Raw genomic sequence first — 57,442 nt, 5'->3', positions numbered from 1 at the left:
CTGTCCAACTTCCTGCTCTGGCAGTCCGCTTATGCAGAATTTTACTTCACCGACGTGCTGTGGCCCGACTTCTCCAAGGAGGAGCTGCACAAGGCCATCGCGGCCTTCCAGGGCCGTTCCCGCCGGTTTGGAGGTGTATGACTTGCTGACACGGATTATCGTGGCCGTGGTGTTGGCGCCCCTGTTTTTTGTGGTCCTGTTTTTCCTGGACTCCATCTGGCTGGCGGCGTTGATGGCCGCAATCTGCGCCATGGCATCTTTTGAACTGCTGCGGGCTACCAAGGTGGCCCACCACAACGGTATGTACTTCTTCACCGCCCTGGCTGCTGCCGCCATTCCGGTTGGCTGCTGGCTGGGACTTGGGTACCTGGTGGTTCCCATGGCGGCAGTATTTTTGATGCTGACCCTGTTCGGCATCGCTATCCGTCTGTATGACGAGGAGCGGGCTGTGCGGGTGGAGGACGTGTTCATGTGCATGTTTGGGGGGCTGGTGATCCCCATGTGCCTGTCTGCCCTGGTACAGCTCAAGTGCATGGACCACGGCCAGTACCTGGTGCTGCTGCCTGTGATCTGCGCATTTCTTACCGATGCCGGAGCCTATTTTGCCGGCGTGTTCCTGGGTAAGCACCGGGGCATCACCAAGGTCAGCCCCAACAAATCCCTGGAGGGCTACATCGGCGGCATCCTGTCCGGCGGTATTTTCTTGCTGCTCTACGGCGTGATTCTGCAGCAGTTTGCCGGGTTGACGGTTTCTCTGCCCATTATGGCAGTATATGGCCTCATCGGCAGTGCGGTGACCGAGGTAGGCGACCTGTCCTTTTCCCTCATCAAGCGGCAGTTTGGCATCAAGGACTATGGTGACCTGCTGCCCGGCCACGGAGGTATGCTGGATCGGTTCGACTCCATGACCTTTGCCGCCCCCACCTTGCTGATCCTGGTATCGCTGATCCCCGCATTTTGATCTGCCGCGGCGCGCGAAGGGGACTTCGCGCGCCGTTTTTTTCATCGGGGCTGTGCCCTGGAACGAAAGGAGTGTAACCAAATGAGATCCTGCTGTATTTCCCTGCTGGGTTCCACCGGTTCGATTGGCCGGCAGTCTCTGGAGGTGATCCAGGCCTGCGGCATGAAAGTGGGCGCCCTTACCGCCAACTCCAATGTGGCGCGGATGGAGGAGCAAGCCCGGCAGTTCCAGCCGGAACTGGCGGTGATGATGGATGAACAGGCTGCCGCTGACCTGAAGGTTCGCCTGGCCGACACTCCGGTGCGGGTGGCCGGGGGACTGGAGGGCCTGCTAGAGGCGGCCGAGCTGCCCAAGACCGACACGGTGATCACCGCCGTGGTAGGTATGGTGGGTCTGCGTCCCACCATGGCCGCTATCCGGGAAGGCAAGCGCATTGCTTTGGCCAATAAGGAGACTTTGGTGTGTGCCGGACAGCTGGTGACGGAGGAGGCCCGGGACTACGGAGCCAAGATCCTGCCGGTGGACTCGGAACACTCCGCCCTGTTTCAGTCCCTCCAGGGGTGCAAGGACAGGGGAGAGGTGAAGCGTCTGATCCTGACCTGTTCCGGAGGCCCCTTTTTTGGTAAGACACGCAAGGAACTGGAAGGTATGACAAGGGAAGATGCCTTACAGCATCCAAACTGGTCCATGGGTGCAAAGATTACGGTGGACTCCGCCACTCTGATGAATAAGGGCCTGGAGTTTATCGAGGCCATGCACCTCTACCAGATGCCCCCGGAGAAAATTTCCATTGTAGTGCATCGGGAGAGTATCATTCACTCCCTGGTGGAATACTGTGATAACGCAATGATTGCCCAGATGGGTACGCCGGACATGCGTCTGCCCATCCAGTACGCCCTCACCTGGCCGGAGCGTGTAGCGGGTCCCGCCACACCGCTGGATCTGTGCAGCTGCGGCCCTCTCACCTTTGCCCGGCCTGACACGGAGACCTTCCAGTGCCTGGCGTTGGCTCTGGAGGCGGCAAAGACCGGCGGCACCGCGGGAGCCATCCTCAACGGCGCCAATGAGGCCGCGGTGGCCCTCTTCCTGGAGGGCAAGATCGGCTTTTTGGATATTGCAGATCGGGTGCGTCGGGCTATGGAGCAGGTGAAGGTGATTGCTGATCCCTCCATGACTCAGGTGCTGGAGGCTGATGCCGCCGCCCGGGAGGCTGTACTGTCTGTGTGACGAAACCCCTAATTTCTGGCTGCTTATTTTGGAGGTCCTATGGTCTATATTCTTGTCGCTATCCTCATGTTCGGCGTGCTCATCGCCGTACACGAATTCGGTCACTTCATCACCGCAAAACTCTTTGGCATCCGGGTCAATGAGTTCTCCATTGGCATGGGACCCGCTCTGTTTAAACGGGAGAAAGGCGAAACACTTTACAGCCTTCGCCTGCTGCCCATCGGCGGCTACTGCGCCATGGAGGGGGAGGACGAGGAGTCGGACGACCCCCGGGCCTTTGGCAACGCGGCAGCCTGGAAAAAGGTGATCGTGCTGGTGGCGGGCGCCTTTATGAACTTTCTTACCGGCCTGATCATCGTCCTGGCCCTGTATGCTCCCGCCCAGGGCTTTTACCAGGAGGTCTACTCCGGGGCCATGGAGGGCTACGGTACCGAGGATTGCGGACTCCAGGAGGGCGACCGTTTTCTGTCGGTGGATGGCCACAAGGTGCTGACCTACGGCAATGCCCAGTTCTATATGAGCCGGGCGGGGGACACCATGGACCTGGTGGTGGAGCGCGACGGCGAAAAGGTATATCTGGACAATGTCTCCCTGCCCCGGCAGGAGCGTACCGATGAGGAGGGCAACACCACCAACTACCGTGGGATCACCATCGGTGCTCAGGTATTGCCCGCCGGTCTGGGTACCAAACTGATTTACAGCTGGAATACCACGCTGGACTATGTGCGTCTTGTGTGGGTGAGTCTTGGCGACCTGGTACGGGGCGCGGTAGGCATTAAAGACCTGTCCGGCCCGGTGGGCATCGTGGACACCATGTCTCAGGTGGGCAGCCAGTCGGCCAGCGTGGGTGCGGCCATCCAGAATCTGCTGTGGCTGGCGGCGCTGATCGCGGTAAACCTGGCGGTCATGAACCTGCTACCTCTGCCTGCTCTGGACGGCGGCCGGGTATTTTTCCTGCTGCTCAACGGGGTGCTGTTTGCCCTGTTTAAGAGAAAAATTGACGCCAAGTATGAGGGGTATGTCCATCTTGCCGGGCTGGCAGCCCTGATGACCCTGATGCTGATGGTCACCTTCAGCGACATCGGCAAGATCATCGCCCGCTAAGTCCTTTTCTTTGGTCCTTTTCTCGAGAGAAAAGGACCAAAAGAGCTTTCGCGCAAACCTTCGGTTTGCTTCCGGCGGTTCTTGCAGACTGGCAAAGTATATAACCTGTGCAACATGAAATGTTGCACGCAAAAGTTTTTGCCCCGCTTTTTACAAAAAGCGGGTGGGGTCCAGGGGTAACACCCCTGGGGGAGGAGGAAGACAGATGACCAAGCAGATCAAAGTAGGCAACGTCCTGGTGGGTGGCGGTGCGCCGGTGTCCATCCAGTCTATGACCAATACCCGCACCGACGACGTGGAGGCTACCCTGCGCCAGATTCGGGAGCTGGCCGCCGCGGGATGTGAGATCATCCGGGTGGCCGTGCCCGACATGGCGGCGGCCAAGGCAGTGGGAAAGATCAAGGAGCAGTGTCCTCTGCCCCTGGTGGTGGACATCCACTTCGACTACAAGCTGGCCCTAGAGGCCATTGCTGCCGGAGCGGACAAGGTGCGCATCAACCCGGGCAACATCGGCAGCGAGGACCGGGTGAAGGCGGTGGCCGACGCTTGCCGCCAGAAGAACATCCCCATCCGTATTGGCGTGAACGGCGGTTCTTTGGAGAAGCCCCTGCTGGCCAAGTACGGCGGCGTGTGCCCGGAGGCCATGGTGGAGTCCGCCTTTGGCCACATCAAACTGCTGAACAAATTTGACTTTGACGATATCTGTGTGTCGCTGAAATCCTCCAGCGTGCCCATGACCATGAAAGCCTATCAGATCATGTCGCAGGAAAGCAATTATCCTTTACATATTGGAGTGACCGAGGCTGGCACCGTCCGCATGGGCACCCTGAAATCCGCCGTGGGCATCGGAGGTCTGCTGGCTCTGGGCATCGGCGACACCATGCGGGTGTCCCTGTCCGCTGACCCGGTGGAGGAAGTCTATGCCGCCCGGGACATCCTGAAGGCGGCGGGCATCCGCAAAGAGGGGGCCGAGCTGGTGTCCTGTCCCACCTGCGGGCGCACCCGCATTGATCTCATCTCGCTAGCCGGGGAGGTGGAGGAGCGGCTCAAGATCGTGGACAAGCCCATCACCGTGGCGGTCATGGGCTGCGTGGTCAACGGTCCCGGCGAGGCCAGCGCCGCCGACTGCGGCATCGCCGGCGGCGTAGGGGAGGGCCTGCTGTTCAAGAAGGGCCAGATCATCAAGAAGGTGCCCCAGGACCAGTTGGTGGACGAGCTGTTCGCCCTCATCGATACCCTGTAATCGCAGAAACACAAAGGAGAGGCGCAATGTCCCAAAAGATACCCTTTTTAGAGATGTTCGCCGCCCTGAACCAGTGGCAGGAGTTTGTCAACGCCATGGAGGGGTGGCTGATTGTAGAGGCCGCCATCGACCGGAAGACCCGCAGCGCGGTGGTGACGGTGGAGGGGGCCAGCGGTGCCGGGCCCAACCTCATTGCCCAGGCGGAGGAGGTGGTGGCCCGATGCTACGGGCTAAACTCTGTAAAGCTAAAGCCCATTACAGAAGAGAAGCCGAAGGCGGTTGAGCCGGAGGTGCCTCAACCTGCTCCTGCACCTCAGACCGAAGCGCCCAAAGCGCAGGAGGAGCAGCCTGCGGCCGCTTCTGCCCAGCCGCAAAAGCCCCAGGAGCCCCAGGACGCCTTTGCCCGGGCGGAGGCCATCCGTGCCGCCGCGCTGAAAAAAGTGAAACGTGCCGCGCCCTCCGCCTCCGGGAAAAAAGGGGAGAAGAAGGACAATGGCCGGGCCATCTTCGGCAAGGTCATCAAGCGCGCTCCGGTGCCCATCGGGGAACTGGAGCTGGACATGGGCATGGTGGTCATCGAGGGCGACGTGTTCGCCATCGAGAACCGGGAGCTGAAAAAGCGCAACTCCTGGGTGGTGGCCTTTGACGTTACCGACTACACCAGCTCCATCCGGGTGAGCAAGTTCTTCCCTCAGGCTGACGAGGCGAAACCCTTGGTGGACGGGATAAAGAAAGGCATGCACCTTGTCATTCAGGGGCGGCTGAATATGGACCGCTTCTACGGCGATATGGTGCTGGAGCCGGTGGCCGTGATGGCGGGGAAGAAAGAAATGCGCATGGACAACGCCCCGGAGAAGCGGGTGGAACTCCATCTGCACACCACCATGTCGGCCATGGACGCCCTCACTGCTGTGGGACCCAAGCTGGGACCGGAGAGAAATGTAGTGAAGCGGGCGGAGGCCTGGGGCCACCGGGCTATCGCCATCACCGACCACGGTGTAGCCCAGTCTTTCCCGGATGCCTGGCATTCGGCGAAAAATATCAAGCTGCTCTACGGCGTGGAGGCCTACTTCATCAACGATGTGGACGACCGGGTGGTGGTCCACGGTCAGCCCTGCCAGGATTTTTCCCAGGAAATCGTCTGCTTTGATATTGAGACCACCGGCCTGGACAAGCGCCGGGAGGTCATCATCGAGATCGGCGCGGCAGTGCTGAAAAACGGAGAGGTTACTGAAACCTTTAATACCTTCGTAGCCCCCGGGCGTATTCTCAGCCCGGAGATCATCCACCTCACCGGCATCACCGACGAGATGCTGGTGGGAGCTCCCTCTCAGGAGGAGGCCCTGCGGGCCTTTTTGGACTTCGTGGGGGACCGGCCTCTGGCCGCTCACAACGCGGAGTTTGACATGGGCTTTATCTCCACCGGCTGCCGGAAATACGGGATCCCTTTTACCAATCCCTCCATTGACAGTCTGATTTTGGCCCAGAACCTGCTGCCGGAGCTGGGCAAGTATAAGCTGGACATTGTGGCCGAGTACCTCCAGCTACCCGCCTTTAACCACCACCGGGCCAGCGATGATGCGGCCACGGTGGCCTATATGCTGCCTCCCTTCTTTGAGAAGCTGGAGGCTATGGGGGTCCACCGTCTGGAGGACATCAACGCCGCCATGCCCAAGCTGCGCAAAGGCGGAAAGGCCCGGCGGCAGCCCAAGCACCTTATCGTGCTGGCCAAAAACCAGACGGGGCTTCGCAATCTCTACAAGCTTATCTCCCTGGCCCACCTGGAGCACTTCAAACGCTACCCCATCATGCCTAAGTCAGTGATCAACGAGAACCGGGAGGGGCTCATCATCGGCTCAGCCTGCGAGGCGGGCGAGCTGTTCCAGGCGGTGACGGCGGACAAGGACTGGGAGGAGCTCAAGCGCATTGCCTCCTGGTACGACTTTTTGGAGATCCAGCCCATCTGCAATAACATGTTCATGCTCCGCAAGGGCATGGTGCACTCGGAAGAGGATTTGCGGGACTTCAACCGCACCGTGGTGCGGCTGGGGGAGGAGCTGGGTAAGCCGGTGTGCGCCACCGGCGACGTCCACTTCCTGGACCCGGAGGACGAGATCTACCGCCACATCCTGCTGGCCTCCAAGGGCTTTGAGGATGCGGACGAGGCCTTGCCCATCTACTTTAAAACCACGGACGAGATGCTCCAGGAGTTTGCCTATCTGGGCAAGGAGAAGGCCTACGAGGTGGTGGTGAAGAACACCAACCTGATTGCCGACTGGTGTGATCCCATCAAGCCGCTGCCCCAGGGCCTGTTCGCCCCCAAACTGGAGGACTCCGACGGAGAACTGAAGCGCCTGGTTTGGGGGAAAGCACATGAGCTTTACGGCGACGAGCCCCCTCAGATCGTGGTAGACCGCATTAACGTGGAGCTGGGCGACATCATCCGCTGTAAATACGACGTCATCTACATGTCCGCCCAGAAGCTGGTGCAGAACTCCCTGGAGCACGGCTATCTGGTGGGCTCCCGTGGATCGGTAGGTTCCTCTCTGGTGGCCTTTATGTCGGGCATTACCGAGGTAAACTCCCTGCCCGCCCATTACCGCTGTCCCAAGTGTAAGCACTCCGACTTTGACTACGCCCAGGATCCCGCCCACCCCTACGGCTGCGGAGCGGACATGCCCGACGCGGTGTGCCCCATCTGCGGTACGCCCTATATGAAGGATGGCTTCAACATCCCGTTTGAAACCTTCCTGGGCTTCGGCGGCGACAAGGTGCCCGATATTGACCTGAACTTCTCCGGCGAATACCAGTCCAGCGCCCACAGATATACCTTTGAGCTCTTCGGACAGACCCACGTGTTCCGTGCCGGTACCATCGGCACCGTGGCGGAAAAGACCGCCTTTGGCTACGTGAAAAAGTACCTGGATGAGCGGGGAAAGATGGCCTCTAAGGCGGAGGAGAACCGTCTGGCCATCGGCTGCACCGGCGTCAAGCGCACCACGGGACAGCACCCCGGCGGCATGGTGGTCATCCCTCAGGACAAGGAGATCTACGACTTCTGTCCCGTCCAGCACCCCGCCGACGACCCCAACAGCGACATTGTCACCACCCATTTCGAATATCACTCCATGGAGAGTAACCTCCTGAAGCTGGACATGCTGGGACACGATGATCCCACCATGATCCGTATGCTGGAGGACCTCACCGGGGTGAACGCCCGTACCGATATCCCCCTGGACGACAAAGATACCATGTCCATCTTCCAGTCCTCCAAGGCCCTGGGCTATGAGAACGACAAGATCCTGGGTCCCACGGGAGGTACCGCCATCCCGGAGTTTGGCACCAGCTTTGTCCGCGGCATGCTGGAGGACACCCAGCCCGACCAGTTCGATATCCTGGTGCGGCTGTCCGGCTTCTCCCACGGTACCGACGTGTGGCTGGGCAACGCCAAGGACCTCATCACCTCCGGCACCGCTAAGGTCAGCGAGGCCATCGGCTGCCGTGACGATATCATGCTGTTTTTGATCTCCAAGGGCATGGACCCCAAGCGCTCCTTCAAGATCATGGAGGCGGTACGTAAGGGCAGGGGACTGCCTGAGGGGGCCGAGGACGAGCTGCGGGAGCATGGGGTGCCCGAGTGGTATATCGGTTCCTGTAAAAAGATCGCCTATCTGTTCCCCAAGGCCCACGCCGTGGCCTACGTGATGATGGCTTTCCGTATCGCCTGGTTCAAGGTCCACCGGCCCTTGGCCTTCTATGCCGCCTACTTCTCCATCCGCGCCAAAGCCTTTGATGAGGCCTACATGTGCCGGGGCATGGACGTGTGCCAGAAGAAGATGCGGGAAATCATCGCCAAGGACAAGGAGGCCTCCGCCGTGGAGCAGGACATGCTCACTACCCTGGAGGTCTGCTACGAGTTCTATCTCCGGGGATTTACCTTCCGGCGTATGGATATCTACCAGTCCGACGCCATCCACTTTAAGATGGACCTGGAAAATAACGCCCTCATCCCGCCCTTTGTGTCGGTGGCTGGCCTGGGTGAGACGGCGGCCATCTCTCTGGCAGAGCAGCGCAAGGGAAAGAATTTTATCTCCATCGAGGAGGTCGCCGCTGCCTGTCCCAAGGTGTCCAAGACCCATATCGAGCTATTGAAGGAAGCAGGGGCCTTCGGCGACCTGCCGGAGACCAGCCAGCTAAACCTGTTTTCCATGTTTTGATGTAAAAAGCCTCAGAATCCATTGGATTCTGAGGCTTTTGCTTATTCCCGGGGAAATAGGAGATTATAAAAATCGTTTTCCACGATCATGGGGGTGCAGGCCAGTTTATATTCCACCAGCTTTTTCATGGTGGACACATATTGTTCCTGCTCCTCCTGGGTCATGGTCACCCCCTCCGCGGGGGTAAAGGTCTGGGTGTAGCGGTTATAAAAACCGCGGTCGCTGCGCCAGCTGCGGGAGGTGAAAATCACTAACCCCTCGCTGTCGGAAAGGATGTCCCGGCCGGAGAGCATCCGGCTGTCATACTCCAGTCCCAGCAGATTGGAGACGGTGGGGAGGATATCTACCTGGCAGCAGGGTTTGTCTACCTGCACCGGCTCCTCCATGCTGGCCGACCAGAGAATGAGGGTGTTTTTGTACACGTCAAAGTCGATGGCCGACTCATTGAGGGCCTCCAGATCCTTGGAACTGCCGAAGGTGCGGCCCGATAGCTCCTCCAGTACCCCGGCGTTGGAGTAGGGGATATGGTCCCCGGTGGCGATGATGAGAGTCTTGTCCAGCTTGCCTGCCTCCTCCAGCTTTTGCAGCAGCAGCTCCAAGGCACGGTCTACCTCCATAACGGTGGCCATGTAGTTCTGGGTGGTCTGGCTATAAGGCAGTGCGCGTACCTGGTCCAGGTAGGGCTGGACGATGCGGTTGTTGGAATAGGGCATGTGTCCGCTGATGGTCAGGTAGTAGACGTGGAAGGGTTGGTCGCTATTGATGTAGTCATCTACACTGTTTTCGATGACCTGAGTGTCCCGGGCGGGCCAGGCGATCTCGCCGCTGGAGGTGGTGTCCACGTCCAGGCCGGTACCGAACTGTTTCCAGGTGTAGCCCAGGTTGGTGTGGGAGGCCTGACGGCCATACATGTCATAGTTTCCGTGGTAGCCCAGAACCTGATAGCCCTCCCGGCCCAGCTGCTGGGCTAAGGAAAAGTAGGCGTTGGTGCCCAGCACCCCGGTGCGCTTCATGGTGATGGGGTTGCCGTTTTTGGGGTAGAGGCCCAGCAGGGTCTGACACTCTCCGTTGGAGGTGCTGGTGTAGTGCAGAGCGGTGTAGTAGTTGTTGAACACAAAGCCTTCGTTGGCCAGCTTATAAAGGGTGGGAGTCAGCTCCGGGTCGATGGCGTAGCCGGAGAACCCCTCAATGACCAGCTGGATGACGTTGTACCCCTTAAACATGCCGGTGTATTCATTTTTTCGGGTGGGGGAGGCGCTGCTGAAGTAGTTGGCCAGCCAGGAAACGTCCTCATTGGGGGCGTTGGCGGCGAGAGACTCCAGGTCCACATCCATTACGTTGGGAGAGGTGTCTATCACGGGCTGTTCCTCCACCGCGGAAGTGTCCCCGCCGGAGCCATCTCCCGAGCTGTCCAGACCATCCAGACCATCAAAGTCGGAGTCCAGCCCGGCCTTGGCAGGGAAGAGCATGTGCTTGACGTCCAGGCGCAGCATGGTCACCAGCCCCAGCTGCTCCACCTGGTCGTCGAAGTTTGTGTCGGAGCGGTAGAGCTTGGCGGGAGTCAGATCTCCCGGCCACGGAGCGTGGACCACGGCCAGCCCCAACAGATGAAAGGCCACAGCAGCGGCGGCAAAGATAGCCGCACCCCGGCGTGGGGGCTGTCCCTGGGCCAGTCCCCACCGAAACAGAGGCCACAGCAGGAGGGTGGGTAAAAAGAAGAGAAGCAACAGGGGAAGGGCTGCGGCAGTGGCAGGAAGGATCACTCCTGCATAGTCGCTCAAACGGTTGCCGGCCGCGGTCTCCAGAGTGCTGAGGGGGTAGTAGGCCTGGAGAGTATGCTTGGCAATGAGTTCAGCGGCAAACAGCAGAGTAAGTAAGAACGACAGCAGCACCGTAAGGATGCGGCCGGCCAGCGGGGGGAGCAGGATGGGCAGCAGCGCCAGCAGACTTCCAGCCGACAGGGAGAAGAGAAGGTAGATGGGGAAATAGGTCATGGCGTTCCCGGTGGCCAAGTGCAGGACAACCTCCAGATAGACCAGCAGAAGGGGGAGGTACAGCTCCAGAGTCCAGGCGGGGAGCTTGGGCCGGGGGGGCGGCGGCGCGCAGTGCTGGCCCTGGTAGGGATGAAGATGGGGCAGTTGCATAGAGGGTCCTCCTGTTTTTTGAAAAACCGGTAACACATATTTTACCGGATGTTAACGTAAGCGGATTATACCATGGGGCAGGAGGGAAACCAAGAAAGAAATTCTTTAAATCCGGTTACAAAAAATGCCGGTTGGTTACAAAAAAGCCCGCGGACCGGTAAGGTCCGCGGGCAAAACGGATGAGCACGAAGCTTAGGCCATCCACAGACCGTGGAGGTTGCAGTAGGCGTAGGCAGCAACCACTTCATCGCCCTCGGCCAGGGCAAAGACAGCTTGAGGCTTGTCGTTGGGAGTGAGGTGCTTGATCTGCTGGCCCTGCTTGGTCTCCAGGGCGATCCACTGGATAAAGTGCTCGGGGATCATGGGGTGCTCCACGGAGCCCACCTTTACAGTGACAGCGCTGCCGTTGACGCTGATGACGGGGACGTGCTTCTCCACGGCGGCATCCGTGGTGCCGGGGACGATCTCGGTCATTTTCTGCCCGCAGCACATAACGGGCACGCCGGTGTTGTTGAGGAAAGTGACAATGTTGCCGCAGTGTTCACAGACATAAAATTTCATAGGGAATACCTCCTGCACAGTTGGGACAAAGTCTGTCAGACAGCTTGTCTCCGGATAGAAAAATTATACGTGGAAGCAGGGCGGAAGTCAATGATGGGATGGCTGCGGCGGCAGAAAAATTGTGGGGGCGCAGTGTGCGTTTAGGAGAAAATTTGAAGGGAAAATTCATGAAATTTTCATTCTTCCATGGCCAAATAAGGTTGCCATTGGAGGTGGAATATCGTATAATAACTAAGATAAGCGTATCTGTCTATTTGCCTTATTTTGTTTTGCGGCGCCGGGCGGCCAATGCCCGGTGGAAAAGGGGAGATCAGTGTTGTTGCAGACCATATTCAGCTTCTTTCAGGAGGAGATCCCGATTTTGAGCACCATCAAGGTGAAGGATCTTGTCGATGTGGCCATCCTCTCCCTGGTCATCTATAAGGCCCTGTGGCTGATGCGCAAGACCAGCTCCGGGCGGGTGCTGCGAGGCATCACGGTGCTGATTTTGGCGCTGTGCCTGGCCTATGGCTTCCGGCTGACGGCCACGGGGTACCTGCTGAACAAAGTGGTGGAGTGGGGCATCCTGATGCTGGTCATCCTGTTCCAGCCCGAGCTGCGTCAGGCCTTGGAGCGGATGGGCAGCGGAAAGCTCACCGATGTATTTTCCACATCCCGTCCTTTGCCGCTTCATGATATCGATACCGCCATCACCCAGACGGTGGAGGCCTACACCTCCATGTCCAAGGACAAGGTGGGGGCGCTGATGGTCTTTGAGCGGAAAAATCTTCTGGATGATGTGATCAAGACCGGTACCGCCCTGGACTGCTCCATCTCCAGTGAACTGCTGAAAAATCTGTTTTGGAACAAGGCGCCTCTCCACGACGGAGCGGTGATCGTCCGGGACGGCCGGATCGTTGGTGCGGGCTGTATGCTTCCCCTGTCGGGCAACACCAATCTGAGCCGGGACCTGGGCATGCGCCACCGCGCCGGCATCGGCATGAGCGAGCACTCCGACGCCGTGGTGGTCATCGTCTCGGAGGAGACGGGCTCCATCTCCGCGGCCGTAGGCGGCATGCTCAAGCGCCATCTGGCTCCCGAGACCTTGGAGCGGCTGCTGCGCAATGAGCTGCTGGCCGACGACGGAAGCGGGGAGGAGAAGAACCGAGCTGCCATGCAGATGCTGACCAACCTGTTTGCCCGGTGGAAGAAAGAGGAGGAAGAAAAATGATCAACCGTTTGCGTGATAGCCGGTCGTTCTACATCCTCCTGTCGATCCTGCTGGCAGTGCTGGTATGGCTGTATATCCGGGACGTAGAGAACCCCACTCAGGATGGCACCTATTACGGCATCGAGATCCAGGTGTCCGGTGAGCGGGTGCTGGAGGAGCGGGGGCTGACCGTGGCCTCCATATCTCAGAAAACAGTGAATATTACCGTGAACGCTCCCATCAGTGTCCACAACGATCTGAGCCGGGAGAACATTACCGCCACGGTGGATGTGTCCCAGTGTTCGGAGCCGGGGGAGTATCAGCTGGCCTGTACCCCCAAGCTGCCCAGCAATATTGATACCACCGGCGCATTTTTCCCCGACTCGGCCCAGATCGTTACCGTAGTCATCGATAACCTGTCCACCGAGACCAAGACGCTGGAACTGAAGCTGGAGGGCAGCGTAGCCGACGGCTATCAGGCCGGCACCCCTGTCTTCGATCCGGAGACCGTGGAGCTCAGCGGCACAGCGGAGCAGCTGGCTCAGGTCAGCCGGGCCGTGGTGATCCTGGAGGCGGACGGCTTGAAACAGAGCTACTCCGGACGCCTGCCCATCACCCTGCTGGATGAGAATGACGAGCCGCTTACTGATACCAATATCAGCCTGAGTGAGGAGACTGCCTACCTGACGCTGCCGGTGGGAGTTATGAAGGAGGTACCTCTGACCGTAAGCTTCATTCCCGGCGGCGGCGCCACCGGCGACGGAGATGTGGAGGTGGACATCCAGCCCAAGACCATCAACGTCATCGGCACCGAGGACGCGGTGGCCGGCCTCACCGAGATCTCTTTGGGCAGCATCGACCTGTCCACCGTGCTGGATACCAGCGTTATCACCATGCCCATCCGTCTCTCCTCGGCGCTGGACAACGCCTCGGGGATCACCGAGGCTCAGGTGACCGTCACCATTAAGGGACTGTCCACCCGGTCTCTGGATGTGTCCAATATTGAGATTGCCAACGTACCCGATGGGTACTCTGTGGAAAAGGTGACCCAGACCCGCACCATCGTCATCCGAGGCAGCGAGAGCGCCCTGGAGCAGGTGGACCCCAATCAGGTTTGGATCGTGGCTGATATGTCCAAAATCACTGCCACAGGCACCAATTCCGTGCCGGTGACCGTCTATCTCAACGCAAGCGATGAGGTGGGCGTCATTGGAGAATATAAAATTGTGGTCAACATCAAAAAGATCTAGCATTATTTCTGGAGGCAGAACAGCATCATGAATCAAAGTGCCATCGTAAAAAAAGAAGTGCGCTCCGGCGTAGTGGAGGTCTCTCTCCTGCGCCAGGTGGAGTGCGGATTGAGCTGCGGAGGAGACTGCGCCGGCTGCATGCAGAAGCCCAAGGGGGAGATCCTGGCTCTGGCCAGCAACCCCATCGGAGCCAAGCCGGGAGAGCGGGTGGAGGTAGAGGCCACCTCGGGCAGCTCCATCGGCATCGCCCTGCTGATCTTCGCCATTCCCTGTGTGTTCCTGGTCCTGGGTTATTTGCTGGGCAAGGCACTGGGAATGAGTGAAATGCCCTCGGTTGGTATGGCCGGGTTGGGACTGGTGGTGGGCTTCCTGCCCGCCGTGCTGGTGAACCGGGCGGTGACCCGCCGGCAGGAACCGGAGTTTACCATCCTGCGCCAGTTCTGAGGAACCGGTCATGTTCGGCTATGTCAGGCCGGTGCGGGACGAACTGAAGTGCCGGGACTTTGATCTGTACCGGGCCGCCTACTGCGGGCTGTGCCGGTGCATGAAGGAGCGGTGCGGCTGGACGTCCACCTGGTTTCTCAACTATGACTTTACCTTTCTGGCCCTGTTGCTCACCCCGGAGGAGGAGCCTTACGCCCCCTGCCGGAAGCGCTGCTCGGTCCATCCTGTATTAAAAAAGACCATGTGTCCTGCCAGCCCGGCTCTGGAGCTGGCGGCCGATGAGAGTGTGATCCTTACCTGGTGGCAGCTGCGGGACAAGATCCAGGACGAGGGGTTCTGGAAGGGCCTGCCCGCCCGGGGGCTGTCTGTACTGCTGCGGCGCTCCTACCGAAAAGCGGCCCGGCACTGTCCCGACTTTGACCGGACGGTGGGGGAGCGGCTGGGAGAGCTGAGCGCCCTGGAGAGGGAGAACTGCCCCTCTATCGACCGCACGGCGGACACCTTTGCCCGCCTGCTCCAGGCGGCGGCACCCTCTACCGGCGATCCCCTCCGGGATCGGCCGCTGGAGGAGCTTCTCTACCACCTGGGGCGGTGGATCTATTTGATCGATGCCCAGGATGACCTGGAGGAGGATGCCCAGGCGGCACGCTATAACCCGGTGGCCGCCCGTTTTGGCCCTCAGGGGGACCGGGAGGCCCTGGAGCGCACTCTGAATCACTCCCTGAACCGCATGTATTCCGCCGCTCAGCTGCTGTCCTTCGGCAGTCGCTGGCCGGTAATTGAGAATATCCTGTACCTGGGCCTGCCTCTGGTACAGCGGGCTGTCTTTGAGGGCAGCTGGAAGCAGATCCAAAAACAAACGATATGGAGACAGAATCAATGAGAGATCCCTACACCGTCTTAGGCGTCAGTTCCAATGCCAGCGATCAGGAGATCAAGAAAGCCTACCGGGAGCTGGCCCGGAAGTACCATCCGGACAACTACGTGGACAATCCTCTGGCCGACCTGGCTGAGGAGAAGATGAAAGAGATCAACGAGGCCTATGAGGCCATTCAGAAGCAGCGCAGCGGGGGAGGCGGAAGCTATCAGAGCAGCGGCACCTCCTCCGGCGGCTACCAGGGGGGCTACCAGCAGCAACAGCAGTATGGCGGCAACCCTACCTACGCCCGGGTGCGAAACCTCATCAACATGGGGGATCTGAACACTGCCGAGCGGCTGCTGGATGAGATGCCTCAGCACGGAGGCGAGTGGTACTTCCTGCGGGGAAGCATCGCCTACCGCCGGGGCTGGCTGGATGAGGCTATGCAGAATTACAGCCTGGCCGTCCAGATGGAGCCGGGCAATATGGAGTACCGTCAGGCCCTGAACATGATGCAGCGTGGCGGCCAGGCCTACCGGCCTTATAACTCCGGAGGAGGTATCGACAGCATGGACTGTTGTACCGCTCTGCTGTGCTGGCAGTGCCTGTGCGGAGGATGTAACTGATATGGCCGGGCGGGCGTCTGATTCCACCCGGCGCACGGCGCTGGGCGGCGTACTGGCCGCGGGCAGTCTGGCTGTAATGTGGCTGGCCTGCTTTTTCCCCACGGGAAAGCTGGGGCTGACCGCGGCGGCGGGCCTGTTCCCCATTGGAGCAGTCATTGCGGCAGGCCGTCCGGCGGGCCTTCTGTGCTGGGCGGCGGCCTCAGTGCTGGGGCTTCTGCTGCTGCCGGACAAGGGCGTGGCCCTGATGTACCTGTGCTTTTTGGGGCTGTACCCCACGGTGAAGAGCCGCATGGAGAACGTGAAGAGCCGTGTGGTGGAGTGGGTTGGAAAGTTTGCCTTCCTCAATCTGGCCCTGAGCATCTGCTGGTTCGTCTTCCGCTCTCTGTTCCTTCCTGCGCTGCCCCAGTGGATCGGAGAGAAGACCTGGCTTGTCTATCTGGTGGGCAACGTGGTATTTCTCATCTACGATATCGGTTTGAGCCGCCTCATCGGGGCGGTGATGGTGCGTCTGCGTCCCGGACGGGGACGGTAAGGCGGCCCCCTTTTTTCCGGCGGCGGGTTGGTTCCCGCACGACTGGGTACAATCCATGACATAAGGAAGTGACCCCCATGGTCAAAAGTATGACCGGCTACGGCCGGGCAGAGGAGACCCTCAACGGCTGCACCATCACGGTGGAGCTGCGTTCGGTCAATAACCGCTACTTGGACTGCAACGTCCGTATGCCCCGGCTCTACCTCTTTGCGGAGGAGACCATCAAAAGCCGGGTGCAGAACACCATTTCCCGGGGAAAGGTGGACGTATTCGTCACCCTGGATTCCACTGGCGGCGAACAGGTCCAGGTGTCGGTGAACCAGCCCCTGGCCGACGGCTATTACGCCGCCCTTACCCAGCTGGCCGAGCGCTACGGCCTGTCCAAGGACATCTCCGTGTCCCTGCTGTCCCGGTTCCCCGACGTACTGCTGGCGGAAAAGGCGGAGGAGGATGTGGAGCAGCGGGCTCAGGACATCTGTTCCGTTCTGGACCGGGCTCTTGCCGACTTCGACCAGATGCGCACCCGGGAGGGAGCGCGGCTGGAGGCTGACGTGCTCTCCCGTGCTGCCCGCATCGAGGAACTGGTGGGTAAGGTGGAGGAGCGCTCTCCCCAGACGGTGGCCGAGTACCGCGCCAAGCTGGAGGCCCGGATGAACGAGGTGCTCTCCAACACCCAGCTGGATCCCGCCCGTATCCTCACTGAGGCGGCCATTTTTGCCGATAAGGTGGCGGTGGATGAGGAGACCGTGCGTCTGCGCAGCCACATCGGCCAGCTGCGGCACATGCTGGAGCAGGGAGGAGCCACCGGACGCAAGCTGGACTTCCTCATTCAGGAGTTCAACAGGGAGGCCAACACCATCGGCTCCAAGTGCAGCGACATCGATATTGCCCGCCATGTGGTGGACATCAAGGCCGAGATCGAGAAGATCCGGGAGCAGGTGCAGAATATTGAGTAAGGAGGCCGGTCCATGAAGCTGATCAACATTGGATTTGGCAATATGATCTCCGCCGGGCGGCTCATCGCCATTGTCAGCCCCGAGTCTGCCCCCATCAAGCGTATGGTCCAGGAGGCCCGGGACCGGGGCGTGCTTATCGACGCCACCTACGGCCGGCGCACCCGGGCGGTGCTCATCATGGACAACGACCATCTGGTCCTCTCCGCTCTGCAGCCAGAGACGGTGGCCAACCGGGCGGCGGGGGAGAAGGACAACGCAGAGGAGGAAGCGGAATGATCCGAAAGAAAGAGAAGGGACAGCTCATCGTGCTCTCCGGCCCCTCCGGGGTGGGAAAAAGCACGGTGATCGCCGAGCTGCTGGGCCAGCGAAACAACATCCATTTCTCCGTCTCTTACACCACCCGGCAGCCCCGGGTGGGGGAGCAGAACGGAGTGAACTACAACTTCGTCTCCCGGGAGGAGTTTGAGGGCATGATCCAGCGGGACGAGTTGCTGGAGTATGCGGAGTACGTCAATAACTACTACGGCACTTCCTTGAAGGTGATCCAGGAGAAGCTGGACGCCGGCATCGATGTGCTGCTGGACATCGAGGTCCAGGGCGCGGCCAAGGTCCGCTCCCGCTGCCCCGACGCCCTGTTTATTTTCATTATCCCGCCCTCCTTTGAGGAGCTCTCCCGCCGTCTTCACGGCCGTCATACCGACAGCGAGGAAGTGATCCAGGGACGGCTGGAGAAGGCCCGCCAGGAGGCAAAGGAAATTTCCAAGTACGACTATCTGGTTATCAACGACAAGGTTTCCAATGCGGTGTCTGAGATCGAGTCCATTCTCGTCTCGGCCGAGTGCCGCGTGGAGAACCGGAAATCTATTTATGAAGGAGTTTTTGCGTTATGATGCTCTATCCTGCTATGAGAGACCTGCTTAAGAAGGTGCCCAGCCGTTATCAGCTGGTGAATGTGGTGGCCAGCCGTGCCCGTGAGATCGCCAGCGAGGCGGAGATCGCCGGAGAGCCTCTGGACGACAAGCCGGTGAGTATTGCCATCCAGGAGGTGGCTGACGGCAAGCTGGACGAGCGGCTGGAGCAGGTGGGCTGAGGTTATCCTAGCCCCGAATACACAACGGAGAAAGGGCGGGAGCAATGGACCGGAGCGCGCCGTTGTTCCGCCCTTTCTTAGGCTTGCAAGGAGGGAGAAAGCATGGGGTGCGTCGTGGCCAAGGTCGCCGTATCCAAGGCGGTCTACGCCATCGATAAGCCCTATGACTATCTGGTTCCCGCGGCTTTGGAGGAACGGCTGCGGCCGGGCATGCGGGTGCTGGTCCCCTTTGGGGCAGGCAACCGGGGATCGGACGGTATCGTGCTGGCGCTGGCTCAGCAGGAGACGGGCGGAGGCTTAAAGGCTATCACCGCCGCTCTGGACGAGGAGCCGGTGCTGGACCGCCGTGGTCTCCAGCTGGCTCTTTGGATGCGGGAGCGGTACTTCTGTACTGTGTACGACGCGGTGAAGGCCATGCTGCCCGCCGGGCTCTACTACGCCCTGCGGGACTGCGTGAAGCTGACCGTGGACCGGGAGGGGGCCTATGAGGCCGCCCAAGGCTCCGCCGCCGCCACAAAACTGGTGGACATGCTGCTGGCCTGGGAGGGCCAGGGGGAACTGGAGCAGATCCGGGCGGGCTTTGGCCCCAAGGATCCCACCCCGGCCATACGCTATCTGGTGGAGCGCGGCGCAGCGGAGATCGTCACCAGCGCCCAGCGGGGCGTAGGGGACAAGACGGAGAAGCTGGCGGTGCTGGCCATGCCCTCGGAGGAGGCCATGGCTCTGGTCACTCCTCGGCGAAAGACTGCACCTCTGCGCTACTCGGTGACCGAGCTGCTCTGTCAGCTGGGTGCGGCCAGCGCCAAGGAATTGTGTTACTTCACCGGAGCCTCCTCGGCCACCATCAAGTCCCTGGCCAAGAGCGGCATCCTCACCCTGGAGCAGCAGGAGGTATTCCGCCGGGTCCAGCTGGACGACGTGCCGCCCAAGCCCTTGCCGGAGCTCAATGAGGAACAGCAGGCCGCTCTGGAGGGGCTGGACCGGCTGTGCCGGGAGGGAAAGCCCGCCGTGGCGCTCCTGTACGGCGTGACGGGCAGCGGCAAGACCCAGGTGTACATCCGCCTCATCCAGCAGGTGCTGGACCGGGGGGGAAGCGCCCTGGTTCTGGTGCCCGAGATCGCCCTGACGCCTCAGCTCCTGCGGGTGTTTGCCGCCCACTTTGGACAGGAGATTGCGGTTCTTCACAGCTCTTTGCCCGCCGGAGAGCGGTACGACGAGTGGAAGCGAGCCCGGAGCGGCAAGGCCCGGGTAGTCATCGGAACCCGCTCGGCGGTGTTCGCGCCGCTGCAAAACCTGTCCCTCCTTATATTAGATGAGGAGCAGGAGGGGAGCTACAAGTCGGAGAACACCCCCCGCTACCACGCCCGGGACGTGGCCAAGTACCGCTGTGTCCAGGAGAATGCCCTGCTGGTTCTGGGATCCGCCACCCCGGCGGTGGAGACCATGTACAGTGCCCGGGAGGGGATTTACCACCAATTTACCCTCACCCAGCGCTACAACCAGAAAGCCCTGCCTCAGGTGCATATCGTGGACCTGAAGGAGGAGCTGCGGGAGGGCAACGGGGGAGCCATCAGCGGTCTGCTGGCCCGGGAGATTGGGGACAACCTGGCCCGAGGGGAGCAGACCATCCTGCTTCTTAACCGCCGGGGAGCCAGCCGCATGGTGTCCTGCGGGGAGTGCGGTGAGGTGCCCCAGTGTCCCCGGTGCTCGGTGAAGCTCACCTACCACTCGGCCAACGGGCGGCTCATGTGCCACTACTGTGGTTTCTCCCAGCCCTTGCCCCACGCCTGTCCTGTCTGTGGCGGGAAGCTCAACTTCATCGGCGTGGGCACCCAGCGGGTGCAGGAGGAACTGGAGGAGCGTTTTCCCGGGGTGGAGGTGCTGCGGATGGACTCAGACACCGTCACCGCCGCCCACTCCCACGAGAAAATTCTGGAGCAGTTCCGCTCTGGCAAAGCACCCATCCTGTTGGGCACCCAGATGGTGGCCAAGGGACTGGATTTTGAGAATGTGACCCTGGTTGGCGTGGTTCTGGCCGACCAGTCCCTGTTCGTGGACGACTTCCGGGCAGGGGAGCGGACCTTCTCCCTGCTCACCCAGGTGGTGGGTCGGGCCGGGCGGGGGGAGAAGACGGGCCGGGCGGTGATCCAGACCTTCACCCCCGACCATGATGTCATCCGCTTTGCCGCCCGCCAGGACTATGAGCACTTCTACCAGCAGGAGATTCAGCTGCGTCGCCTGCGCCGGGAGCCCCCGTTCCGGGATGTGTTTGTCCTTACCGCTTCCGGTCCGGAAGAGACGGGGGTGCTGCGGTGCTGTGTGAAGCTGCGCCAGGCTCTGGAGGGAGCCCTGGGACGGTTTGACCAGGCGTGGGAGCTGTTGGGACCTGCCCCGGCGGCGGTGGCCAAGGTGAATAACCGTTACCGCTACCGGCTGACTCTGTCCACTAAGAATTGCCGAGCGGTGCGGGAGCTGCTGGGTCGGCTCATTGCCCAGGCCCATCAGGACCGGGAGAACCGGGGCATATCTGTTTACGGAGATTTGAACCCCTATTAAGGGAATGAGATAAAGGAGGAACATGGAAATGGCCATTCGAGAGATTCTGACCCGGGGAGAGAGCGCCCTCACTAAGGTGTGCCACCCTGTAACGAAATTTGATCAGAAGCTGTGGGACCTGATCGATGATATGAAAGAGACCCTGGCTGAGGCCGGTGGCGTGGGACTGGCTGCCCCTCAGGTGGGCATTCTGCGCCGGGTGGTTATCGTCATCAACGAGGCCGACGAGGTGCTGGAGCTGGTAAACCCCGAGATCGTGGCCCAGCAGGGAGAGCAGGACGGCCTGGAGGGCTGCCTGTCCGTGCCCGGCCTGTGGGGCTTTGTGAAGCGCCCCGAGTGGGTGAAGGTGAAGGCCCAGGACCGCTTTGGCAAGGAGTATGAGGCGGAGGGTACCGGTCTCACCGCCCGCTGCTTCTGCCACGAGCTGGCCCATCTGGACGGCCACCTTTACACCGAGCTCACCGACAAGCTCTACAACAGCGAGGAGCTGGACGAGCTGATGGATGAGCAGGCCCAGGAGGAGATGGAATGAGAATCGTCTTTATGGGCACCCCTGACTTCGCCGTTCCCTCCCTGGAGGCCCTGGTGGCGGCGGGACATGAGGTGTGCGGGGTGTTCTGTCAGCCCGATAAGCCGGTAGGACGGCACCAGAACAAGCTCCAGCCCCCGGCGGTAAAGGTGTGTGCCCAGAGCCACAATATCCCCGTTTTCCAGCCCACCAAGCTGCGGGACGGTACCGCTCTGGCTCAGCTCCAGGAGCTCAATCCGGAACTCATCGTGGTGGCGGCCTATGGACGCATTCTTCCCGACGACATTCTGGCCCTGCCTCCCAAGGGGTGCATCAACGTCCACTCGTCCCTGCTGCCCAAGTATCGTGGGGCTGCCCCCATCAACTGGGCGGTGGTGAACGGGGAGAAGGAGACCGGCGTGACCATCATGCACATGGCCACCGAGCTGGATGCGGGGGACATCATCGACCAGGTGAAGACCCCCATCGACCCGGATGAAAATGTAGAGGCGGTCCATGACCGCCTGGCCCAGCTGGGCGGGGAGCTGCTGGTGAAGGTGGTGGCCGACATCGTTGCCGGTACCGCCAAGCGCACCCCCCAGGACCACAGCCAGGCTACCCTGGCGCCCATGCTCTCCCGGGCGCTCAGCCCTATCGACTGGAGCCGCAGCGCCAAGGAGATTCACAACCAGGTCCGGGGTCTGACCCCCTGGCCCGCCACCTCCACCGATATTTTGGGGGACACCATCAAGGTGTTCGCCGTGGAGGAACCGGGGATCGAGACCGGAAAGGCTCCCGGTACTGTGATCGCTGCCAACAAGACGGGAATCGACGTGGCCTGTGGGGATGGCAAGGTAATTCGCTTGACAGAAATTCAGGCTCCCGGCTCCAGGCGGATGTCGGCAGCCAACTATCTGGCCGGACACCCTGTGACGGTAGGCTGAGGTGCAAACCGGAGCAAAGCAACAAATTTCGTAAGGTAAAAACCCATTACAAATAAGGTGTACCAATGACTTAAGAGAAAGAGAAGGGGCGAACGAGATGGACGCACGGGAGGCGGCACTGTTGACGCTGAATACCTGCCAGCGGCAGGGGGGCTGGTCGGACGGCGCGCTGAAAAAGCAGCTGGCCGCCGGGGGACTGGAGGGCCGGGAGGCCGCTTTGGCCACCCAGCTGTGCTTCGGAGTGGTGCAGAACGAGATGCTGCTGGACTTTTATATCTCCAAGTTCTCCAACATCCCTCTGCGGCGCATGGAGAGCAAGGTGGTCCAGGCCCTGCGCCTGGGGCTTTACCAGATGCTGTTTCTCAGCAAAATCCCCCAGAGCGCGGCGGTGAACTGCTCGGTGGAGCTCACCCGCACCCACTGCAAGAACCCCAGAGCGCCGGGGATGGTCAACGCCATTCTGCGCAGCTTGCAGCGGAATTTGAACCAGCTGCCGACCATCCCGCAAAATGATCTGGCGGAGTATTTCAGCATCCTGTACAGCCACCCGGTGTGGCTGGTGGAGGAGCTGCTGCCTCTGCTGGGCAGCGAGGGAACAGCGGAGTTTCTCCAGGCTAACAACAGCCAGCCGCCCATGACCGCCATGGTGAACACCACCAAGGCTGCCGTCCAGGAGGCAACGGAGCTGCTGGCTGAGCAGGGGGTGGAGGTCACGCCCCATCCCTGGCTGGAGAACTGCCTCATCTTAAATAAGACGGGCAACCTGGAGCGGCTGGATGCCTATGAGCAGGGCCTCTTCTACATTCAGGACCCGGCTTCCCGGCTGATGGCTCTGGCTTCCGGTGCCGCGCCCGGGATGCGGGTGCTGGATATGTGCGCCGCGCCCGGCGGCAAGAGTTTTGCCGCCGCCATCCAGATGGACAATCAGGGAGAGGTCATCTCCTGCGACCTCCATCCCCATAAAAAGAAGCTCATTCAGGCCGGAGCCGACCGGCTGGGCCTCAGCATTATCAAGCCTATGACTGCCGACGGCAAGGTGCGGCGGGAGGAGTGGGTGTCCGCCTTTGATCTGGTGCTGGTGGACGCGCCCTGTTCCGGTCTGGGTGTCATCCGGAAAAAGCCGGATATCCGCTACAAGGATCCCAAGCCCCTGGAAGACCTGCCCCAGGTCCAGCAGGCAATTTTGGAGAACGCGGCGGGCTATGTAAAGCCGGGCGGAGTGCTGATGTACTCCACCTGTACCATCCTGCCCCGGGAGAACGGGGAGATCGTGTCCGCCTTTTTGGAAAAGCACCCGGAGTTTGTCCGGGAGGCCTTTGAACTGCCCGGAGTGGCAGGGCGGGTGGAGGCAGGGGAGATCACCCTCTGGCCCCAGGTCCACCAAACGGACGGATTCTTCATCTGTAAACTGCGAAAGGTAGGGGAGGCCCCTTGACCGATATCAAATCCATGACCCTGGAGGAGCTGACCGCCTGGCTCAAAAGCCAGGGAGAGCCAGGTTTCCGTGCCAAGCAGATTTTTCGCTGGATCTACCGGGGAGTCACCTCCTTTGACGAGATGACCGACCTGTCCAAATCGCTGAGGGAAAAGCTGAAGGAGACCTGTTTTCTTACCGTGCCCAAGGTGGCGCGCAAGCAGGTGTCCCAGCTGGACGGCACCATCAAATACCTGTGGGAGCTGGGGGACGGCAACTGCATTGAGACGGTGCTCATGCGCTATAAGCACGGCAACACCGTCTGCGTCTCCAGCCAGGTGGGCTGCCGCATGGGCTGCGCCTTCTGCGCCTCCACACTGGCTGGCAAGGTGCGAAACCTTACCCCCGCTGAGATGGTGGACCAGGTGCTCTTCACCCAGCTGGACAGCGGGGCGCCCATCTCCAACATTGTGCTCATGGGCATCGGCGAGCCTCTGGACAACTATGACACGGTGATGAAGTTCCTCACCCTGGTCAACCACCCCGAGGGATTGAACATCGGCATGCGCCACATCTCCCTGTCCACCTGCGGATTAGTAGATCAAATTGACAAATTGGCCCAACGTGGGTTACAATTAACGTTGTCTGTCTCCCTGCATGCTCCCGATGACGAGACCCGGTCCAAAATTATGCCGGTGAACCGCGCGGTGGGAGTGGAGCGGTTGATGGACACCTGCCGCCGGTACTTTGAAACCACCGGGCGGCGGATCTCCTATGAGTACGCCATGATCGACGGGGTCAACGACTCCGACCGCCAGGCCGACCTGCTGGCCGGTCTGCTGAAAGGGATGCCGGGGCATGTGAACCTCATCCCTCTCAACGACGTGGAGGAGAGTCCCCTGAAGCCAAGCCGCCGGGTGGCGGCGTTCCAGAAACGTCTGGAGAGCCACGGCGTCACCGTCACGGTCCGCCGCCGGCTGGGCAGCGACATCGATGCCTCCTGCGGACAGCTGCGGCGTAAGGCCATGGGGGAACAAGCAAGAGAACGTAAGGGCGGCCCCAGGGCCGCCGGAAGAAAGGAAGATGTGCCATGAATGTGTGGGGTATCACCGACCGCGGTGTGATCCGGACACAGAATCAGGACGCCTTTGCCCACCAGGTCCTGCCCGACGGGCGGGTGGTGGCCCTGGTGTGCGACGGCATGGGCGGAGCCAAGGCAGGAAATGTGGCCAGTTCCATGGCGGTGGACATCTTCATGCGGGAATTTTTGCAGGACGAGGGCCGCAGCGGCCTGTCGGACCGCAGCCGGATGGAGCGCCCTGCGGCCACCGCCAATGAACAAGTCTTCCGCCGCGCGGTTACTGAACCTGACTGCGCCGGGATGGGCACCACCATGGTGGCCGCTCTGGTGGAGGAGGGGCAGGCCCTGATCCTCAACGAGGGAGACAGCCGCGCCTACCACCTCTCCGAGGAGGGCGGCATCGTCCGGGTGACCCGTGACCACTCTCTGGTGGAGGATCTGGTGGAGCGAGGCGAGCTGACCCCCGACCAGGCCAGAACCCATCCCCATAAGAATCTCATTACCCGCGCTTTGGGCGCGGACCCTGAGCTGCGGGCCGATTTGTTCCGGCAGAAGCTGAACGAAGGGGACTTTTTGCTGCTGTGCAGCGACGGGCTGAGCAATGTGGTCTCCGAGCAGGAGATCTTGTACGAGGTGATCCACGGAGGCGAGGCATGCACCTGCTGCCGCCGCCTGCTGGATATCGCTTTGCACCGGGGGGCGCCGGACAACGTGACGGCGGTGCTGATCCAGTGCTGATATTCTGTCAAGCCCAAACCAGTCAATCCCCAGTCCGACTGGGAAAGCCTACAAAGGAGGATATTTACCATGGATCAGTACATCGGTAAATTACTCGACAATCGATATGAAATCCTGGAGCTCATCGGCGTGGGCGGTATGGCCCGGGTCTATAAGGCCCGCTGCCATCGGCTCAACCGTCTGGTGGCCCTGAAGATCCTGCGGGACGATCTGGCCCAGGACGCAGAGCTGCGCCGCCGTTTCCACGATGAGTCTCAGGCTGTTGCCATGCTGTCTCACCCCAACATTGTGGCCGTGTACGACGTCAGCCGCTCCTCCGATATCGAGTACATCGTCATGGAGCTCATCGACGGCATCACCCTGAAGCAGTACATGCAGAAGAAGGGGAACAAGCTCAACTGGCGGGAGGCCCTGCACTTCATCACCCAGATCGTCAAGGCGCTGGGGCACGCCCACAGCCGCGGCATCATCCACCGGGACATCAAACCCCATAACATCATGGTGCTCCGGGACGGCAGCGTGAAGGTGGCCGACTTCGGCATTGCCCGGGTGACCTCCGGAGGGCACAGCACCCTCACCCAGGAGGCTCTTGGATCGGTACACTACATTTCTCCTGAGCAGGCCAGGGGCAGCCACATTGACGAGCGCTCCGATTTGTACTCTGCCGGTGTGGTCCTCTATGAGATGATTACCGGCCGCCTGCCCTTTGAGGGGGATACCCCTGTTTCGGTGGCCATCCAGCATATCAATTCCATTCCGCTCTCCCCCCGGGAGATCGATCCCACCATTCCCGAGGCGCTGGAGGCCATCACCATGAAGGCCATGGCCCCCAACCCGGACAACCGTTACCCCTCCGCCGACGCTATGCTGGCCGATTTGGAGGAGTTCCGAAAAAACCCCAATATCAACTTTGATTTCAGCCCCAACGACTTCCACCCCGAAGAGGAGGAGGACGTGGACCGCACTCAGATCCACACCGTTCCTCCCCGTACCTCCAGTGGGCGCAGAGAGACGCCTGTCTCCAGAACGGAGCGTCAGGATCGGCGAGCCCGCCGCATTGAGGAAGAGGAGGAAGATGAAGAGGAGGAGCGCCGCGGCCCCAACTGGCCGGTGATCGGCGCGGTGGCTGCCATTCTGGTGTTTGTAGCCGCTCTGGTCTTCATCGTGTTCTCCACGGTCTTTTCCGGCAGCTTCCAGGGTGGGAACACCAAGCGGGTACCTACGGTGACCGGCCTTCTGTACAGTGAGGCTTCCGTGGATACCAATCTGCTGGGCGATTTTACCCTGGAGATCGTGCAGGAGAAGGAGAGCGACAAGCCTGCGGGTACCATCCTCTCGCAGGATCCTACCGCCAACAGTGCGATTACTGCGGATACCGGTACGGTCATTCAGGTGGTGGTCAGCACCGGACAGAGCGATGAGGTGCTCATGCCAGATCTGGCGGACAAAGACTACGTCACCGCCAGTGCGGATCTGAAGTCGTTGGCTAAAGAGAATGGCATAACCCTGAACATCGACTTCAGATCCAGAACGGAGTATAGCGATGAGATCGAGAAGGACCGCGTGATCTCTACCATTCCTGAGAAGGACTCTGTCCTCTCGGACGGAGACACTGTGGTTCTGGTGGTCAGCCTGGGCAAGAAGACTGAGCAGGTGGATATGCCCGGGCTGCTGGGACAAACGGAGGATATGGCCCGAAAGATGCTGACCAGCAAGGGCCTGGATGTTGGAAGTGTGGATCACGAGTACAGCAATGATTACCCCAAGGGCCAGGTGTGCTTCCAGTCGGTGAACGAGGGCACCAAGGTGGACCAGGGCACGGCCATCAACATCATCATCAGCGACGGTCCCGACCCCAACAGCCAGCCGATTCCCACCGAGGTCACCAAGACGGTCAGCTTCACCCTGCCGGACGCCGGTGCGGTGGTCAACGTGGATGTCTACGATTCTCAGGGCAATAAGGTCCACAGCGGAACCTACGATACCAACCTGGAGGGCGGCTTCCAGCTGGACCTGAAGGGGACCGGTAAGCAGGTGTACACCGTGTATATCGATGGCGCCAAGGCATACGACCAGACCGTGGACTTTGACAGCTGATGGAAGGAATCATTTTTAAGGCCCTGAGCGGCTTCTACTATGTGGACGACGGCAGCGGCACCATCACCGCCTGCCGGGGACGAGGCAAGCTGCGCCATGAGAAAATTACCCCTCTGGTGGGGGACCGGGTGGAATTCACCCCCCTGGATAACGGCCAGGGAGCTCTGGATGCCATCCTGCCCCGGAAAAACCAGTTTGCCCGGCCCGCCGTGGCCAACATCGACCAGCTGGTCATCATTGCATCCCAGTCCATTCCGGTAACCGATCCCTTCCTCATCGACCGGGTCATCGCCATTGCCGAGGGAAACCACTGCGAGAGCATCGTGTGCGTGAACAAGTGCGATCTGGCTTCCGGAGCGGAGCTGGCCGCCCTCTACCGTAGGGCAGGCTACCAGGCGCTGGAAGTGAGCGCCGAGACCGGAGAGGGCATGGACCAGCTCAAGGAGTTGATTTCTGGCAAGGTATCTGCCTTTACCGGAAACTCCGGCGTAGGAAAGTCCAGCATCCTCAATGCCCTGGAGCCGGGCATCGCCCTGAAGACCGGAGAGGTCAGCGACAAGCTGGGCCGGGGACGGCACACCACCCGCCACGTGGAGCTGGTGCGGCTGAGCTGCGGCGGAGTCGTCGCGGACACCCCGGGGTTCTCGTCCTTTGACGTGGACAAGATGGAGCTGTGCCGCAAGGAGGAGCTGGCCGGACGGTTCCGGGAGTTTGCACCCTATGTGGACCAGTGCCAGTTTCAGGACTGTGCCCATGTAAAGGAAAAGGGGTGCGCGGTGCTGGCGGCGGTGAAGGCGGGAGAGATCGCCAAAAGCCGCCACGAGAGCTATGTGCGCCTCTACGAGCAGGCCAAGCAGATCCCTGACTGGGAACGGAAATAAACTTTTTTGCGGAACGCCTTTGGGCGTTCCGCTTTTTTTGTGTCAAGGCGGAGGACTGGACCATATACTAAAGTACAGTCTGTCAGGAGGGAGGCATAAGTAGATGGGCATTGTGGTGGTACGTTCTCCGAAATGTCTGCGGGGACTGCTGCGGCGGCTATTTGGCCTGCATCGGGAGCCGTGAGGGACCTCCCCCTTTCAAGCCTGTGGGCTTGAAGGGGGGAGCAACTGTTTTTGGGCATAAGCGGCATCTCCGGCGCATATAGTGTCCCAAAGCCGGATAGCCCGCCGCGGCGGGACACTCAAGGAAAAGGGAGAGGACAGTATGGAATTGGAATTTGACCGGGAAGTGACCCACTGCTACGAAGTGGCGGCAAGCGGGACGGTGTGCCAGGAGGAAACTCTGGAGACCATTGTGCCCGATGCCTGTCCGGACATTCTGCGTATCGTGGCCGTGTGTGCCCAGGCCACCCTGAACGGCAAGCAGGCACGGGATGGACTGGCCGAGGCCAGCGGCAGTGTGCGGGCGGTGGTACTCTACCAGCCGGAGGAGGGAGGCGGACTGCGCCGTCTGGAGGCCGCCCTGCCCTTTACCAGCCAGATGGATGCCCCCACGCTCACCCAACAGGGGATGGTATCCGCCTGCGCCCGGGTACGGGGCGCGGAGGCCCGGGCCCTCAATCCCCGAAAGGTACTGCTGCGGGTGGACCTGGCGGTGGAGATCACCGCCTTCCAGCCCACGGAGAACATGTGCTGCCAGGCTGTGCTGGAGCCGGAGGAGCACAAGGTGGAGCAGATGATCGCCCAGGCGGAGACCTATCAGCTCAGCGCCGTCCAGGAGAAGCCCTTTACCTTCACCGACCAGATCCGCCTCAACGGCGGCCAGGGGGAGGGCATGGAAGTAATGGCCTGTCAGGCCCAGACGGTGTGCGGGGAGTGTAAGCTTATCGGCAGCAAGCTGATATTCAAGGGTACAGTGGAGCTCCAACTGCTGGTCCAGGAGGCAGGGGGCGCTCTGACTCCCTACCGGGAGTCCATGCCCTTCTCTCAGGTGATGGAGATCCCCGGCGTGGGTGAGGGGAGCGAGTGCCAGATGGATCTGGAGCTGACCCAGTTTACCTGTCTGCCCAGCGGAGAGGACGGACGAAGCGTAGAGGTCACCCTGGACGTGCTGGCTCAGGCCCAGGTGTGGTGCCACCGGCCGATGCAGCTTTTACAGGATCTGTACAGCACCGCCTGGGAGACCCAGGTGGCCCGGGAGGAGCACACCCTATGGAAGCTGCTGGACCAGTCCAGCCGTGCCCAGAATGTGCGGGAGCTGTTAGAGACCGGGTCGTTGCCCCGGAGTGTGGTGGACAGCTGGGTCAACCTGGGAGAGATCACCCAGAGCCGAGAGGGCAACGAGGTAATCCTCACCGGACCGGCCCTGGTGACGGTGCTCTATCTGGACGAGGAGGAGAACCTGCAGGCCTTCCAGCGCACTCTGCCTCTCAGCTGCCGGGTGGAAGCGCCCGCCGGGGCGGTGTGCCGCTGTCATCTGTTGTGTCCGGGGGAGGTGTTTGCCACTCCGGCAGCAGGCGGGCTGGAGGTGCGTTTTACCGCTGAGTTCCAGTTCCAGCTGCTCCAGCCCCAGCGGGCCTTGGCGGTGAGCTCCGCCGTCCTGGGGGAGCCAAGAGGAAAACAGGAGGGGCAGCAACCCTCGGTGGTGCTGCGTCTGGCCGCGCCGGGGGAGACTCTGTGGGACATCGCCAAGGCCTACGCCACCACCCAGCATCAGATCCTTCAGGCCAATCAGCTGGAGGAGGGAAGCCTGCCCACCGGGAAGATGCTGCTGATCCCATCTTCTTTTTAATCCATACCACACACGCGCCCCGGAGACGGGGCGCGTTTTTCTGTGCTCCCGGAAACAGGGCATATTCTACAGCTTATCCTCATACAGTGTAACGAAATACCAAGGCAAGCCAAAAGGGAGGAATGGCAGTGGAAGAGCGCAAAATCTATGAGGATATCGCCCGTCGGACCGACGGCGATATCTACATCGGTGTGGTGGGGCCGGTGCGCACCGGGAAGTCCACCTTCATCAAACGGGTGATGGAGAGTCTGGTCATCCCCAACATCGACAACGTCTATCGCCGGGAGCGAGCCCGGGATGAGCTGCCTCAGAGCGGCTCCGGGCGGACCATCATGACGGCAGAGCCCAAGTTTGTTCCTGAGGAGGCGGTGACCGTATCCATGGACGCCTCGGCGGCGTTCCAGGTGCGGCTCATTGACTGTGTGGGCTACATGGTGCCCGGAGCAGTGGGACAGCTGGAGGGGGAGACCGAGCGCATGGTCACCACTCCATGGTTTGACCATGAGATCCCCATGTCTGAGGCCGCCGAGGTAGGCACCCGAAAGGTGATCGCCGAGCACTCCACCATCGGTATCGTGGTCACCACCGACGGCACCATCACCGAGATTCCCCGGGAGGACTATCTGGAGGCGGAGGAGCGGGTGATCCGGGAGCTGAAGGAGCTGGGCAAGCCTTTCCTGGTACTTCTAAACTCCGCTCACCCAAATTCCCAGCGGACTCAGGCCATCCGGGACGAGATCGCCCAGCGCCACCAGGTCACCTGTGTGGCCGCCAACTGCTTGGAGATGGAAGAGGAAGACGTGAGCGCTCTGCTCAAGCAGGTGCTCTATGAGTTCCCACTAAAAGAGATGGACCTGTTCCTGCCTCCCTGGGTGGATGCTCTGCCTCAGGAGCACCCCATCAAGGCCGCTCTCTACGAGGCTATCCGCCAGGGAGCGGGTCAGTTGGGACGCATCCGGGACGTGGAGCAGGCGGTAGCCTCTATGCGGGAGTGCGAACAGGTCAGCCAGGCGCGGGTGACCTCCATCGATTTGGGTACCGGTTTAGCCTGTGCCAGCCTGGAGCTGCCCAGGTCTCTGTTCTACGACACCATCTCCCAGCAGTCGGGCTTCCAGATCGGCAACGACGGAGATCTGATGGCGCTGCTTACCCAGCTGGCTCAGGTGAAGGCCTCCTATGACAAAGTAGCCGACGCCCTTAAGGAAGTGGAGGAGACGGGGTACGGAATTGTCGTGCCATCCATCGATTCCCTGGTACTGGAGGAGCCGGAGATCGTACGCCAGGGGGGACGCTATGGCGTGCGGCTGAAAGCAAGCGCCCCCTCTATACACATGATCCGGGCGGATATTGAGACGGAAGTCTCGCCCATCGTGGGCAGCGAGAAGCAGAGCGAGGAGATGATCCACTATCTGCTCCAGGAATTTGAGGGGGACACGGCCAAGATTTGGCAGTCCAATATCTTCGGTAAGTCCTTCCACGAGCTGGTGGGGGAGGACCTGAACGCCAAGGTCAAGCGTATGCCCGAGGACGCCCGGGAGAAGCTGCGGGAAACGCTCCAGCGCATCATCAACGAGGGCTCCGGCGGACTCATCTGCATTATTTTATAAGGAAAAGCGCCTCCCGGTTCTGGGAGGCGCTTTTCGGTTGCGGAGCGGGGGCAGGGGGTGGTATAATAAAACATACTATGTCCCAAATGAAGGACGAGGAAACAAAACAAATATTTTGTTGACTTACATAGAAAGAGAGGAACTGTTATGGATTATGCGAAGGAGTCCCTGCGTCTGCACGGGGAGTGGAAGGGTAAAATTGAAGTGGTGGCCACTGTGCCTGCGGGCAACAAGGAGGAACTGTCTCTGGCCTACACCCCCGGCGTGGCCCAGCCCTGCCTGGAGATCCAGAAGCACCCCGAGAAGAGTTATGAGCTGACCCGCCGCCACAACCTGGTGGCCGTCATCACCGACGGTACTGCCGTGTTGGGCCTGGGCGACATTGGCCCCGAGGCTGGTATGCCCGTCATGGAGGGCAAGTGCGTGCTCTTCAAGCGCTTTGCCGATGTGGATGCGTTCCCTCTTTGTGTCAAGACCAAGGACGTGGACGAGTTTGTCCAGACCGTGTACAATATCTCCGGGTCTTTCGGCGGCATCAACCTGGAGGATATCGCCGCACCCCGGTGCTTTGAAATTGAGCGCCGCCTGAAGGAGATGTGTGACATCCCCGTCTTCCACGACGACCAGCACGGCACTGCCATCATTGCTCTGGCTGGTTTGACCAATGCTCTGAAGGTGGTAGGGAAGAAGAAGGAGGAGGTCCGGGTGGTCTTCTCCGGAGCCGGTTCCGCCGCCATCTCCATCACCAAGCTGCTGCTGGAGGCTGGCTTCAAGGACATTACCCTGTGCGACAAGTTTGGCGCCCTGTATGAGGGCAACCCCGAAATGAACTGGGCCCAGCAGGAGATCGCCAAGCGCACCAATCTGGAAAAGCGCAAGGGCAATCTGGCCGACATGCTGGTGGGTGCGGATGTGTTCATCGGCGTGTCCGCTCCCAACCTGGTGACCACCGAGATGGTCAAGACCATGAACAAGGACGCCATCGTCTTTGCCTGCGCCAACCCCACCCCCGAGATCTTCCCCGAGGATGCCAAAGCGGGCGGAGCCAAGGTGGTCTCCACCGGACGCAGCGATTACCCCAACCAGATCAACAACGTCCTGGCCTTCCCGGGCATTTTCCGCGGTGCTCTGGATGTACGGGCCAGCGATATAAACGAGGAGATGAAGATGGCCGCCGCCATGGCGTTGGCCTCCATCATTCCCGATGATGAGCTTAACGAGAACAACATCATCCCCGCCGCCTTTGACAAGCGTGTTGTGCCTGCGGTGGCTAAGGCGGTGGCCGAGGCTGCACGGAAGACTGGTGTCGCCAGACTGTAACCTACTTTTCTTGAAAGAAAAGTAGGCAAAAGAACTTTGTGCGAAACTGCGTTTCGCCTCTGAAAGAGTAAAAAAGGGGTACCTCCTTCCAGCGGTTGACAAAGGGAAAAAACTGTGATAAAGTTCTTATACTGCGAAGAAAAGGAACCTTAGCAAGGCATCACCCTGTGCAGAGAGCCCCCGGCTGGTGAAAGGGGGAGAGGACGCTTTGTGAAATTACCCCTTGGAGCAGCCGCCCGAAGCGCATTTCCTGCGTGGGTAGGGGACAGGCCGGGTTTCGCCCGTTATTGCGAAGGGAGTCACGCACTCCATGAGGTCTCTGCTGCGAGGCAGGGACGAACCAGAGGTGGTACCGCATTGCTATGCCCTCTGTCCGAATCTTCGGACAGAGGGCTTTTTGCATAGAAAGGGGGCATGATATGACCAAGAGCCAAAAGGGCACCCTGTGTGTATTTGCCGCGGCACTGCTTTACAGCATTGGGGGACTGTGCATCAAACTCATCCCCTGGGGCGGCATGGCCATCAACGGCAGCCGCACCGCCATTGCCCTGGTGGTGATCGGGGCTTATCTCATCTGGGTCAAGCATCCCCTGCGCCTAAACCGCTGGGTCGCTCTGGGTGCCATCTCCGTCTTTGGCTGTAATGCCCTGTTTTCCATCGCCAACAAGCTGACCACGGCGGCCAACACCATCGTGCTCCAGTTTACCGCACCCATTTTTGTGCTGCTTATTACCCTGCTGTTTTTTCACCGTCGGCCCGATAAGCTGGATGTGATCACCTGTGTGGTGGTCTTTGGCGGCGTGGTATTCTTCTTTTTGGACAGCCTGGAGATGGGAGGAGGGCTGGGCAATGTGCTGGCCCTGTTGTCCGGCCTGGCCTACGCCGGGGTGTTCCTGCTCAATGACATGCCTGACAGCGACGCCATCTCCTCTGTTTTCTGGGGAGATGTGCTCTCAGCCATAACCGGACTGCCGTTTCTTGTGAAGGAAACTGACTTTTCACCTACTGCGATTACTAGCCTTTTGGTACTTGGCGTATTCCAGGTGGCGGTGGCCTATATTTTGCTGACCATCGGCCTCAAAACCACCCCTCCTGTCACGGCCAGCTTGGTCTCCGGCATTGAGCCGGTGCTCAATCCCATCCTTGTGGCGGTATTCTATGGGGAGAAAATGGGCCCCATGGCACTCATTGGGGCGGCTATCGTCATTGGCGGCGTCATCGTCTACAATGTCTGCCGGGCAAAAAAGCAAAAACCAGAAGAAATACAAGCAAATGAACTGATTTGATAAAGGAGTAAAGGAAAATGACTTGCTATGAAGAACTGAAGGCCCGCGGCCTCATCGCCCAGGTCACTAACGAGGAAGAGATCTCCAAAATGATCAACGAGGGCAAGGCCGTCTTCTACATCGGCTTTGACCCCACCGCCGACTCCCTGCACGTGGGCCACTTTATGGCTCTGTGCCTGATGAAGCGCCTGCAGATGGCAGGCAACCGTCCCATCGCTTTGATCGGCGGCGGCACCGGCTACATCGGCGACCCCTCCGGCCGTACCGATATGCGTTCCATGATGACCCCTGAGACCATCCAGCACAACTGCGACTGCTTCAAGAAGCAGATGGAGCGCTTCATTGAGTTCGGCGAGGGCAAGGCTCAGATGGTGAACAACGCCGACTGGCTGCTGGGTCTGAACTACATCGACCTGCTGCGGGACGTGGGCGCCTGCTTCTCCGTCAACAACATGCTCCGGGCCAAGTGCTACGAGCAGCGCATGGAGAAGGGTCTGAGCTTCCTGGAGTTCAACTACATGATCATGCAGTCCTACGACTTCTACTACCTCTTCCAGCACTACGGCTGCAACATGCAGTTCGGCGGCGACGACCAGTGGTCCAATATGCTGGGCGGCACCGAACTCATCCGCCGCAAGCTGGGCAAGGATGCCCACGCCATGACCATCACTCTGCTGCTCAACTCCGAGGGCAAGAAGATGGGCAAGACCGCCAAGGGCGCCGTGTGGCTGGATCCCAACAAGACTTCTCCCTACGAGTTCTATCAGTACTGGCGCAACGTGGGCGATCAGGACGTGCTCAAGTGCCTGCGTATGCTCACCTTCCTGCCTCTGGAGCAGATCGACGAGATGGACAAGTGGGAGGGCAGCCAGCTCAACACTGCCAAGGAGATCCTGGCCTTTGAGCTCACCAAGCTGGTCCACGGGGAAGAGGAGGCCAAGAAGGCTCAGGACGCGGCCAAGGCTCTGTTTGTGGGCGGCGGCGACATGAGCAACGTGCCTACCACTACTCTCACCGCTGACAACCTCACCGACGGCTCCATCGGTATTCTGGACCTGATGGTCACCTGCAAGCTGGCTCCCTCCAAGAAGGAAGCTCGCCGTCTGGTGGAGCAGGGCGGCGTTACCGTCAACGATGAGAAGGTGTCCGACGTAAATACCCGCTACACCGCCGACGACCTGTCCGGCGATGGCATCATGGTCCGCAAGGGCAAGAAGGTCTATCACCGGGTTCAGATGTAAAAACCATAAGAATTTGGGCCGGGGTAAAGCCCCGGCCCTTTTCATATAAAACGATAGGCGGGAACAACAATGGGATATTTTTTTCAGGGATTGACCATGGGGCTTGCCTATGTGGCTCCCATTGGTCTGCAGAATTTGTTTGTGATAAACTCCGCGTTGACCCACACACGCCGCCGTGCCTTGCTTACTGCTTGGATCGTCATTTTCTTTGATGTGACGCTGGCCTTTGCCTGCTTCTTTGGAATCGGCGCGGTGATGGAGCGTTACCAATGGCTGCAGATGGTGATCCTGTGTGTAGGAAGCCTCATTGTGATCTACATCGGCATCGGGCTGCTCCGGGCAAAAGCGGAGGAGATCGACCGCTCCAAAACAACGGATTCCATACGGAAAACCATATCCTCCGCTTGTGTGGTGACTTGGTTCAATCCTCAGGCCATCATCGATGGGACCATGATGTTGGGGGCATTCCATGTGACCCTGCCTGCCCAACAGTCTATCCCGTTTATTTCCGGCGTGGGAATTGCATCCTGTCTCTGGTTCACGGGCATCACCCTTGCTATTTCTTTGTTCAGTGACCGTTTTAACGCCAAAACGCTACGGATGATCAATGTTGTGTGCGGTGTGATCATTATTTTCTACGGATGTAAGCTGATGTGGAATTTCATTCAGCTTCTATAAAAAAGAGTGCTGCGGCTTTTCGGTCGCAGCACTCTTTTTATCGAAAAATTTCTGCCTTAAAACCCGCCCAGATCCCGAATGACTGCGCTGGCCGCCACCAGTCCGGCGGCAGCGGGGACGAAGGAAATGGAGCCGGGGGTGGCCCGGCGGGCGGTGGAGCGAGGCCGGGTGTCTGTTCCGGCGGGAGCTTCCTCCTCGGCGGGCTGGAGAGGAGTGAGGGGTTCCTCCGTAGAGTAGACTACCTTCAGGTGGGTGATGCCCCGTTTCCGCAGCTCCTTGCGCATGACCCGGGCCAAGGGACAGCCCTGGGTCTTACTCAGGTCGGTGACACGGAAGGCGGTGGGGTCCAGTTTGTTGCCCGAGCCCATTGCACTGAGAATTGGAACTTGTAAAGTGGTACACCTTTCCGCTAAATCCAGCTTGGCCGCCACGGTATCGATGCAATCCACCACGTAGTCATACTGGCTCAGATCCACCTGATCGGCGTTTTCCGGCAGGTAAAACATCCGGAATACTTCCACTTGGCAGGCGGGGTTGATGTCCAGTATCCGCCGGGCCATCACCTCTGCCTTGGGCTGGCCGATGGTGGAGTGGAGGGCGACAATCTGGCGGTTTAAGTTGCTCTCAGAGACGGTGTCGTCGTCATAGAGGTGTAAAGTGCCTACGCCTGCGCGTGCTAGAGCCTCAATACAAAATCCGCCAACACCGCCTACGCCAAACACCGCTACTTTGGCGGCGGCCAGACGGGCGAGAGGCTCGTCTCCAACCAAAAGGCGGGTACGGGAAAACTGGTCTGCCATAGAAAAACTCCTTACAAATGATGTGGTTTTCTTAGTATACCACACATAGGCCGGTTACACCAGCTGGTAGTGCAGGCCGTGCTGGACGCAGTACCAAAAGAGCTTCCCATGGCCGATTCGGGGCAGGCGGGTTTGCAGGTCCCACTCCGGGTAGAGCCGCCGCAGGATCAGGGTGTCTCCTGTTACCAGGGCGACGAAGGAGACGTAGTGCTCCTTGGTCATGGGGTGGGAGGAGGAGACGAAGTAGTCGTTCTCGATAAGCTCTACATTGAGGCGCGCTTCCTCGGGTGCTTTCACGGCCTCCAGAGGGGCGAGCTTCTTGCCGCAGCAGGTGACAGCCGCGCCCACGGCAGAGGTAAGGATGTTGCCGCAGGTGGGGCAGACATAAAAGTTCAGGTTTTTCATGGTTCCTCCGGTTTGTTCATTTTCCAGGAGCTCCCCGGCCAGCAGGCCCTCCACCTCCACACCCAGAATCTGGGCCAGGCTGGGGAGCAGGGAGACGTCCGGACAGCCCTGGCCGCGCTCCCACTTGGACACCGCCTTGTCACTCACCGTCAGCTGCTGGGCCAGTTCCCGCTGGGTCAGGCCCTGCTGGGTGCGAAGGCTTCGGATCAGAGCACCGATTTTTTCATAGTCCATATAGGTTTCCTCCAGGTAATGAAATTTGTCCGTCTCACACAGCATACCAGAGAATAGCCTGTTTGCCAACCGACGCCCCGTTTACCTACTTTTTTCGAGAAAAAAGTAGGCAAAAAAGCTTTCTGCAAAGCTTCGCTTTGCCTCTCGCCCGTAGGCAAAGGATGTGTAGGAAAAGCTCCACCCCTCGCCTGTACGTTACCCTGGCTCCACTGAACCAGGCGGGGTTCGTACAGCGCAGTTGGAAATCAAATTTCAGACCAGGCAGAGCCCAGTGGCCCGAGGCAAAAGGGACCAGGGATCATTTTTTGCGCGCCGGATGAGATTGCCAGGGCTACAGGAAGGTATCCTCCGTAAACAGGGGTCCGGGGCCGACTCCCCCTGTCAGGGGGAGATGGCCCGAAGGGCCAGAGGGGGTAGGGAAGGCGACTTTGAGCGCCCGCTACGCGAAGGCGCTCATCGGAGCCATCCCCGGCGGCGTTTTGCCTACTTTGCCGCCGGGGGCAAAGTAGGCCGCCCCGCAGGGAGGAACCGTCTCTACATAGAAGAACGGCCATGGCAGAAACCATGACCGTTCAATAATAGCAAAGGGGAATTACTTCACAAGCTGGCTCATGTCATACAGACCAGGCGCCTGAACCGTAGACATAAACTTGGCGGCTTCCACCGCGCCCTGGGCGAAGATATCGCGGGACAGGGCGGTGTGCTTGATCTCCATGATCTCGTCGTGGCCGGCAAAGATGATCTCGTGCTCGCCCACGATAGTACCGCCGCGAACCGCGGAGATGCCGATCTCCTTCTTATCCCGGGGATGGCGCACGCTGTGGCGTTCAAAGACGTACTCCGTCTCGTGGCCGCAGCTGCTGGCGGCGGCATCGGCGATCATCAGAGCGGTGCCGGAAGGGGCGTCCACCTTGCGGCGGTGGTGCCGCTCCACGATCTCAATGTCGTAGCTGTCGCCCAGTACAGAGGCGGCCTTCTTCACCAGCTCCAGCAGCACATTGATGCCAAGGGACATGTTGGCAGAGCGGAAAATGGGTACCTTCTGAGCAGCGGCGCCGATCTGAGCCACCTGCTCCGGGGTGTAGCCGGTGGTGGCCAGCACCAGGGGGGTGCCGGTGGCCTGGGCGAAATCCAGCAGACCATCCAGGGCGGCGGGGGAAGAGAAGTCGATAACGGCGTCTGCCTTGCCGGTAAACTGAGCGGGGGAGGAATAAACGGGGAAGTCTCCGTCGTTGGAGCCCAGCACGTCAAAGCCGGCGACCACCTCAACCTGAGAATCGGCGGCGCACAGGGACTCTACGACCCGGCCCATATGTCCGTTGCAGCCGGAAATGATTATCTTCAGCATGGCAGGCTCCTTACTTCAGCAATCCAGCCCGCTCCATGGCGGCCTTCAGCACAGCCTTGTTCTTCTCGGCCATCTCGCACAGGGGCAGACGCACCGGGCCGGCCTCCATGCCCATCATGTTCAGGGCTTCCTTGACGGGGATGGGGTTGACCTCGCAGAACAGGGCATCAATAAGATCCATGTACTCAATCTGCAGCTTGGAGGCGGCCTCGAAGTCGTTCTCCAGGCACAGGTGGCTCATCTTCACCATCAGCTCGGGGGCGATATTGGACACCACGGAGATAACGCCCTTGGCGCCCAGGGCCATCATGGGTACAACCTGGTCGTCGTTGCCCGACCAGACGTAGAAGTCGTCGGGGCAGATGTGGCGGGTGTGGGCCAGAAGGGAGAAGTTGCCGCTGGCCTCCTTGACGCCGTTGATCTTGGGATTCTCGGAGAGAATCTTGTAGGACTCGGCAGTGAAGGACACGCCGGTGCGGCTGGGCACGTTGTAGAGGATGATGGGCAGCTCCACACGGTCGGCGATGTACTCGTAGTGCTTGACCAGACCGGCCTGGGTACACTTATTATAATAGGGAGTGACGTGGAGCAGAGCGTCAGCGCCGGAATCCTGGGCGTGGAGGGAAAGGTAGACGGCGGCGGAGGTGTCGTTGGAACCCGCGCCGGCGATGACCTTGACCCGGTGGTTGACCTTTTCCACGCAGTAGTCCACCGCGGCAATATGCTCCCGGATGGTCATCGTGGCCGACTCACCGGTGGTGCCGCAGACACAGATAGCGTCTACACCGCCGGCGATCTGGGCCTCAATGAGGCGTCCGAAAGCGTCGTAGTTGATGGTCCCGTTGGCGTCGAAGGGGGTGGCGATGGCGACGCAGGAGCCGGTGAATACGGGAGTCCTCATAAAATCACAACCCTTTCTGGTTAAAATATAAGAAGGGAGGGGAGAGGACCTCTCCCCTCCGGATGAAGACAGTTTCTCAGCGATCCATGTAGCCCTCAGCGCACAGCAGCTCGGCCAGAAGGACCGCACCGCCGGCAGCGCCGCGCAGGGTGTTGTGGCTCAGACCCACGAACTTGTAGTCGTACTGGGTGTCCTCACGCAGACGGCCCAGGGAGATGGCCATGCCGCCCTCCAGTTCCCGGTCCAGCTTGGCCTGGGGACGGTCGGGCTCCTCGAAGTAGTGCAGGAACTGCTTGGGAGCGGAGGGGAGCTGCAGCTCCTGAGCGCGGCCCTGGAAGGCAGCCCAGTCGGCCTTGATCTGCTCGATGGTGGGCTTGCAGCCCTCCTTGAAGGAGACAAACACGGCGGCGGTGTGGCCGTCGGACACAGGCACGCGCAGGCACTGAGCGGTGATGGCGGGACCCTCGGCCTTGACGATCTTGCCGCCTTCCACCTTGCCCCACACCTTCAGGGGCTCCTGCTCACTCTTCTCTTCCTCGCCGCCGATGTAGGGGATCAGGTTATCCACCATCTCGGGCCAGCGCTCGAAGGTCTTGCCCGCACCGGAGATGGCCTGGTAGGTGCACACCAGCACCTTGTCGATGCCGTACTTCAGCAGGGGGTGCAGGGCGGGGGCGTAGGACTGGATGGAGCAGTTGGACTTTACAGCAATGAAGCCGCGCTTGGTGCCCAGACGCTGACGCTGAGAAGCGATGACCTCCAGGTGCTGGGGGTTCATCTCGGGCACCACCATGGGCACGTCGTCGGTCCAGCGGTGGGCGGAGTTGTTGGACACCACGGGGCACTCGGCCTTGGCGTAGCGTTCCTCCAGGGCGCGGATCTCGTCCTTCTTCATATCCACGGCGCAGAACACGAAGTCCACCATGCCGGCGATCTTCTCCACATCAGCGGCGGCGTCCATCACCACGATGTCCTTGGCCTCGGCGGGGATGGGGGTCTTCATGGCCCAGCGGTTGGCTACGGCGTCCTCGTAGCGCTGACCGGCAGAGCGGGGAGAGGCGGCGATGGCAGTGAGCTGGAACCAGGGATGGTTCTCCATCAGGGTGACAAACCGCTGGCCCACCATGCCGGTTCCGCCGATGATACCTACTTTATACTTTTTCATAGCATTCTACCTCCACAACAGCACAGGGTATTCTATGTCCCGCGCGTAAGATAAATGAATTGGATCCTGCCCAGATATTGGCCCGGGTAAAAAAATAAATCAGCGGCTTTTCAAGCGGCTGATTTTGTACTATAATGACGACTGTGGTTTGGACGCACCGCAGCCGGCAAAATATTCACAAAAGCAGACAGCGCTCCACCTGGGCAGCCCGCCCAGATGACAGTCACAGGGCTGTTAACCAAGCGACCAGAGCCCCCTTCCTCCGGCAGAAGGGACCCTTCGGCGGCCTTCCCTTTGGACATGGCTCAGACGGGAACCGGCTCCCTAGCCACGCTTACTCATGTCAGCCGCGCCTCTATCTTGCAGAATTTGAATTTATCCTACCATCTTTCCTGGTGGGTGTCAAGGGAGCGCATGGGAAGAATTAGAGAAATGGGGTTTACCATGAAAAGAATATTTATGCAACTTGCCGCAGTGGTTCTGGCCGTGGCCGTGGCGGTGCCGATGGCGGCCCCCGCCCGGGCCGCCCGGAACGATGAACTCACCCTGCGGGTGGGGCTCGCCTACGGCAGCAATGCCCTGGTCAGCGCCAACCTGGAGAATAACACCGGCTACGGCTCCGGGTACCGCTTTGGATATTACGACAGCGATCTGGACTTTGTGGAGCTGGGCCGTACCAGCTCCAGCGTTACCAAGCTGACCATGGTCAAGGTCCAGAATATCTGGGTCAGCGGCACCAGCTACTCCACCTCTGACAACGGGGGAGAGCTGATTGGCTGCTACCATGTACAGATGCCGGGATCCTATAACAGCTACAATGCCGCCTATTCCGAAGCGTCGGACTACTCCGACGGTTTTGTGGCCTGGATCGACGGAGCGTATCAGGTCCGGGTGGGCGCCTATGAGACCAAGGCGGAGGCCGAAAGCCGGGCCAGCAGTCTGGGCGGCACCGTGGTGGGCACCAGCTCCTATGCCGTCAACGTGACCCAGACCGGCAAAGCGAAGATCCTGTTCCAGTTTGACGGCGGTTCCTCCACGGCCCTTGGCATCATGCCCGACGTCACCGGAGCAGGGGAGACCCGCACCTGGTTCAAGGGTTACCGCTACCCCGGCGGGTTCCGCTATGAGCGGGTAAACGGGGGAAATCTCACCGTGGTGAACATCGTGGACATGGAGGACTACCTCATTGGAGTTGTGCCCTATGAGATGAGCGACAGCTGGCCTCTGGAGGCGATGAAAGCCCAGGCCGTGTGTGCCCGCAGCTATGCCTACAACTCCCTCAACCACCACAGCAGCTACCATTTTGACATCTGCAACGGCACCGACTGCCAGGTCTACTACGGCTACGGCGGCGGAAGTACCTATAACTCCAACGCCGCCCGGGCGGTAGAGGAGACCTCCGGGGTGTATGCCAAGTACAACGGCAAGGTGATCGAGACCTTCTACTCTGCCAGCCACGGCGGAGCCAGCGAGAGTGTGTATAATGTGTGGGGCTCTTCTCTGAGCACCTACCCCTATCTGTGCGGCGTGAAGGACCCCTATGAGGCCGACACCGCCTCCATGAATCCGTACTCCTCCTGGACGGTGTCCTACACCACATCGACCCTGACCCAGCGCCTGCAATCCAAAGGGTATGGTACCGGCACTTCGGTGGCCTCCCTGGACCTCACCTACTCCGATCTGGGCAACGTGATTGCCGTCAAGGTGAACTACGCCAACGGGCAGAGCAACACCTTTAAGCCAACCAACATGCGCAGTACCTTCGGCATCAGCTCCATCCGCTTCCAGGTCAACAGTTCCGGCAGCGGAAGTGGAGGGACCTCTGACGGTTCCCTGCCGGTGAATGGCTCCGGGTCTCTGCCCGAGCAGGACAGCTACTACGTCATCAGCGGCAGCGGCACGGTGGGGAAGACCGACCGGGAGGACCTGTATGCCATCTCTGGCAGCGGCAGCGTGGACTCGGTCACCTCGTCCTCCGGCGGCGGCTCCAGCGTGACAGAGGTCAACGTGGTCCATGTTACCGGCAGCAGCTACGTCTTTGAGGGCAGCGGCAACGGCCACCAGATCGGCATGAGCCAGTGGGGCGCCTACGCCATGGCCAAGCGAGGCTTTACTTACGACGAGATTATTACCTTCTATTTTCCCGGTACCACCGTGAAATAAGAATATTAGACTAGAGAGAAAGGCGAATACCACATTGAAGACCTCAGATTTTGACTTTTACCTGCCCGAGGAGCTCATCGCCCAGACCCCTCTGGAGCGGCGGGACGCCTCCCGGCTTCTCACCCTGGACAAGCACACCGGGGCAGTGGAGCACCATCATTTCTATGAGCTGCCCCAGTTCCTCCGCCCGGGGGACTGTCTGGTGCTCAACAACTCCCGGGTTATTCCAGCCCGACTCATCGGCCACCGTCCCACCGGCGGTGTGTGCGAGGTGCTGCTGCTGGTAGACAAGGGGGACAAGTGCTGGGAGTGCTTGGTGCGTCCGGGACGTAAACTGAAACCTGGCGCCCAGGTGATCTTCGGCGACGGGCAGGAGCTCACCGCCACCATCGAAAAGGAACTGGACGACGGCAAGCGCCTGGTCCGCTTTCACTATGAGGGCATTTTCCTTGAAATTCTGGAACGGCTGGGCAAGATGCCTCTGCCGCCCTACATCAAGGCGGAGCTTCAGGACAACGAGCGGTATCAGACGGTCTACTCAAAGGTGGTAGGCTCCGCCGCTGCCCCCACTGCCGGGCTCCATTTTACCCCGGAACTGCTGAAAAAAGTCCAGGAGATGGGTGTCAAGGTGTGCTACGTTACCCTCCATGTGGGCCTTGGAACCTTCCGCCCCGTGAAGGCAGAGGACATCCAGGACCACGAGATGCACTCGGAGTACTGTATGATCTCCCAGGAGACGGCGGACGTCATCAATGAGACGAAGAAAAACGGCGGTCGGGTCATCTGTGTGGGCACCACCTCCTGCCGTACCATCGAGTCCTTTGCCGCCGAGGATGGCACCATGACCGAGCGTTCCGGCTGGACCAACATCTTCATCTATCCGGGCTACCGCTTCAAGGTGCTGGATGCTCTCATCACCAACTTCCACCTGCCTGAGTCCACCCTTATTATGCTGGTGTCCGCTCTGGCAGGCCGGGAGCACGTGCTGGCGGCCTATGAGGAGGCGGTGCGGGAGCGCTACCGTTTCTTCTCCTTCGGCGATGCCATGTTTATCTCATAAATAAAGGAGTTTTTTTGTGTTTGAAGTAATCAAGCAGGAGGGCCGCGCCCGCCGGGGCGTGTTTACCTGCCCTCACGGCACGGCCCAGACCCCGGTGTTCATGAACGTAGGCACCCAGGGAGCCATCAAGGGGGCGGTATCCGCCCACGACCTGAAGGATATCGGCTGTCAGATCGAGCTGTCCAATACCTATCACCTCCACCTGCGCCCCGGCGATAAGGTGGTCAAGGAGCTGGGGGGACTTCACAAGTTTATGGACTGGGATGGCCCTATGCTCACCGACAGCGGCGGCTTCCAGGTGTTTTCCCTGGCCTCTCTGCGGAAGATCAAGGAGGAGGGCGTCCATTTCTCCTCCCACATCGACGGGCGGAAGATTTTCATGGGCCCTGAGGAGTCCATGCAGATCCAGTCCAACCTGGGCAGCGACATCGCCATGGCCTTTGACGAGTGCATTGAGAACCCCGCTCCCCGGGAGTACGTGGAGCGCTCCATTGCCCGCACCACCCGGTGGCTGGAGCGGTGCGTCATCGAGCACAAGCGGCTCAATGAGCAGCCTGACTGCGTCAATCCTGGCCAGATGCTCTTCGGCATCAACCAGGGCGGCACCTACCCCGACCTGCGTATCCGGCACATGGAGGACATCGCCAAGCTGGACTGCGACGGCTACGCCATCGGCGGCCTGGCGGTGGGAGAGCCCACCCAGGTGATGTACGACATCATCGACGCCGTGGAGCCCCACATGCCAAAGGACAAGCCCCGCTATCTCATGGGCGTGGGTACCCCCTCCAACATTATTGAGGCGGTGGCCCGGGGTGTGGACTTCTTCGACTGCGTCATGCCTGCCCGCAACGCCCGCCACGGTAAGCTCTATACCTGGAAGGGCACCATCAACATCAAAAACGAGAAGTATAAGCTGGACACCCGCCCCATTGACGAGACCTGCACCTGTCCTGCCTGCCAGCACTTCTCCCGGGCCTACCTGCGCCATCTGGTGACGGCGGGGGAGATGCTGGCCATGCGCCTGGCGGTGCTGCACAACCTGCACTTCTACAATGAGCTCATGCAGCGCATCCGGGACAGCCTGGACAACGGCACCTTTGAAGAGTTCCGGGCCACTTACTCCGGCATGCTGGACCGTCCCTGCCAGGAGGGGTAAAAAACCGGGCAAAATTGGGAAAAGGACTTGTCAACCCAGGGCAAATCCGCTATAATGACACATAACGCGTCAAGCGAACCTGCTTGGAAGAGCAAGATTTTGGAGGGAACAATATGAATTACAGTTGGATCTTAATGCTGGTGCTCATGTTCGGCATGCTGTACTTTTTCATGATCCGCCCCGAGAACAAGCGGAAGAAGGAAGCTGAGAACCTGCGCAACTCTCTGGCGGTGGGCGATGAGATCACCACCATCGGCGGCATGACCGGCACCATCTGCGCGGTAAAGGAGAACACCGTTGTCTTCGAGACCGGCGCTGACCGCGTGCGCATCGAGATCACCAAGTGGGCCGTCTCCACCAAGAACGGCCAGAGCACTCAGGCTACCCGCTGAGCACTCACCATAGCATAAAGCTGACCCTCCCCGCATAGTCTTCCACCAAGGAAGAACGCGGGGAGGGTTTTACTATGGCTGGAAAACGGGAAAAGAAGCGGGAGGATCCCATGGCGGTATGGCTGAGCACCATGTGCCGCCTGCTCAAAGGCGGTGCTCTGGCGGCGGCAACGGCGGCACTGGGATTGCTGGTGTGCGCACTGCTGGTGTCCGGCGGCGTGGTAGGGGAGAAGCTGATGGGCCGGGGCGTGCTGGCCATCTGTGTGGTGAGCAGCCTGGCCGGCGGTCTGTTGGCGGTGCGTCGCCTGGAGCGGGGCACACTGCTGGCTGGCCTGGGGGTGGGAGTCATCCTGTTCTTGCTGCTGCTGACGGCGGGATTTCTCCTCTACGAGGAGGCGTCCCTGTCCAACGGCGGGGTGCCTATTCTGGTTGCATGCTGCTGCGGAGGGGCCATTGCCGGAGTGCTGGGAGGACGGCCCAGGAAAAAACGGAAAAGATAGATTGAAATGTGATTCAAGGTATGGTATAATGTCTTCAAACCTATAAGATTTAGGAGGAGATTCCAATGAAACACATTCAGACTCTCAATGGCGCTACTCTGAAGGCCAGCGCTGCCAAGGGCGGCTGCGGCGAGTGCCAGACCTCTTGCCAGTCCGCCTGCAAGACTTCCTGCACTGTGGCCAACCAGAAGTGCGAGAACCAGTAATATAAAAAGCGGCCTGAAAGGGGCAGGCGTTTGGCCTGCCCCTTTTTATGCCCTGAGCCCCGTGAGGAGGGGAGGGGCGGCCATAGAAAGGATTTTGGATCATGGTACATACCTTTACCGCCCTGGGCCAATACCTGGCGGCGGATGTAAACAGCGGCGCGGTCCATGTGCTGGACCGTATGGGCTACGACCTGCTCTCCAAGGTAGAGGGGCCCATGGGGGAGAAGTGTCCCCAGGAGCTGAAGGATCAGCTGTCTCAGTATGATCCCCAGGAGCTGGACGAGCTGTGGGAGGAGCTGCGCGGCCTGCAAGAGCAGGGCCTGCTGTTCTCCAGCGACGACTACATTGATGCGGACAAGGCCATGGCGCTGCCTCGGCAGGCGGTGGTGAAGGCTCTGTGCCTGCACGTGTCCCACGACTGCAACCTGCGGTGTAAGTACTGCTTTGCCTCCACCGGCGACTTCGGCACCGGCCGGAAGATCATGGACTTTGAGACCGCCAAGCGTGCCATTGACTGGGTGGTGGCCAAGTCCGGCAAGCGGCGCAACATCGAGGTGGACTTCTTCGGCGGCGAGCCTCTCATGGCCATGGACACCGTGAAGAAGACCGTAGAGTACGCCCGGTCCCTGGAGAAGGAGCACGACAAGGTGTTCCGCTTCACCATTACCACCAACGGCGTGCTCCTGAACGACGAGAACATCGAGTACATCAACCGGGAGATGTCCAATGTGGTCCTCTCTCTGGACGGCCGTCCCGGCGTCAACGACCACATGCGTCCCACCGTCAACGGAAAGGGAAGCTATGAGGTCATCGTGCCCAAGTTCCAGAAGCTGGTGGCTGGCCGGGGCACCAAGGACTACTACGCCCGTGGCACCTTTACCCGGGAGAACCTGGACTTTGGCGAGGATGTCAAGCACCTGGCCTCTCTGGGCTTCCGCAGCGTGTCGGTGGAACCTGCCAGCGGTCCCCTGGACGATCCCTTCGCCATCAAGGAGGAGGATCTGCCCCAGGTCAAGGCGGAGTATGAGAAGCTGGCTGGAGAGCTCATGGGCCGTAAGGACGTGAACTTCTTCCACTTTAACGTGGATCTCAAGCAGGGCCCCTGTGTTATCAAGCGGCTGCGCGGCTGCGGTGCGGGCTGTGAATATGTTGCCATCACCCCCGACGGAGACATCTACCCCTGTCACCAGTTCGTGGGGAAGGAGGAGTACCGCATGGGCAGCGTGTATGACGGCTCCTTCAACATGGAGATCTCCGGCAAGTTTGCCGACCAGAACATCTACACCCGTCCCGCCTGCCGGGAGTGCTGGGCTCGGTTCTACTGCAGCGGCGGCTGCTCCGCTTCCAACCTGTTGGTCAACGGTGACATAAGCCAGTCCAATGAAGTGGCCTGTGAAATGGAGCGTAAGCGTCTGGAGTGCGCCATCGCCATGAAGGCCATCGCTGCGGGCATGGGTGAAAATGGAAATACAAACGGTAATTATACCGACTGTAATCAGTGCGGCGACTGCCAATAATCGGAAAAACCTTGTAATCACAAGCTTTTCAGCTCGAAAAGCGGAATAAAGCCCCAAAATTTCGGCGGAGGTCTGCGACAATGGCCTCCGCCGAAAAATTTAATTTCCGAAGTAGACATAAAGCAGTTTACATAAAAATGTTGCGAAAACGACATTTTTTGAGAAAATGCGGAAAAACACTTGCGTGAATCCTCTGTGAGGGATATATTAAGAATAAGGAAAGAAATGGCCGCAAACGCGGGACGCGCAGTCTATTTTTTTTGGCCCGCTCATAGGCTGAAACCAGAGAGGTGACAGCCATGAAGCGACGGGACATGATCGTTGATTTTCCCCGGCCCCTGGTTCCCCTGGCCACATTGAGCGCCTGTTTTCTTTTGGGCGGGGCTCTGGGCGCCGTTTTTGGGGGACTGATGAGTGAGACCAGCGCCCAGGAATTGGCCGACTATCTCAGCACCTATTTCACCCTGGCCCGGGAGGGCGGCGTGACAGTGGAGTTCTGGTCGGTAGCCTGGGAGCAGTTTCGTCTGTTAATAGCAGTCATTTTGTTGGGCCTTACTGCTCTGGGCGCAGCAGGTATCCCGTTGCTGTTCGGCGTGCGGGGGTTTCTGCTGGCGTTCTCTGTGGCGGGACTATGCCGGGTATTTGGCGCTGCGGGGCTGGTACCGGCGCTGTTCCTGTTTGGCCTGCCGGCGTTCTTCTGGGCGCCTATCCTGTTCCTGACGGGAGGGCAGTGTCTGAACGGCGCCTGGGTACTGCTGCGGCGGCTGCTGTTGGAGAGCCGGGAACCATTGCCCTTTACCTCCGCTTACTGGGGGAGACTGGGGCTGTGGGCTGCGGCAATGATGGTGTGTGTGATGCTGGAGTATCTGGCCGCGCCGGTGCTTTTAAGCGCAACGGCCAAGCTTGTGTTGTAGTGTGTTGTTTGAGAATTGAACGCGTTTGAGAGGGAGTTGTGCTTGTGTCTGAACTGCTGCACCTGTTTGAGGAGTATTTGACCACGGAGAAAAAGGCGTCGGCCAACACGGTGAGTTCCTATCTGCGGGACATGCACCAGTTTGAGACGGCCATGGCGGAGCAGGACCTGGAGTTGACGGAACTGGCGGTCCAGGATGTGGAGCTCTACGTGGACGGCTTGACCCGGAAGGGAAAGTCCGCCGCCACCGTGACCCGGTCGATTGCCTCCATCAAGTCCTTTTATAACTGCATGATTGCCTTGGGGATCATGGACCGCAATCCGGCCAAGGATGTGGTAGCCGCCAAGGTAGAGCGCAAACTGCCTCAGATCCTCACCGGCAAGGAAGTGGAACTGTTTCTGGAGCAGCCCGACTGTTCCGACCTGAAGGGCTTCCGGGACCGGGCTATGCTGGAGCTGCTCTATGCCACCGGGATCCGGGTCAGCGAGCTCATCGCCCTGGATGTGGACGACCTGAATCTGCCCGCCGGGGTGCTCCACTGCGAAAGCAAGGGGCGGGAGCGGATCATCCCCCTGTACCACACCGCGATCCGGGCGCTCAGCGACTACATAACTCAGGTCCGGCCTCAGCTGGTGGAATCGCCGGAGGAGACCGCCCTGTTTGTTAATATGAGTGGTGAGCGGATGAGCCGTCAGGGCTTCTGGAAGCTCATCAAGCACTACCAGGAGAAGGCGGGCATCCAGAAAGACATCACCCCCCATACCCTGCGCCACTCCTTTGCTGCCCACCTGCTGGAGAACGGCGCGGATCTGCGCTCCATCCAGGAGATGCTGGGCCACGCGGATATCTCCTCCACCCAGATCTACTCCCGGCTGGTCAGCCAAAAGCTCAAGGACGTGTACCACAAGGCACACCCCAGAGCGTAACCGAACACAGACAGCAACCCCCGGCTTTGAAAAAAGCCGGGGGTTTTCTCTTGACAAGTTCATTCTACAAGCGTAGAATACAATTAGATTCTACAAATGTAGAAAGGAGGCGTAACCATGGATACCACGCGCAGATTGCCCGATGGGGAGCTGGCGGTGATGCAGGCCCTGTGGGATCTGGAGCCGCCGGTAACCAGCGGGGAGCTCCAGCAGCGGCTGAAGGAGAGCCACCCTATGGCGCTGACTACCCTGCTTACGGTGCTCACCCGGCTTGCAGACAAGGAGTTTGTGAAGATCGAGAAGGAGGGCCGCAGCAGCCGGTACTTTCCGCTCATCACGCGGGAAAGCTACCTGGCGGGCCAGAGCCGGCGGTTTCTGGACCAGGTGTGCGGGGGCAGCCTGTCTGCCTTCGCGGCGGCTCTGTGTGACAGCGGCTTGACCCGGGAGGAGCTGGACGAGCTGCGGGACCTGCTGGAGAGGGGGACGCTATGAGCGACCGCATGTGGATTGTGCTGATGGCTGTGAGCATTGGCGTAGTTACTGGCCTGGATGTACTTGCCTATGCGCGAAAGGGCGTGCGGCGGGACTGGGTTCGGGACACCCCCAGAAACGGGGGATGGAATCTCCCAATGATCATTGTATTCCTGCTGTGCTTGTCTTTGTTTACGGGACTGGCGGGAGATTGGAGCGCTTCGTTTCGTGTATTTGGTTGGCTGTCAGTGATATTTCTTCAAATCAGCTTATATTTTCTCCTGCTAGCCCTGACTCTGCCTCTGCTGCGCCGGTATTTCCGGGCAGAGACCTGCGCCATACTGTGGATCGTGCCCAATTACCTTTATATGGGAGCATTTAATCAGGCACTCCTTGCGCACCCCCGATGGATCATTCCCTTGCCGATCAAGTTTATCCAGGGAGTGGCCCTGGTTTGGCTGGTGGGTGTGGTTAGTGTACTGGGCTGGAAGATCCTGTCCCATCTGCGTTTCCGCCGGTGGCTGCTCCAAGGGGCAGAGAAGGTCACCGATCCGGAGGTGCTGGCCGCATGGCAAGGAGAATTGCTTCAGGTGGGGGAGAAGGAGTCGGAGTATATTCTGGTGACCTCCCCCCAGGTGACCACGCCTATGACCATCGGCCTGTTTTCCAAAAGCGTGCGGGTGGTACTGCCCCGGCGGCACTATACCCCGGAGGAGCTGAAGCTCATTTTCCGCCACGAACTGGTGCATATTGGACGCAGGGATGCCTGGAGCAAATTCTTTCTGGTGTTCTGCACCGCTCTGTGCTGGTTTAACCCCCTCATGTGGCTGGCCATGAAGAAAAGCTCGGAGGATCTGGAGCTTAGCTGTGACGAGGCGGTGGTGGTATCTCTGAATGAGGGAGAGCGGCGGCAGTACGCCGACCTCATCCTGCGCACGGCGGGGGACGGCCGGGGCTTTACCACCTGTCTGTCTGCCTCGGCCTCTGCCTTGCGTTACCGGCTGAAAAATATTGTCCGCCCGGCCCGAAAGCATGTCGGCGCCCTGTTTGTGGGGGTTGTAGCGTCTCTGCTGTTTCTCACCTGCGGCCAGGTGGGTCTTGCCTACGGTATGGGCACAGGGGAAGCATACATTTATCAGAACGAGGCCGAGAGCATTTCTTTGGCCAAAGTGACGCAAACCAAAGAAGAAGCACGCAAGGTGATCCAATGCCGGGACGAGGAGGCGCTGACAAACTATTTATCTTCCTTGACCCTGTATCAGGCAGTGGGAACCTATGACTGTGACAGCGAGGAGGAGCAGCTTTCCCTGACCTACAATACCTCCCAGGGCACCCTGGGCGTGATTTTGTGGGAGAACTATGTAAGAGTGATGCCGTCCTGGGAAAAGGACCTGAAGGAACAGGATTATTACGTGTCCGGCGGACTGGACTGGGAGAAGCTGGACGGGCTGTTTAACTGGTAGCAAGGCGGGCCTGCCAATCAAAAGGAGGCATATTATGAGTACCACATACTGCTTGGAGAGAGGGATGGGAGAAACATAATGCGTATCGCGTTTGCATTGATCTTCGGCGTGCTCTTTGCCTGGATAGCCTTTTCCCGTCCAGAGGAAGCTGAAGATCCGGAGGGGAAAGGACCGCGGTATCGGCCCTACCTGAACGGGTGGCTGATGCCGGGCTATATGACTACCCTCCTGGTGGGCTCGCTGATAGTGAGCGGATGGCGCGGATGGGATGAGGTGAGCTGGGGCGTTATCACCTGGATCTTGGTGGCCTTTCTCCACATAAGTCTATATTTTATCCTGCTGTTACTGGCCCAGCCCCTCCTGCGCCGGTATCTCCGGGCGGGAAGCTGCGCTCTGCTGTGGCTCACGCCAAACTACCTCTACTTAACCCTGAGCTCAGGTATGATGATTACGCCCCGGTGGGTGATCTCCCTGCCCCAGGGGTTGGTGGAAAAACTGGCCGGGGTATGGCTAGCGGGAGCACTGGTGGTGCTGGGCTGGAAGATTTTCTCCCATCTCCGGTTCCGCCGGTGGCTGCTCCGGGGGGCGGAGGAGGTGTCTGACCCGGCGGTGCTGGCGGTGTGGCAGGCGGAAGTAGACCGGGCGCGGGAGAAAAAGCCCAAGTTTCGCCTGGTGACCTCACCTCAGGCCTCCACGCCCATTACCATCGGCCTGTTTTCCAAAAGCGTGCGGGTGGTGCTGCCCCAACGGCACTACACACCAGAGGAACTGAAGCTCATCTTCCGCCACGAACTGGTGCATATTGGCCGGGAGGATGCCTGGAACAAATTCTTTGTGGCCTTTTGCATCGCCATGTGTTGGTTCAACCCCCTCATGTGGCTGGCCATGGGGCAAAGCTCGGAAGACCTGGAGCTCAGCTGCGACGAGACGGTGCTGAGCAGTCTGGGAGAGGGGGAGCGGCGGCAGTACGCCGACCTCATCCTGCGCACGGCGGGGGACGGCCGGGGCTTTACCACCTGCCTGTCCGCCTCGGCCTCAGCCCTGCGCTACCGGCTCAAAAGCATTGTTAAGCCGGACAAAAAGATCTCTGGTGCTCTGCTGGTGGGAGTGGCCTTCGTCCTGCTGTTTGTCACCTACGGCCAGATCAGCTTGGCCTACGAGGCGGGCACAGGGGAGAGCGCCATCTATCGTGGGATGATTCAGGAGGTTTCCCTGCGGCAGGTCCGGCGGGATGAGAACGGCAGGTTCCGGGAGGAACTGGAGTGCCGGGATGAGGGGGACCTGACCGACTACCTGACCTCTCTGCCTCTGTCGGAAATAGTGGATGGCGGCGACGATTTCTATGGGCAAACGGGGGAGCAGATCGTCCTGCTGTACGATGCCCCGGAGAATATCCTGTCCGTGATACTGTGGGACGACTACATTAAGGTGGTGCCCTTCTGGGAGAACCGTGCGTACTATTACCATGTGTCCGGTGGGCTGGACTGGGGAAAGCTGGACCAGCTGCTGGGAGAGCCCGCTTGAATCGGTGTGCATCCGGAAGTCAAAAGAACACCACCCGCTGGGCGGGTGGTGTTCTGATATATAATAAACATCCGGTCGTCTCGATAAGACGGCCGGATGTGTTTTTATAGTGCGGCGCTGGGCAAGTGCTCCACAAAGCCCTGAATCTGGGCGTGGGAGGTCAGCTGGGACAGCTGATCCAGGATAGCCTGGCGCTGTTGGGGAGTGCAGCTGTCATAGAAGCGGGAAGACTGGGGGTACTGCTGCAGCAGAGCCCCAAAGGTCTCCATCTGATGGTTTGCTTGATCCATGGTATCACCTCGGCCTTAGTATGCCGGGAAAGAGAGAAGCTTATCCCTTATAGCAGCAATTTTGAAAACGGCAGCCGGGATATCGTCCCCATCAGCAGAAACGAGAGAAGGACAGTCAGAGAGATTTGAGCGCAGAGATAGGAAACGGTGGTCCAGCCTGTGTCCAGCAGCCGGGCGATGAACTCCAGCAGTAAAATGTGGACCCAAAAGACGCCGAAGGACAGCCGGGAAAGACGCTCCAGAGGCCCGGCTGCGGCCAGCCTTGCACGGGGATGTTTTTGGAGAAAGGAGCGCACCCACAAAAACAGCGCCGCAGGCTACAAAATAATGGCTAAGCCGATAGACGTTCTGAGAGGAGATGGGAATGGACTGGGCGGTGGAGGTGGCAAGGTCGGTGAAAAGGTCCGTGCAATAGCCTGCCCCACCGGCCAGATAGACCGCCATCCTGGCCGGGCGGGGAACCTCTGTTGTGCCCAGCAGAAAGCCCAGAATGAAGTAACCCAGCAGTCCCTCTGCCATGGGGGTATAGACGACGGCTTGAAAGGGCAGAACGCGGTTGATCAAAGGGAGAATGGAGGTGGGAAAGACGGCTGCGGCCAACAGGATCATCAGGTAAGTCCGGCCGCCGCGCTGGGCAAGGAAGCCCAGCACGGGAGCCACCAGGTAGATTCCCAAAATAGTGTAGATGAACCACATATGGTAGCAGCTTCCGGTGGTGAGCAGGGTGCGGAAATAGTCCTCAAAACCGGAGCGGAAGCTGTCAGGGCGCGTCCGGAGCAGCAGATAGATCCCATTCCATACCGCCAGGGGCAGAAGCAAGCGGGGAAGACGGCGGCGGTAAAAGGACAGGGGCGTATGGATGGCCGGGTCCTGGAGAAGGAGAAGGCCGCTGATCATGAAAAACAGAGGAACGCCCGCCCGGTTGATAGGATTTTGCAGCATGCAGAGGTACCACCCCGGCTGTCCAAGCTGTTTGGTATCTACCAGGACAGGGGCCATGGCGTGGAGAATGACCACCAATAGAATGGCCAGAACGCGCAGAGCATCTAGAAAGACCAGACGAGGAGCGGCGAGAGTGGATGGACTGGAGGTAGGTACCGTGCTCATGGCAAAATCATTAAAGTGCTGGTAAAGATGCCGTCAGCATCGGTTAAATGGTGATACGACAGCGGAAGGTGATCTAAAATGTGGACCGGAGCCGTGAGGACACCATTCTCCATCAAGATCATGCCCCGGGCATATTCGGGATGATTGGACTGGTCCAGCTGTTCCTGAGTTATCTTGGAGAGTGGGTCCTCCGGGGTCCCATTCACCTCGTATTGACTTTGTCCCACGGTGAGATGCAAGGTGACCCCACGGTAAGAGATGGTAGCGCTCTGGGTACTCTCGTCCCACTGGTAGTCGGCACCCAGCTTTTGGCACAGTTCCTCCACCTGGATGCGGAAAAATGGAATATCTTCAATTTTTTCGGCAAGGGTTTCTGCATAGAAAAAGGGGTAGAGATCCTCGGGCACATTGACGGGGAAGGGATCAGAGCCGTCCAGGGGAAACTCCATATCGCCCAGAATGATGGAGGCCACTTGGCCCAGGTCCACCGGGGTGTCGGTCTGATACTGCACTCGGTACAGTGGATCAGCGAGGTCCTTGATGCGACTCGTACGGTTCAGGACATAGCCCAGCCGCGTCCGGGACAAGATCTGCCCGTCCTTCATGCGCAGGAAAATCAGCGGAGGATTATCGGCGTCCCGCTGCGCATCCCAGTAGGTCCCCACATAGGCGATACTAGTGGGTGAGAGCTCCAGGGACTGGACAAATACCGTCGGTCCACCCGGATATTCCGGCTGTACATCACGGTCAATGGACAGTTGGACGGTCTCCATGGCTGTGTCCGTGGGGATCTCAACCGCGTATTCTTTGCCCATAAAGCCTAACCAGAAAAGAACCGGGCCGGTGCCCATCTTGTGGTCGGCATCCATGAGGGAGATCTTCACCTGCCAGGAACGGCTGGTGTCCGATGGGGCGGTGAGTCCCTGGTATTGGATACCGGAAACATGGGTTCCACTGTCCGCAAAGGCTGCCCAGAAGGTGTCCGGACCGGCGGAGCCATTGGCCATCAGAGAATCCACCATCTCCTGTCCCCAAACCTCACGGTGGCTCTCGGCAATGACTTTGTTGCTTTTCAGGTCCTCAACGGCCTGGTTGTTCAGGCCTTCCACGGTGATGACCGCATAGAGAGTTTGGCTGTCGCAGACGGCGCTGTCCACCGTCAGCCGGTACCGGCCTTCTCCAGGAAGCCCTGAGCCACCACGTGGTTGCCCGCGCCGATGAGGGTGAGAGTGCCGCCCACCGAGGCAAAGAAAGCCAGCGCCATATAGATGCGGGAGAGCTTCACGCCGGCCTTACGGCCCATAGCGCCGGAGATGGGGATCAGGCAGCCGGTGGTTCCGGTGTCGTTGAGGAAGGAGGACAGCAGCACAGCAACAAAGGAGGTACCAAGAATTACACCCTTTTCATTTTTACCGATGAGGCCGATGATTTTTTCACCGATAAAGTCGGCCAGACCGGTTTTAAAGATGGCGCCGCCTACTACCAGCAGGCTCATGAAGAAGATAACGGTGGTATTTGCGAAGTCACTGAAGGCGGTGGAGGCATCCAGCACGCCGGTGAGGGCCAGAACGGTGGGGATACATGCGCCGATGACAATGGGGTGAATGGGTTTCCAAATCAGAAGTACGATGACAGCGACAAAAACAATTAACGTAATGATTGCTTGGGTTGACATGGTATTCTCTCCTCTCAATTGCACAAATGTTGTGGGGTGTCGGTCAATTCAAGTAATCCATGGCCGCACGGCAGAAAAGCGCGGCGCCGGTGGTGATCGCCTCCTACAATATAGTTACGGTTTAAGGCGCGGCAGCCAGCCGCGTCTTTTTCCATCTCAAAGCTGAAGCTGTTAGAATGGGAGAGTAAATGGTCTGACAGTAATCACCTTGGGCCAGCACGCCCGCTGAGGAGTCCGTCAGCCGCCTCTCTCGTTCGCAGCATTCGATTTGCGCAGGTTGTTCCACCGTCTTCGGTGCGTTCGTGTCACCCAGGAGATTGAACAAGCAATGAGTAAAAGGCGGAAAGCCATATCCAATCAGAAGGAGGGGTAACATGAACGCAGTTGGAATTGATGTTTCCAAAGGGAAAAGCATGGTGGCTGCTCTGCGGCCAATGGGTGAAGTGGCATTTCTGCCACAGGAATTTCTCCATACCGAAGTCGGTCTGGAGCAGATGGCTTATGCCATCATTGCATTGGGCGAAGATACCCGTGTCATCATGGAAGCCACAGGGCGTTACCATGAGCCGGTAGCTGCGGCACTGCACGAGTACGGGATCTATGTCTGTGTCTTGAATCC

54 protein-coding genes and 1 riboswitch (1 of these 55 cut by a window edge) are annotated in these 57,442 nt (G+C 59.7%); of the genes, 43 read left to right on the top strand and 11 right to left on the bottom strand.

The window, feature by feature from the left end:
• The 6 genes from uppS to ACEVJL_RS02130 all read left to right on the top strand — a co-directional run.
• On the top strand, positions 1–141 hold the end of the coding sequence (gene uppS, locus ACEVJL_RS02155; RefSeq protein ID WP_374736730.1) for an undecaprenyl pyrophosphate synthase. Its footprint begins 606 nt before the window's first position; the window shows 141 of its 747 coding nt (coding positions 607–747); its start codon lies beyond the left edge, outside the window; the stop codon is at positions 139–141.
• Position 142: 1 nt separating this feature from the next.
• Entirely contained in the window at positions 143–961 is an 819-nt protein-coding gene (locus ACEVJL_RS02150) for a phosphatidate cytidylyltransferase (protein WP_020989682.1), read from the top strand.
• 81 nt (positions 962–1,042) lie between these two features.
• Positions 1,043–2,188 carry a 1-deoxy-D-xylulose-5-phosphate reductoisomerase gene (locus ACEVJL_RS02145; protein ID WP_374736729.1) on the top strand — a complete coding sequence of 382 codons (1,146 nt, stop codon included), beginning with the start codon at positions 1,043–1,045 and terminating at the stop codon, positions 2,186–2,188.
• A gap of 39 nt (positions 2,189–2,227) precedes the next feature.
• Positions 2,228–3,292 (top strand): M50 family metallopeptidase, encoded by a 1,065-nt coding sequence (locus tag ACEVJL_RS02140; protein ID WP_374736728.1) that lies wholly within the window; start codon positions 2,228–2,230, stop codon positions 3,290–3,292.
• 205 nt (positions 3,293–3,497) lie between these two features.
• Positions 3,498–4,535: a flavodoxin-dependent (E)-4-hydroxy-3-methylbut-2-enyl-diphosphate synthase gene (ispG, locus tag ACEVJL_RS02135; protein ID WP_374736727.1), complete on the top strand. Its 1,038-nt coding sequence runs from the start codon at positions 3,498–3,500 to the stop codon at positions 4,533–4,535.
• Between the two features lie 26 nt (positions 4,536–4,561).
• Positions 4,562–8,752: a PolC-type DNA polymerase III gene (locus tag ACEVJL_RS02130; protein WP_374736726.1), complete on the top strand. Its 4,191-nt coding sequence runs from the start codon at positions 4,562–4,564 to the stop codon at positions 8,750–8,752.
• Positions 8,753–8,793: 41 nt separating this feature from the next.
• On the opposite strand, the gene ACEVJL_RS02125 is transcribed toward ACEVJL_RS02130, so the two are convergent.
• A complete protein-coding gene (locus ACEVJL_RS02125; RefSeq protein WP_325207433.1) occupies positions 8,794–10,896 on the bottom strand; it encodes an LTA synthase family protein in 2,103 nt (700 codons plus the stop codon).
• Positions 10,897–11,088: 192 nt separating this feature from the next.
• A complete protein-coding gene (locus ACEVJL_RS02120) occupies positions 11,089–11,457 on the bottom strand; it encodes a desulfoferrodoxin family protein (RefSeq protein WP_110440446.1) in 369 nt (122 codons plus the stop codon).
• A gap of 361 nt (positions 11,458–11,818) precedes the next feature.
• Between ACEVJL_RS02120 and cdaA the strand changes: the two genes are divergently transcribed.
• The 24 genes from cdaA to ACEVJL_RS02000 all read left to right on the top strand — a co-directional run bounded on the left by cdaA (position 11,819) and on the right by ACEVJL_RS02000 (position 36,606).
• A complete protein-coding gene (gene cdaA, locus ACEVJL_RS02115) occupies positions 11,819–12,667 on the top strand; it encodes a diadenylate cyclase CdaA (RefSeq protein ID WP_235398714.1) in 849 nt (282 codons plus the stop codon).
• On the top strand, positions 12,664–13,896 hold the full coding sequence (locus ACEVJL_RS02110) for a CdaR family protein (protein WP_151075944.1): 1,233 nt from the start codon (positions 12,664–12,666) through the stop codon (positions 13,894–13,896). Before cdaA ends, ACEVJL_RS02110 begins: the two co-directional genes overlap by 4 nt.
• 27 nt (positions 13,897–13,923) lie before the next feature.
• Positions 13,924–14,340 carry a SoxR reducing system RseC family protein gene (locus ACEVJL_RS02105; protein WP_374736725.1) on the top strand — a complete coding sequence of 139 codons (417 nt, stop codon included), beginning with the start codon at positions 13,924–13,926 and terminating at the stop codon, positions 14,338–14,340.
• Positions 14,341–14,350: 10 nt separating this feature from the next.
• Complete coding sequence (locus tag ACEVJL_RS02100) at positions 14,351–15,223, top strand: DUF5685 family protein (RefSeq protein ID WP_374736724.1); 873 nt, start codon at positions 14,351–14,353, stop codon at positions 15,221–15,223.
• On the top strand, positions 15,220–15,825 hold the full coding sequence (locus ACEVJL_RS02095) for a J domain-containing protein (protein WP_235398717.1): 606 nt from the start codon (positions 15,220–15,222) through the stop codon (positions 15,823–15,825). The genes ACEVJL_RS02100 and ACEVJL_RS02095 overlap by 4 nt, the downstream gene beginning before the upstream one ends.
• Position 15,826: 1 nt before the next feature.
• Positions 15,827–16,357: a hypothetical protein gene (locus ACEVJL_RS02090; protein WP_008980892.1), complete on the top strand. Its 531-nt coding sequence runs from the start codon at positions 15,827–15,829 to the stop codon at positions 16,355–16,357.
• 77 nt (positions 16,358–16,434) lie between these two features.
• Entirely contained in the window at positions 16,435–17,313 is an 879-nt protein-coding gene (locus tag ACEVJL_RS02085) for a YicC/YloC family endoribonuclease (RefSeq protein ID WP_374736723.1), read from the top strand.
• 12 nt (positions 17,314–17,325) lie between these two features.
• The gene (gene remA / locus ACEVJL_RS02080; RefSeq protein ID WP_008980890.1) at positions 17,326–17,589 is read left to right on the top strand and encodes an extracellular matrix/biofilm regulator RemA; all 264 of its coding nucleotides are present in this window, start codon (positions 17,326–17,328) and stop codon (positions 17,587–17,589) included.
• On the top strand, positions 17,586–18,203 hold the full coding sequence (gene gmk / locus ACEVJL_RS02075; RefSeq protein WP_235398719.1) for a guanylate kinase: 618 nt from the start codon (positions 17,586–17,588) through the stop codon (positions 18,201–18,203). Before remA ends, gmk begins: the two co-directional genes overlap by 4 nt.
• Positions 18,200–18,403 (top strand): DNA-directed RNA polymerase subunit omega, encoded by a 204-nt coding sequence (gene rpoZ / locus ACEVJL_RS02070; RefSeq protein ID WP_008980888.1) that lies wholly within the window; start codon positions 18,200–18,202, stop codon positions 18,401–18,403. The genes gmk and rpoZ overlap by 4 nt, the downstream gene beginning before the upstream one ends.
• Before the next feature lie 102 nt (positions 18,404–18,505).
• Positions 18,506–20,959, top strand: coding sequence for a replication restart helicase PriA (priA, locus tag ACEVJL_RS02065; RefSeq protein ID WP_374736722.1), 2,454 nt, complete (start codon positions 18,506–18,508; stop codon positions 20,957–20,959).
• A gap of 28 nt (positions 20,960–20,987) precedes the next feature.
• On the top strand, positions 20,988–21,491 hold the full coding sequence (gene def / locus ACEVJL_RS02060; protein WP_020989676.1) for a peptide deformylase: 504 nt from the start codon (positions 20,988–20,990) through the stop codon (positions 21,489–21,491).
• Entirely contained in the window at positions 21,488–22,411 is a 924-nt protein-coding gene (gene fmt / locus ACEVJL_RS02055) for a methionyl-tRNA formyltransferase (protein ID WP_325207425.1), read from the top strand. The genes def and fmt overlap by 4 nt, the downstream gene beginning before the upstream one ends.
• A 97-nt stretch (positions 22,412–22,508) precedes the next feature.
• Positions 22,509–23,846, top strand: a complete 1,338-nt coding sequence (gene rsmB / locus ACEVJL_RS02050) for a 16S rRNA (cytosine(967)-C(5))-methyltransferase RsmB (protein ID WP_374736721.1) — start codon at positions 22,509–22,511, stop codon at positions 23,844–23,846.
• A complete protein-coding gene (rlmN, locus tag ACEVJL_RS02045) occupies positions 23,843–24,919 on the top strand; it encodes a dual-specificity RNA methyltransferase RlmN (RefSeq protein WP_020989675.1) in 1,077 nt (358 codons plus the stop codon). The genes rsmB and rlmN overlap by 4 nt, the downstream gene beginning before the upstream one ends.
• Positions 24,916–25,644 carry a Stp1/IreP family PP2C-type Ser/Thr phosphatase gene (locus ACEVJL_RS02040; protein WP_008980882.1) on the top strand — a complete coding sequence of 243 codons (729 nt, stop codon included), beginning with the start codon at positions 24,916–24,918 and terminating at the stop codon, positions 25,642–25,644. The genes rlmN and ACEVJL_RS02040 overlap by 4 nt, the downstream gene beginning before the upstream one ends.
• A 69-nt stretch (positions 25,645–25,713) precedes the next feature.
• Positions 25,714–27,741 (top strand): Stk1 family PASTA domain-containing Ser/Thr kinase, encoded by a 2,028-nt coding sequence (pknB, locus tag ACEVJL_RS02035; protein WP_374736720.1) that lies wholly within the window; start codon positions 25,714–25,716, stop codon positions 27,739–27,741.
• The gene (rsgA, locus tag ACEVJL_RS02030) at positions 27,741–28,622 is read left to right on the top strand and encodes a ribosome small subunit-dependent GTPase A (protein WP_302668320.1); all 882 of its coding nucleotides are present in this window, start codon (positions 27,741–27,743) and stop codon (positions 28,620–28,622) included. Before pknB ends, rsgA begins: the two co-directional genes overlap by 1 nt.
• Positions 28,623–28,947: 325 nt before the next feature.
• Complete coding sequence (locus ACEVJL_RS02025; protein WP_374736719.1) at positions 28,948–30,474, top strand: DUF3794 and LysM peptidoglycan-binding domain-containing protein; 1,527 nt, start codon at positions 28,948–28,950, stop codon at positions 30,472–30,474.
• A 128-nt stretch (positions 30,475–30,602) separates the two neighbouring features.
• Positions 30,603–32,081 carry a stage IV sporulation protein A gene (gene spoIVA, locus ACEVJL_RS02020; protein WP_328246325.1) on the top strand — a complete coding sequence of 493 codons (1,479 nt, stop codon included), beginning with the start codon at positions 30,603–30,605 and terminating at the stop codon, positions 32,079–32,081.
• A 147-nt stretch (positions 32,082–32,228) separates the two neighbouring features.
• Positions 32,229–33,401: an NAD(P)-dependent malic enzyme gene (locus ACEVJL_RS02015; RefSeq protein WP_374736718.1), complete on the top strand. Its 1,173-nt coding sequence runs from the start codon at positions 32,229–32,231 to the stop codon at positions 33,399–33,401.
• A gap of 419 nt (positions 33,402–33,820) precedes the next feature.
• Positions 33,821–34,687 (top strand): DMT family transporter, encoded by an 867-nt coding sequence (locus ACEVJL_RS02010; RefSeq protein ID WP_020989671.1) that lies wholly within the window; start codon positions 33,821–33,823, stop codon positions 34,685–34,687.
• Between the two features lie 17 nt (positions 34,688–34,704).
• A complete protein-coding gene (gene tyrS, locus ACEVJL_RS02005) occupies positions 34,705–35,928 on the top strand; it encodes a tyrosine--tRNA ligase (protein ID WP_235398372.1) in 1,224 nt (407 codons plus the stop codon).
• 69 nt (positions 35,929–35,997) lie between these two features.
• A complete protein-coding gene (locus ACEVJL_RS02000; RefSeq protein WP_374736717.1) occupies positions 35,998–36,606 on the top strand; it encodes a LysE/ArgO family amino acid transporter in 609 nt (202 codons plus the stop codon).
• Between the two features lie 56 nt (positions 36,607–36,662).
• Here the strand turns inward: ACEVJL_RS02000 and ACEVJL_RS01995 are convergent, their stop codons facing one another.
• The 5 genes from ACEVJL_RS01995 to asd form a co-directional block, all read right to left on the bottom strand.
• Complete coding sequence (locus ACEVJL_RS01995) at positions 36,663–37,406, bottom strand: tRNA threonylcarbamoyladenosine dehydratase (RefSeq protein WP_374736716.1); 744 nt, start codon at positions 37,404–37,406, stop codon at positions 36,663–36,665.
• A gap of 54 nt (positions 37,407–37,460) precedes the next feature.
• Positions 37,461–38,045 carry a helix-turn-helix domain-containing protein gene (locus tag ACEVJL_RS01990; RefSeq protein ID WP_374736715.1) on the bottom strand — a complete coding sequence of 195 codons (585 nt, stop codon included), beginning with the start codon at positions 38,043–38,045 and terminating at the stop codon, positions 37,461–37,463.
• 592 nt (positions 38,046–38,637) lie between these two features.
• Positions 38,638–39,393: a 4-hydroxy-tetrahydrodipicolinate reductase gene (gene dapB / locus ACEVJL_RS01985; protein ID WP_374736714.1), complete on the bottom strand. Its 756-nt coding sequence runs from the start codon at positions 39,391–39,393 to the stop codon at positions 38,638–38,640.
• A gap of 10 nt (positions 39,394–39,403) precedes the next feature.
• Positions 39,404–40,294, bottom strand: a complete 891-nt coding sequence (gene dapA / locus ACEVJL_RS01980) for a 4-hydroxy-tetrahydrodipicolinate synthase (RefSeq protein ID WP_008980869.1) — start codon at positions 40,292–40,294, stop codon at positions 39,404–39,406.
• A gap of 76 nt (positions 40,295–40,370) precedes the next feature.
• Entirely contained in the window at positions 40,371–41,459 is a 1,089-nt protein-coding gene (gene asd / locus ACEVJL_RS01975; protein ID WP_008980868.1) for an aspartate-semialdehyde dehydrogenase, read from the bottom strand.
• 180 nt (positions 41,460–41,639) lie between these two features.
• Positions 41,640–41,825, bottom strand: a riboswitch (Lysine riboswitch).
• Positions 41,826–41,903: 78 nt separating this feature from the next.
• Here asd and ACEVJL_RS01970 point away from each other — a divergent pair.
• The 12 genes from ACEVJL_RS01970 (at position 41,904) to ACEVJL_RS01915 (ending at position 53,751) form a co-directional block, all read left to right on the top strand.
• Positions 41,904–43,622, top strand: coding sequence for a SpoIID/LytB domain-containing protein (locus tag ACEVJL_RS01970; protein WP_374736713.1), 1,719 nt, complete (start codon positions 41,904–41,906; stop codon positions 43,620–43,622).
• Positions 43,623–43,656: 34 nt separating this feature from the next.
• Complete coding sequence (gene queA / locus ACEVJL_RS01965; RefSeq protein WP_374736712.1) at positions 43,657–44,682, top strand: tRNA preQ1(34) S-adenosylmethionine ribosyltransferase-isomerase QueA; 1,026 nt, start codon at positions 43,657–43,659, stop codon at positions 44,680–44,682.
• Positions 44,683–44,698: 16 nt separating this feature from the next.
• Positions 44,699–45,838: a tRNA guanosine(34) transglycosylase Tgt gene (gene tgt, locus ACEVJL_RS01960; RefSeq protein ID WP_151075927.1), complete on the top strand. Its 1,140-nt coding sequence runs from the start codon at positions 44,699–44,701 to the stop codon at positions 45,836–45,838.
• Positions 45,839–45,951: 113 nt separating this feature from the next.
• On the top strand, positions 45,952–46,230 hold the full coding sequence (gene yajC / locus ACEVJL_RS01955) for a preprotein translocase subunit YajC (RefSeq protein ID WP_374736711.1): 279 nt from the start codon (positions 45,952–45,954) through the stop codon (positions 46,228–46,230).
• 74 nt (positions 46,231–46,304) lie between these two features.
• Positions 46,305–46,730 (top strand): TIGR04086 family membrane protein, encoded by a 426-nt coding sequence (locus tag ACEVJL_RS01950; protein ID WP_235398364.1) that lies wholly within the window; start codon positions 46,305–46,307, stop codon positions 46,728–46,730.
• A 65-nt stretch (positions 46,731–46,795) separates the two neighbouring features.
• On the top strand, positions 46,796–46,936 hold the full coding sequence (scfA, locus tag ACEVJL_RS01945; protein ID WP_008980862.1) for a six-cysteine ranthipeptide SCIFF: 141 nt from the start codon (positions 46,796–46,798) through the stop codon (positions 46,934–46,936).
• A gap of 101 nt (positions 46,937–47,037) precedes the next feature.
• A complete protein-coding gene (scfB, locus tag ACEVJL_RS01940; RefSeq protein WP_008980861.1) occupies positions 47,038–48,453 on the top strand; it encodes a thioether cross-link-forming SCIFF peptide maturase in 1,416 nt (471 codons plus the stop codon).
• Positions 48,454–48,752: 299 nt separating this feature from the next.
• Positions 48,753–49,367 (top strand): stage II sporulation protein M, encoded by a 615-nt coding sequence (locus tag ACEVJL_RS01935; protein WP_302667632.1) that lies wholly within the window; start codon positions 48,753–48,755, stop codon positions 49,365–49,367.
• Positions 49,368–49,405: 38 nt separating this feature from the next.
• On the top strand, positions 49,406–50,293 hold the full coding sequence (gene xerD / locus ACEVJL_RS01930) for a site-specific tyrosine recombinase XerD (protein ID WP_008980859.1): 888 nt from the start codon (positions 49,406–49,408) through the stop codon (positions 50,291–50,293).
• Positions 50,294–50,410: 117 nt separating this feature from the next.
• Complete coding sequence (locus tag ACEVJL_RS01925) at positions 50,411–50,785, top strand: BlaI/MecI/CopY family transcriptional regulator (RefSeq protein WP_325207410.1); 375 nt, start codon at positions 50,411–50,413, stop codon at positions 50,783–50,785.
• The gene (locus tag ACEVJL_RS01920) at positions 50,782–52,227 is read left to right on the top strand and encodes a M56 family metallopeptidase (RefSeq protein ID WP_374736710.1); all 1,446 of its coding nucleotides are present in this window, start codon (positions 50,782–50,784) and stop codon (positions 52,225–52,227) included. The genes ACEVJL_RS01925 and ACEVJL_RS01920 overlap by 4 nt, the downstream gene beginning before the upstream one ends.
• Positions 52,228–52,305: 78 nt before the next feature.
• On the top strand, positions 52,306–53,751 hold the full coding sequence (locus ACEVJL_RS01915; protein WP_374736709.1) for a M56 family metallopeptidase: 1,446 nt from the start codon (positions 52,306–52,308) through the stop codon (positions 53,749–53,751).
• Between the two features lie 104 nt (positions 53,752–53,855).
• Here ACEVJL_RS01915 and ACEVJL_RS01910 read toward each other — a convergent pair whose 3' ends face one another.
• The 4 genes from ACEVJL_RS01910 to ACEVJL_RS01895 are packed head-to-tail and all read right to left on the bottom strand — an operon-like array spanning position 53,856 to position 56,823.
• Entirely contained in the window at positions 53,856–54,041 is a 186-nt protein-coding gene (locus ACEVJL_RS01910; protein ID WP_325207404.1) for a hypothetical protein, read from the bottom strand.
• A 15-nt stretch (positions 54,042–54,056) separates the two neighbouring features.
• Positions 54,057–55,148 (bottom strand): acyltransferase, encoded by a 1,092-nt coding sequence (locus ACEVJL_RS01905; RefSeq protein WP_374736708.1) that lies wholly within the window; start codon positions 55,146–55,148, stop codon positions 54,057–54,059.
• Positions 55,145–56,305 (bottom strand): stalk domain-containing protein, encoded by a 1,161-nt coding sequence (locus ACEVJL_RS01900; protein ID WP_374736707.1) that lies wholly within the window; start codon positions 56,303–56,305, stop codon positions 55,145–55,147. The genes ACEVJL_RS01905 and ACEVJL_RS01900 overlap by 4 nt, the downstream gene beginning before the upstream one ends.
• 2 nt (positions 56,306–56,307) lie before the next feature.
• Positions 56,308–56,823, bottom strand: a complete 516-nt coding sequence (locus ACEVJL_RS01895; protein ID WP_374736706.1) for an SLC13 family permease — start codon at positions 56,821–56,823, stop codon at positions 56,308–56,310.
• A 374-nt stretch (positions 56,824–57,197) separates the two neighbouring features.
• On the opposite strand from ACEVJL_RS01895, the gene ACEVJL_RS01890 reads away from it, so the two are divergent.
• Positions 57,198–57,442 (top strand): IS110 family transposase (locus ACEVJL_RS01890; protein WP_374736705.1); only part of this gene is annotated, 245 nt, incomplete at its 3' end.

This window comes from Flintibacter porci, from assembly GCF_041925195.1.
In the GTDB taxonomy this organism is placed as follows: domain Bacteria; phylum Bacillota; class Clostridia; order Oscillospirales; family Oscillospiraceae; genus Lawsonibacter; species Lawsonibacter porci.
The sequence above is the reverse complement of the archived record's forward strand: the minus strand, read 5'-3'. Positions and strand labels throughout refer to the sequence as shown.

Excerpts from the sequence above, each read along its gene's own strand:
- ACEVJL_RS02145 (WP_374736729.1), top strand. The coding sequence starts at position 1,043 with ATGAGATCCTGCTGTATTTCCCTGCTGGGTTCCACCGGTTCGATTGGC.
- ACEVJL_RS02140 (WP_374736728.1), top strand. The coding sequence starts at position 2,228 with ATGGTCTATATTCTTGTCGCTATCCTCATGTTCGGCGTGCTCATCGCC.
- ispG (WP_374736727.1), top strand. The coding sequence starts at position 3,498 with ATGACCAAGCAGATCAAAGTAGGCAACGTCCTGGTGGGTGGCGGTGCG.
- ACEVJL_RS02130 (WP_374736726.1), top strand. The coding sequence starts at position 4,562 with ATGTCCCAAAAGATACCCTTTTTAGAGATGTTCGCCGCCCTGAACCAG.
- ACEVJL_RS02125 (WP_325207433.1), bottom strand. The coding sequence starts at position 10,896 with ATGCAACTGCCCCATCTTCATCCCTACCAGGGCCAGCACTGCGCGCCG.
- ACEVJL_RS02120 (WP_110440446.1), bottom strand. The coding sequence starts at position 11,457 with ATGAAATTTTATGTCTGTGAACACTGCGGCAACATTGTCACTTTCCTC.
- ACEVJL_RS02110 (WP_151075944.1), top strand. The coding sequence starts at position 12,664 with ATGATCAACCGTTTGCGTGATAGCCGGTCGTTCTACATCCTCCTGTCG.
- ACEVJL_RS02105 (WP_374736725.1), top strand. The coding sequence starts at position 13,924 with ATGAATCAAAGTGCCATCGTAAAAAAAGAAGTGCGCTCCGGCGTAGTG.
- ACEVJL_RS02100 (WP_374736724.1), top strand. The coding sequence starts at position 14,351 with ATGTTCGGCTATGTCAGGCCGGTGCGGGACGAACTGAAGTGCCGGGAC.
- ACEVJL_RS02095 (WP_235398717.1), top strand. The coding sequence starts at position 15,220 with ATGAGAGATCCCTACACCGTCTTAGGCGTCAGTTCCAATGCCAGCGAT.
- ACEVJL_RS02090 (WP_008980892.1), top strand. The coding sequence starts at position 15,827 with ATGGCCGGGCGGGCGTCTGATTCCACCCGGCGCACGGCGCTGGGCGGC.
- ACEVJL_RS02085 (WP_374736723.1), top strand. The coding sequence starts at position 16,435 with ATGGTCAAAAGTATGACCGGCTACGGCCGGGCAGAGGAGACCCTCAAC.
- remA (WP_008980890.1), top strand. The coding sequence starts at position 17,326 with ATGAAGCTGATCAACATTGGATTTGGCAATATGATCTCCGCCGGGCGG.
- gmk (WP_235398719.1), top strand. The coding sequence starts at position 17,586 with ATGATCCGAAAGAAAGAGAAGGGACAGCTCATCGTGCTCTCCGGCCCC.
- rpoZ (WP_008980888.1), top strand. The coding sequence starts at position 18,200 with ATGATGCTCTATCCTGCTATGAGAGACCTGCTTAAGAAGGTGCCCAGC.
- priA (WP_374736722.1), top strand. The coding sequence starts at position 18,506 with ATGGGGTGCGTCGTGGCCAAGGTCGCCGTATCCAAGGCGGTCTACGCC.
- def (WP_020989676.1), top strand. The coding sequence starts at position 20,988 with ATGGCCATTCGAGAGATTCTGACCCGGGGAGAGAGCGCCCTCACTAAG.
- fmt (WP_325207425.1), top strand. The coding sequence starts at position 21,488 with ATGAGAATCGTCTTTATGGGCACCCCTGACTTCGCCGTTCCCTCCCTG.
- rsmB (WP_374736721.1), top strand. The coding sequence starts at position 22,509 with ATGGACGCACGGGAGGCGGCACTGTTGACGCTGAATACCTGCCAGCGG.
- ACEVJL_RS02040 (WP_008980882.1), top strand. The coding sequence starts at position 24,916 with ATGAATGTGTGGGGTATCACCGACCGCGGTGTGATCCGGACACAGAAT.
- pknB (WP_374736720.1), top strand. The coding sequence starts at position 25,714 with ATGGATCAGTACATCGGTAAATTACTCGACAATCGATATGAAATCCTG.
- rsgA (WP_302668320.1), top strand. The coding sequence starts at position 27,741 with ATGGAAGGAATCATTTTTAAGGCCCTGAGCGGCTTCTACTATGTGGAC.
- ACEVJL_RS02025 (WP_374736719.1), top strand. The coding sequence starts at position 28,948 with ATGGAATTGGAATTTGACCGGGAAGTGACCCACTGCTACGAAGTGGCG.
- ACEVJL_RS02015 (WP_374736718.1), top strand. The coding sequence starts at position 32,229 with ATGGATTATGCGAAGGAGTCCCTGCGTCTGCACGGGGAGTGGAAGGGT.
- ACEVJL_RS02010 (WP_020989671.1), top strand. The coding sequence starts at position 33,821 with ATGACCAAGAGCCAAAAGGGCACCCTGTGTGTATTTGCCGCGGCACTG.
- tyrS (WP_235398372.1), top strand. The coding sequence starts at position 34,705 with ATGACTTGCTATGAAGAACTGAAGGCCCGCGGCCTCATCGCCCAGGTC.
- ACEVJL_RS02000 (WP_374736717.1), top strand. The coding sequence starts at position 35,998 with ATGGGATATTTTTTTCAGGGATTGACCATGGGGCTTGCCTATGTGGCT.
- ACEVJL_RS01995 (WP_374736716.1), bottom strand. The coding sequence starts at position 37,406 with ATGGCAGACCAGTTTTCCCGTACCCGCCTTTTGGTTGGAGACGAGCCT.
- ACEVJL_RS01990 (WP_374736715.1), bottom strand. The coding sequence starts at position 38,045 with ATGGACTATGAAAAAATCGGTGCTCTGATCCGAAGCCTTCGCACCCAG.
- dapB (WP_374736714.1), bottom strand. The coding sequence starts at position 39,393 with ATGCTGAAGATAATCATTTCCGGCTGCAACGGACATATGGGCCGGGTC.
- dapA (WP_008980869.1), bottom strand. The coding sequence starts at position 40,294 with ATGAGGACTCCCGTATTCACCGGCTCCTGCGTCGCCATCGCCACCCCC.
- asd (WP_008980868.1), bottom strand. The coding sequence starts at position 41,459 with ATGAAAAAGTATAAAGTAGGTATCATCGGCGGAACCGGCATGGTGGGC.
- ACEVJL_RS01970 (WP_374736713.1), top strand. The coding sequence starts at position 41,904 with ATGAAAAGAATATTTATGCAACTTGCCGCAGTGGTTCTGGCCGTGGCC.
- yajC (WP_374736711.1), top strand. The coding sequence starts at position 45,952 with ATGAATTACAGTTGGATCTTAATGCTGGTGCTCATGTTCGGCATGCTG.
- ACEVJL_RS01950 (WP_235398364.1), top strand. The coding sequence starts at position 46,305 with ATGGCTGGAAAACGGGAAAAGAAGCGGGAGGATCCCATGGCGGTATGG.
- scfA (WP_008980862.1), top strand. The coding sequence starts at position 46,796 with ATGAAACACATTCAGACTCTCAATGGCGCTACTCTGAAGGCCAGCGCT.
- scfB (WP_008980861.1), top strand. The coding sequence starts at position 47,038 with ATGGTACATACCTTTACCGCCCTGGGCCAATACCTGGCGGCGGATGTA.
- ACEVJL_RS01935 (WP_302667632.1), top strand. The coding sequence starts at position 48,753 with ATGAAGCGACGGGACATGATCGTTGATTTTCCCCGGCCCCTGGTTCCC.
- ACEVJL_RS01925 (WP_325207410.1), top strand. The coding sequence starts at position 50,411 with ATGGATACCACGCGCAGATTGCCCGATGGGGAGCTGGCGGTGATGCAG.
- ACEVJL_RS01920 (WP_374736710.1), top strand. The coding sequence starts at position 50,782 with ATGAGCGACCGCATGTGGATTGTGCTGATGGCTGTGAGCATTGGCGTA.
- ACEVJL_RS01915 (WP_374736709.1), top strand. The coding sequence starts at position 52,306 with ATGCGTATCGCGTTTGCATTGATCTTCGGCGTGCTCTTTGCCTGGATA.
- ACEVJL_RS01910 (WP_325207404.1), bottom strand. The coding sequence starts at position 54,041 with ATGGATCAAGCAAACCATCAGATGGAGACCTTTGGGGCTCTGCTGCAG.
- ACEVJL_RS01905 (WP_374736708.1), bottom strand. The coding sequence starts at position 55,148 with ATGAGCACGGTACCTACCTCCAGTCCATCCACTCTCGCCGCTCCTCGT.
- ACEVJL_RS01895 (WP_374736706.1), bottom strand. The coding sequence starts at position 56,823 with ATGTCAACCCAAGCAATCATTACGTTAATTGTTTTTGTCGCTGTCATC.